This is a genomic window from Sphingomonas pollutisoli (genome assembly GCF_029167165.1).
In the GTDB taxonomy this organism is placed as follows: Bacteria; Pseudomonadota; Alphaproteobacteria; order Sphingomonadales; family Sphingomonadaceae; genus Sphingomonas; species Sphingomonas pollutisoli.
Map to the genome: position 1 here is coordinate 285681 of NZ_JARFNJ010000005.1, position 56064 is coordinate 341744.

General features: G+C 67.6%; 56 protein-coding genes, 1 tRNA gene and 2 pseudogenes (2 of these 59 running past the window's edge). 20 read left to right on the top strand and 39 right to left on the bottom strand.

Features of this window, described 5'->3' with window-relative positions; genetic code table 11:
• The 3 genes and pseudogenes from PX554_RS13160 to PX554_RS13170 all read left to right on the top strand — a co-directional run.
• Nucleotides 1–302 carry the 3' portion of a tRNA (cytidine(34)-2'-O)-methyltransferase gene (locus PX554_RS13160; protein WP_275502403.1) on the top strand. It extends 169 nt beyond the left edge of the window, so 302 of the gene's 471 nt are visible here — the last part of the coding sequence; the start codon falls outside the window, past its left edge; it ends in the stop codon at nt 300–302.
• A gap of 28 nt (nt 303–330) precedes the next feature.
• Nucleotides 331–1173, top strand: coding sequence for an oxygen-dependent coproporphyrinogen oxidase (hemF, locus tag PX554_RS13165; RefSeq protein WP_275502405.1), 843 nt, complete (start codon nt 331–333; stop codon nt 1171–1173).
• A pseudogene (locus tag PX554_RS13170) lies at nt 1164–1758 on the top strand (GNAT family N-acetyltransferase). The gene hemF and the pseudogene PX554_RS13170 overlap by 10 nt, the downstream one beginning before the upstream one ends.
• Here the strand turns inward: PX554_RS13170 and PX554_RS13175 are convergent.
• Together PX554_RS13175 and PX554_RS13180 are read right to left on the bottom strand one after the other, a co-directional pair.
• The gene (locus PX554_RS13175; protein ID WP_275502406.1) at nt 1742–2509 is read right to left on the bottom strand and encodes a hypothetical protein; all 768 of its coding nucleotides are present in this window, start codon (nt 2507–2509) and stop codon (nt 1742–1744) included. The pseudogene PX554_RS13170 and the gene PX554_RS13175 overlap by 17 nt on opposite strands.
• A gap of 24 nt (nt 2510–2533) precedes the next feature.
• Nucleotides 2534–3358 (bottom strand): hypothetical protein, encoded by an 825-nt coding sequence (locus tag PX554_RS13180; protein ID WP_275502409.1) that lies wholly within the window; start codon nt 3356–3358, stop codon nt 2534–2536.
• 113 nt (nt 3359–3471) lie between these two features.
• Between PX554_RS13180 and lipB the strand changes: the two genes are divergently transcribed.
• From lipB to PX554_RS13195, 3 genes are all read left to right on the top strand, one after another.
• On the top strand, nt 3472–4134 hold the full coding sequence (gene lipB, locus PX554_RS13185; RefSeq protein WP_093222390.1) for a lipoyl(octanoyl) transferase LipB: 663 nt from the start codon (nt 3472–3474) through the stop codon (nt 4132–4134).
• A 90-nt stretch (nt 4135–4224) separates the two neighbouring features.
• Nucleotides 4225–4449, top strand: coding sequence for a hypothetical protein (locus PX554_RS13190; RefSeq protein ID WP_275502412.1), 225 nt, complete (start codon nt 4225–4227; stop codon nt 4447–4449).
• A gap of 178 nt (nt 4450–4627) precedes the next feature.
• Entirely contained in the window at nt 4628–5326 is a 699-nt protein-coding gene (locus PX554_RS13195; RefSeq protein ID WP_093222397.1) for a hypothetical protein, read from the top strand.
• A 53-nt stretch (nt 5327–5379) separates the two neighbouring features.
• Here the strand turns inward: PX554_RS13195 and xth are convergent, their stop codons facing one another.
• From xth to PX554_RS13225, 6 genes are all read right to left on the bottom strand, one after another.
• Entirely contained in the window at nt 5380–6150 is a 771-nt protein-coding gene (xth, locus tag PX554_RS13200; protein WP_275502415.1) for an exodeoxyribonuclease III, read from the bottom strand.
• Between the two features lie 12 nt (nt 6151–6162).
• On the bottom strand, nt 6163–6501 hold the full coding sequence (erpA, locus tag PX554_RS13205; protein WP_275502417.1) for an iron-sulfur cluster insertion protein ErpA: 339 nt from the start codon (nt 6499–6501) through the stop codon (nt 6163–6165).
• Nucleotides 6502–6613: 112 nt separating this feature from the next.
• Nucleotides 6614–7252, bottom strand: coding sequence for a M23 family metallopeptidase (locus PX554_RS13210; protein WP_275502419.1), 639 nt, complete (start codon nt 7250–7252; stop codon nt 6614–6616).
• Nucleotides 7253–7455: 203 nt separating this feature from the next.
• Nucleotides 7456–8253 carry a ferritin-like domain-containing protein gene (locus PX554_RS13215; protein WP_275502421.1) on the bottom strand — a complete coding sequence of 266 codons (798 nt, stop codon included), beginning with the start codon at nt 8251–8253 and terminating at the stop codon, nt 7456–7458.
• Entirely contained in the window at nt 8250–8720 is a 471-nt protein-coding gene (locus PX554_RS13220) for a peroxiredoxin (protein WP_275502423.1), read from the bottom strand. The genes PX554_RS13215 and PX554_RS13220 overlap by 4 nt, the downstream gene beginning before the upstream one ends.
• Nucleotides 8707–11394: a bifunctional [glutamine synthetase] adenylyltransferase/[glutamine synthetase]-adenylyl-L-tyrosine phosphorylase gene (locus PX554_RS13225; protein WP_275502424.1), complete on the bottom strand. Its 2688-nt coding sequence runs from the start codon at nt 11392–11394 to the stop codon at nt 8707–8709. Before PX554_RS13225 ends, PX554_RS13220 begins: the two co-directional genes overlap by 14 nt.
• 116 nt (nt 11395–11510) lie before the next feature.
• Between PX554_RS13225 and PX554_RS13230 the strand changes: the two genes are divergently transcribed.
• Nucleotides 11511–11657: a hypothetical protein gene (locus PX554_RS13230; protein ID WP_275502426.1), complete on the top strand. Its 147-nt coding sequence runs from the start codon at nt 11511–11513 to the stop codon at nt 11655–11657.
• Between the two features lie 19 nt (nt 11658–11676).
• Here PX554_RS13230 and PX554_RS13235 read toward each other — a convergent pair whose 3' ends face one another.
• A complete protein-coding gene (locus tag PX554_RS13235; protein ID WP_093222952.1) occupies nt 11677–12321 on the bottom strand; it encodes a sigma-70 family RNA polymerase sigma factor in 645 nt (214 codons plus the stop codon).
• Between the two features lie 301 nt (nt 12322–12622).
• Nucleotides 12623–13426 (bottom strand): response regulator, encoded by an 804-nt coding sequence (locus tag PX554_RS13240; RefSeq protein WP_093222416.1) that lies wholly within the window; start codon nt 13424–13426, stop codon nt 12623–12625.
• A 236-nt stretch (nt 13427–13662) separates the two neighbouring features.
• On the opposite strand from PX554_RS13240, the gene PX554_RS13245 reads away from it, so the two are divergent.
• From PX554_RS13245 to PX554_RS13255, 3 genes are all read left to right on the top strand, one after another.
• The gene (locus tag PX554_RS13245) at nt 13663–13824 is read left to right on the top strand and encodes a NepR family anti-sigma factor (RefSeq protein ID WP_256326105.1); all 162 of its coding nucleotides are present in this window, start codon (nt 13663–13665) and stop codon (nt 13822–13824) included.
• A gap of 4 nt (nt 13825–13828) precedes the next feature.
• Nucleotides 13829–15430 carry a sensor histidine kinase gene (locus PX554_RS13250; RefSeq protein ID WP_275502433.1) on the top strand — a complete coding sequence of 534 codons (1602 nt, stop codon included), beginning with the start codon at nt 13829–13831 and terminating at the stop codon, nt 15428–15430.
• A 318-nt stretch (nt 15431–15748) separates the two neighbouring features.
• Entirely contained in the window at nt 15749–15883 is a 135-nt protein-coding gene (locus tag PX554_RS13255; RefSeq protein ID WP_069205119.1) for an entericidin A/B family lipoprotein, read from the top strand.
• Between the two features lie 138 nt (nt 15884–16021).
• On the opposite strand, the gene PX554_RS13260 is transcribed toward PX554_RS13255, so the two are convergent.
• The 20 genes from PX554_RS13260 to PX554_RS13355 form a co-directional block, all read right to left on the bottom strand.
• Entirely contained in the window at nt 16022–17206 is a 1185-nt protein-coding gene (locus tag PX554_RS13260) for a deoxyguanosinetriphosphate triphosphohydrolase (protein ID WP_256326106.1), read from the bottom strand.
• Nucleotides 17203–19431: an SPOR domain-containing protein gene (locus PX554_RS13265; protein ID WP_275502673.1), complete on the bottom strand. Its 2229-nt coding sequence runs from the start codon at nt 19429–19431 to the stop codon at nt 17203–17205. Before PX554_RS13265 ends, PX554_RS13260 begins: the two co-directional genes overlap by 4 nt.
• A 224-nt stretch (nt 19432–19655) precedes the next feature.
• Nucleotides 19656–21107, bottom strand: a complete 1452-nt coding sequence (gene ftsZ / locus PX554_RS13270; RefSeq protein ID WP_093222429.1) for a cell division protein FtsZ — start codon at nt 21105–21107, stop codon at nt 19656–19658.
• Between the two features lie 112 nt (nt 21108–21219).
• Nucleotides 21220–22482 (bottom strand): cell division protein FtsA, encoded by a 1263-nt coding sequence (gene ftsA, locus PX554_RS13275; protein WP_093222431.1) that lies wholly within the window; start codon nt 22480–22482, stop codon nt 21220–21222.
• Between the two features lie 24 nt (nt 22483–22506).
• On the bottom strand, nt 22507–23463 hold the full coding sequence (locus tag PX554_RS13280; RefSeq protein WP_275502441.1) for a cell division protein FtsQ/DivIB: 957 nt from the start codon (nt 23461–23463) through the stop codon (nt 22507–22509).
• The gene (locus PX554_RS13285; RefSeq protein WP_275502443.1) at nt 23460–24395 is read right to left on the bottom strand and encodes a D-alanine--D-alanine ligase; all 936 of its coding nucleotides are present in this window, start codon (nt 24393–24395) and stop codon (nt 23460–23462) included. Before PX554_RS13285 ends, PX554_RS13280 begins: the two co-directional genes overlap by 4 nt.
• Before the next feature lie 112 nt (nt 24396–24507).
• The gene (murB, locus tag PX554_RS13290; protein WP_275502444.1) at nt 24508–25416 is read right to left on the bottom strand and encodes a UDP-N-acetylmuramate dehydrogenase; all 909 of its coding nucleotides are present in this window, start codon (nt 25414–25416) and stop codon (nt 24508–24510) included.
• A gap of 202 nt (nt 25417–25618) precedes the next feature.
• Complete coding sequence (gene murC, locus PX554_RS13295) at nt 25619–27025, bottom strand: UDP-N-acetylmuramate--L-alanine ligase (protein WP_275502446.1); 1407 nt, start codon at nt 27023–27025, stop codon at nt 25619–25621.
• Nucleotides 27022–28182: an undecaprenyldiphospho-muramoylpentapeptide beta-N-acetylglucosaminyltransferase gene (gene murG / locus PX554_RS13300; RefSeq protein ID WP_275502448.1), complete on the bottom strand. Its 1161-nt coding sequence runs from the start codon at nt 28180–28182 to the stop codon at nt 27022–27024. The genes murC and murG overlap by 4 nt, the downstream gene beginning before the upstream one ends.
• Complete coding sequence (locus PX554_RS13305) at nt 28179–29360, bottom strand: peptidoglycan glycosyltransferase FtsW (protein WP_093222954.1); 1182 nt, start codon at nt 29358–29360, stop codon at nt 28179–28181. Before PX554_RS13305 ends, murG begins: the two co-directional genes overlap by 4 nt.
• Nucleotides 29361–29389: 29 nt before the next feature.
• Complete coding sequence (gene murD, locus PX554_RS13310) at nt 29390–30688, bottom strand: UDP-N-acetylmuramoyl-L-alanine--D-glutamate ligase (RefSeq protein WP_275502450.1); 1299 nt, start codon at nt 30686–30688, stop codon at nt 29390–29392.
• The gene (mraY, locus tag PX554_RS13315; RefSeq protein ID WP_093222449.1) at nt 30685–31755 is read right to left on the bottom strand and encodes a phospho-N-acetylmuramoyl-pentapeptide-transferase; all 1071 of its coding nucleotides are present in this window, start codon (nt 31753–31755) and stop codon (nt 30685–30687) included. Before mraY ends, murD begins: the two co-directional genes overlap by 4 nt.
• Nucleotides 31756–33129, bottom strand: coding sequence for a UDP-N-acetylmuramoyl-tripeptide--D-alanyl-D-alanine ligase (locus tag PX554_RS13320; RefSeq protein WP_275502453.1), 1374 nt, complete (start codon nt 33127–33129; stop codon nt 31756–31758).
• Between the two features lie 124 nt (nt 33130–33253).
• The gene (locus PX554_RS13325; RefSeq protein WP_275502455.1) at nt 33254–34669 is read right to left on the bottom strand and encodes a UDP-N-acetylmuramoyl-L-alanyl-D-glutamate--2,6-diaminopimelate ligase; all 1416 of its coding nucleotides are present in this window, start codon (nt 34667–34669) and stop codon (nt 33254–33256) included.
• Nucleotides 34666–36405 (bottom strand): peptidoglycan D,D-transpeptidase FtsI family protein, encoded by a 1740-nt coding sequence (locus PX554_RS13330; protein ID WP_093222458.1) that lies wholly within the window; start codon nt 36403–36405, stop codon nt 34666–34668. Before PX554_RS13330 ends, PX554_RS13325 begins: the two co-directional genes overlap by 4 nt.
• Nucleotides 36402–36989 carry a hypothetical protein gene (locus PX554_RS13335; protein WP_093222461.1) on the bottom strand — a complete coding sequence of 196 codons (588 nt, stop codon included), beginning with the start codon at nt 36987–36989 and terminating at the stop codon, nt 36402–36404. Before PX554_RS13335 ends, PX554_RS13330 begins: the two co-directional genes overlap by 4 nt.
• On the bottom strand, nt 36989–37960 hold the full coding sequence (gene rsmH, locus PX554_RS13340) for a 16S rRNA (cytosine(1402)-N(4))-methyltransferase RsmH (protein WP_176787062.1): 972 nt from the start codon (nt 37958–37960) through the stop codon (nt 36989–36991). Before rsmH ends, PX554_RS13335 begins: the two co-directional genes overlap by 1 nt.
• The gene (locus PX554_RS13345; protein WP_093222466.1) at nt 37933–38433 is read right to left on the bottom strand and encodes a division/cell wall cluster transcriptional repressor MraZ; all 501 of its coding nucleotides are present in this window, start codon (nt 38431–38433) and stop codon (nt 37933–37935) included. The genes rsmH and PX554_RS13345 overlap by 28 nt, the downstream gene beginning before the upstream one ends.
• Nucleotides 38434–38765: 332 nt before the next feature.
• Nucleotides 38766–39053: a hypothetical protein gene (locus PX554_RS13350; protein WP_275502458.1), complete on the bottom strand. Its 288-nt coding sequence runs from the start codon at nt 39051–39053 to the stop codon at nt 38766–38768.
• 55 nt (nt 39054–39108) lie between these two features.
• The gene (locus PX554_RS13355) at nt 39109–40101 is read right to left on the bottom strand and encodes a cysteine synthase A (RefSeq protein ID WP_093222471.1); all 993 of its coding nucleotides are present in this window, start codon (nt 40099–40101) and stop codon (nt 39109–39111) included.
• Between the two features lie 99 nt (nt 40102–40200).
• Here PX554_RS13355 and PX554_RS13360 point away from each other — a divergent pair, with 99 nt between their 5' ends.
• From PX554_RS13360 to aat, 5 genes are all read left to right on the top strand, one after another.
• Nucleotides 40201–40365, top strand: coding sequence for a hypothetical protein (locus PX554_RS13360; RefSeq protein WP_275502460.1), 165 nt, complete (start codon nt 40201–40203; stop codon nt 40363–40365).
• A gap of 1 nt (nt 40366) precedes the next feature.
• Nucleotides 40367–40864 (top strand): DNA-deoxyinosine glycosylase, encoded by a 498-nt coding sequence (locus PX554_RS13365; protein WP_093222474.1) that lies wholly within the window; start codon nt 40367–40369, stop codon nt 40862–40864.
• A gap of 179 nt (nt 40865–41043) precedes the next feature.
• Complete coding sequence (locus tag PX554_RS13370; RefSeq protein ID WP_093222476.1) at nt 41044–41421, top strand: hypothetical protein; 378 nt, start codon at nt 41044–41046, stop codon at nt 41419–41421.
• Nucleotides 41422–41501: 80 nt separating this feature from the next.
• Nucleotides 41502–42215 carry a ParA family protein gene (locus PX554_RS13375; RefSeq protein ID WP_093222479.1) on the top strand — a complete coding sequence of 238 codons (714 nt, stop codon included), beginning with the start codon at nt 41502–41504 and terminating at the stop codon, nt 42213–42215.
• A gap of 17 nt (nt 42216–42232) precedes the next feature.
• Nucleotides 42233–42973, top strand: coding sequence for a leucyl/phenylalanyl-tRNA--protein transferase (gene aat, locus PX554_RS13380; RefSeq protein ID WP_275502466.1), 741 nt, complete (start codon nt 42233–42235; stop codon nt 42971–42973).
• A gap of 35 nt (nt 42974–43008) precedes the next feature.
• On the opposite strand, the pseudogene PX554_RS26615 reads toward aat, so the two are convergent.
• The 5 genes and pseudogenes from PX554_RS26615 to PX554_RS13405 form a co-directional block, all read right to left on the bottom strand.
• Nucleotides 43009–43242, bottom strand: a pseudogene (locus PX554_RS26615) (DUF2155 domain-containing protein); the annotation flags it as partial.
• Nucleotides 43243–43436: 194 nt separating this feature from the next.
• Nucleotides 43437–43829, bottom strand: coding sequence for an NADH:ubiquinone oxidoreductase subunit NDUFA12 (locus PX554_RS13390; RefSeq protein ID WP_093222481.1), 393 nt, complete (start codon nt 43827–43829; stop codon nt 43437–43439).
• Nucleotides 43830–43871: 42 nt separating this feature from the next.
• A complete protein-coding gene (locus PX554_RS13395) occupies nt 43872–44363 on the bottom strand; it encodes a DUF192 domain-containing protein (protein ID WP_420833451.1) in 492 nt (163 codons plus the stop codon).
• A 25-nt stretch (nt 44364–44388) separates the two neighbouring features.
• Nucleotides 44389–44970 carry a cold-shock protein gene (locus PX554_RS13400; RefSeq protein ID WP_275502474.1) on the bottom strand — a complete coding sequence of 194 codons (582 nt, stop codon included), beginning with the start codon at nt 44968–44970 and terminating at the stop codon, nt 44389–44391.
• Between the two features lie 54 nt (nt 44971–45024).
• A complete protein-coding gene (locus tag PX554_RS13405) occupies nt 45025–45564 on the bottom strand; it encodes a RecX family transcriptional regulator (RefSeq protein ID WP_275502476.1) in 540 nt (179 codons plus the stop codon).
• Between the two features lie 115 nt (nt 45565–45679).
• Here PX554_RS13405 and PX554_RS13410 point away from each other — a divergent pair, with 115 nt between their 5' ends.
• The 4 genes from PX554_RS13410 (at nt 45680) to nusG (ending at nt 48458) form a co-directional block, all read left to right on the top strand.
• Nucleotides 45680–47446: a fatty acyl-AMP ligase gene (locus PX554_RS13410; RefSeq protein WP_275502478.1), complete on the top strand. Its 1767-nt coding sequence runs from the start codon at nt 45680–45682 to the stop codon at nt 47444–47446.
• A gap of 37 nt (nt 47447–47483) precedes the next feature.
• Nucleotides 47484–47560: transfer RNA gene (locus PX554_RS13415), tRNA-Trp, on the top strand.
• 149 nt (nt 47561–47709) lie between these two features.
• Complete coding sequence (gene secE / locus PX554_RS13420; RefSeq protein ID WP_069205091.1) at nt 47710–47907, top strand: preprotein translocase subunit SecE; 198 nt, start codon at nt 47710–47712, stop codon at nt 47905–47907.
• Between the two features lie 14 nt (nt 47908–47921).
• Nucleotides 47922–48458 carry a transcription termination/antitermination protein NusG gene (nusG, locus tag PX554_RS13425; RefSeq protein WP_093222495.1) on the top strand — a complete coding sequence of 179 codons (537 nt, stop codon included), beginning with the start codon at nt 47922–47924 and terminating at the stop codon, nt 48456–48458.
• A gap of 308 nt (nt 48459–48766) precedes the next feature.
• Here nusG and PX554_RS13430 read toward each other — a convergent pair whose 3' ends face one another.
• The 4 genes from PX554_RS13430 to PX554_RS13445 all read right to left on the bottom strand — a co-directional run bounded on the left by PX554_RS13430 (nt 48767) and on the right by PX554_RS13445 (nt 55291).
• Nucleotides 48767–50251, bottom strand: coding sequence for a tryptophan halogenase family protein (locus tag PX554_RS13430; protein WP_275502481.1), 1485 nt, complete (start codon nt 50249–50251; stop codon nt 48767–48769).
• Nucleotides 50252–50264: 13 nt separating this feature from the next.
• Entirely contained in the window at nt 50265–51263 is a 999-nt protein-coding gene (locus PX554_RS13435) for a cupin-like domain-containing protein (RefSeq protein WP_275502482.1), read from the bottom strand.
• Nucleotides 51260–52012 (bottom strand): SapC family protein, encoded by a 753-nt coding sequence (locus PX554_RS13440; RefSeq protein WP_093222502.1) that lies wholly within the window; start codon nt 52010–52012, stop codon nt 51260–51262. The genes PX554_RS13435 and PX554_RS13440 overlap by 4 nt, the downstream gene beginning before the upstream one ends.
• Nucleotides 52013–52096: 84 nt before the next feature.
• Nucleotides 52097–55291, bottom strand: a complete 3195-nt coding sequence (locus tag PX554_RS13445; protein ID WP_275502485.1) for a TonB-dependent receptor — start codon at nt 55289–55291, stop codon at nt 52097–52099.
• A gap of 368 nt (nt 55292–55659) precedes the next feature.
• Here PX554_RS13445 and PX554_RS13450 point away from each other — a divergent pair, with 368 nt between their 5' ends.
• Nucleotides 55660–56064, top strand: the 5' end (the start) of a protein-coding gene (locus tag PX554_RS13450; protein ID WP_275502488.1) for a LacI family DNA-binding transcriptional regulator. It continues 612 nt past the right edge of the window; only the first 405 of its 1017 coding nucleotides appear in the window; it begins with the start codon at nt 55660–55662; its stop codon lies off the right edge, out of view.

Below are 56064 nucleotides of genomic sequence, written 5' to 3' on the forward strand. Positions count from 1 at the left end.
GCCGCCACATCGACTGGTCGGCGTTCGAAGCCGGCGCGCGCGGGCGGTTGGTGCTGCTCACCACGCGCGGCGGGGTTCGGCTCGATGCCGCCAGCTTCCGCGCCGACGACATCCTGCTGTTCGGCTCCGAGGGCAGCGGCGTGCCGGCGGCGGTGCACGACCGCGCCGACCTGCGCGTGCGCATCCCGCTCGTCGCGGGCATGCGCTCGCTCAATCTGGCGGTGGCGTGCGGGATCGCGCTTGGCGAGGCGCTGAGCCAGACCGGCGGCTGGCCCGCTGACGACGACAGCGTCTCGACTTAGCCGCCGGGCACGGGCAAAGGTCGCCGCCATGCAGCCGCTCGACGACCAGCAAACCGCCGCCCGCATGTGGTTCGAACATCTGCGCGACCGGATTTGCGCCGCGTTCGAGGCGATCGAGGCGGAGGCCGGATCGGACGCGCGCTTCGTCTATACCCCCTGGGACCGCACCGACCCTTCCGGCGAGCCCGGCGGCGGCGGCGTGCGCGGGGTGATGAAGGGCAAGGTGTTCGAGAAGGTCGGCGTCAACGTCTCGACCGTCGGCGGCGTCCTCGAGGGCGAGTTCGGTAAGACCATCCACGGCGCGGGTGACGATCCGCGCTTCTGCGCGACCGGCATCAGCCTCGTCGCGCATATGGCCAACCCGCATGTGCCCGCCGTCCACATGAACACGCGGTTCCTCACCACGACCCGGCGCTGGTTCGGCGGCGGCGCCGACCTCAACCCGCCGCTGCCAGTGGCGGAGGACACCGCCGATTTTCACGCGGCGCTGCGCGCGGCCTGCGACGCGCATGATCCCGGCTATTATCCGCGTTTCAAGCAATGGGCGGACGACTATTTCTACATCCCGCACCGGCAGGTGCATCGCGGGGTCGGCGGGATCTTCTACGACCATCTCGAGGGCGATTTTGCGCGCGATTTCGCGTTCACGCAGGATGTCGGCCGCACCTTCCTCGACATCTACCCCGCGCTCGTGCGGCGGCGGATGGCAACGCCGTTCACCGAGGCTGATCTGGCGCAGCAGCGCGCGTGGCGCGGGCGCTATGCCGAGTTCAACCTCGTCTATGATCGCGGCACGCTGTTCGGGCTGAAGACCGGCGGCAACATCGACGCGATCCTGATGAGCCTGCCCCCGGTCGCGACATGGGACTGACCGGCGTCCGCCCCGAGGCGGTGGCGACGATCGTTCACCACGCTGGAGATGCGCGCGCGGCCCGAGCCGATGCCGGTGGCGGAGGCGCCGCTGCGGCTGGTCGCGCTGGAGCGCCCCACCCTCGATCGCTACCGCGCGCTGTTCCGCCGTGTCGGCGCGCCGTGGCTGTGGTTCTCGCGGCTGGTGATGGACGATGCGGCGTTGACCGAGATCATCCACGATCCCGACGTGGCGATCTTCGCGGCGGTCGATCAGGCGGGCCGCGATGCCGGCATGCTCGAACTCGACTTCCGCACCCCGCGCGAGTGCGAATTGTCGTATTTCGGGCTGGTGCCCGATCTCGCCGGGAAAGGTCTCGGCCGCTGGCTGATGGCGCACGCGCTCGAACGCGCATGGCGCGCGGGGATCGAGCGCGTGTGGGTCCACACCTGCACGCTCGATCATCCGACCGCGCTCGGCTTTTATCGGCGATCGGGGTTCACCGCGATCCGGCGCACGATCGAAACGTTCGCCGACCCGCGGCTGATCGGCGCGCTGCCGCCCGACGCCGCGCCGCAAATCCCGTGCCTCAAACCTCGCGGTTGAGCGCCAGCGCCTCGCGGTAAAGGGCGACGCGCGCCAGGACCGTCGCGATCAGCGCCGCCGTCAGCGCGGCCGCCGCCATCGCGTCGAGCAGCGCCGCCGTCACCGGGTTCGCCATCGGCGCGCCGCCGAGCATGTGCCCCGCCGCGACGAACGGCCAGGCGGCGAGTTGCCCCCCGAACAGCAACAGCCCGGCGACGCCCATCATCACCATGCCGTTGCCGCGCGTCAGCCGCGCGCTGCGCTGAAGCGCGGGGATCGCGCCGATCGGCTGTTCGGCGGCGATCACCGCGCCGGTCAGCAGCAGCCGCCCGAAGATATACATCGCCGGCAGCACCAGCACGAAGCCGATCGTCGGCACCAGGACCAGCCCGACCGGCAGCGACACGATCAACGCGGCGAGCAGATAGCGCAGGAACAGCCGCAGCGACCCGGCCAGCGCGACGCCGAGCGGCGGACGATTGGTGCCGAGGTACAGCGACAGCATCACCAGGCTGCCGAACAGCGTCAGGATTTCCGCACCGAACAGCCAGGGGCCATAGGCGCCGAACCAGGCGGTGAACGCCTCGACCCAGCCGCGCACCGCCGCCTCGCTGGTGTCGCCCTCGGGCAGCGCCGGCGCGAGCGGCACCAGCAACAGCGACGCGAATTGCGGCAGGAACACGAACAGCCCCGCCACGCGCAGCAGCAGATCCCAGTCGGTCTTCCACATGGACCACGCGGTGTTGAACGCGCGGGCGACATTCATCTTCATATCGGCATTTTCATAACGGGCATTTCATTCGAGTTCGACGATCGTCTCGCGGACATCGCGCACCGCGACGAACAGCCATGCGGTGAACAGCGTGGCCAGCGCGGTGAAACCGGTCTGGACGAGCGCGACGAGGGTCGTTGTGGTGACGGTGGCGACGGCGACCGTATCGGCGCCCAGCGTGAGCAGGCCGAGCACCGCGCCGAACACCATCTTGGCGGCGAGCGCGGCGACCTGTGAAACGATCAGGTAGAGCAGCACGAGGCCGACCAGCTTGAGCGTCATGCCGCGTGTCAGCGCGAGCGAACGGATCAGCGCCGAGACGCCGCGCCGTTCCCCGACGAGCGCCGCGTTGACCAGCCGCAGCCGCGCGAACACGATCAGCCCGACGACCGCAAAAAGCGCCGAATAAAGCAGGATGAACATCGCGGTCGCGACGTCCATCGGCGGCAGCGAGCCCGCCGGCGTCTGGCCGGGCACGATCCCGCTCATCGCGAAGGCGACGAAGATCGGCATGGCCGCGAGCACCAGCACCGCCATCTCAATCAGCGAGACCAGCACCGCGACCGGCAACCGGCCCGCCCCCGTGCGCGCCGCGGCCTTCCAGCCGCGCGCGCCCAGCACCAGCGCGGTGAGCGCGAGATGCCCCCAGATCGTGACGATCGCGAGCGCGACGGTCGCGACGCCGAGCGCGATGTTGCGCGCGCTCATATCGCGCCCGACCAGCGGCATCAGGTTGCTCATCAGTGCGAGCGGTACGAACAGCAGCAACGCGACGATCGGGATCACCTCCGCCCGCCGCTCTGCGACGAACTCGGATGTCCTGTCCCAAACGGCTTCAAGATTGACCATTGGTTCCCCCCGACCCGCGACGCGCGTGGGCCTGCGTTAGCGCAACGCGCCGATCCTCGCCACTGATCCCATCCGATCTTGCACTCGGGCGCGCATCGGCGCAATCGCGCGTCATGGATCAGGCCAATACAATCGAGTGGCGTGTCGAGCCGGGCCAAATCGGCTATGAGGACGCCCTCGCGATCATGGAGGCGCGTGCCGCCGCCGTTTCCGCCGGCGAGGCGCGCGAGCTGGTGTGGCTGCTCGAACATCCGCCGGTGTACACCGGCGGCACCAGCGCCGACCCCGCCGAACTGCTCGATCCGCGCTTTCCGGTGGTGAAGACCGGGCGCGGCGGGCGCTTCACCTATCATGGCCCGGGCCAGCGCGTCGGCTATCTGGTGCTCGATCTCAACGCGCGCGGGCGCGACATCCGCCACTTCATCTGCTCGCTAGAAGGCTGGCTGATCGACGCGTTGGGCGCGCTCGGCATCACCGCCTTCCGCGCGCCGGGGCGGATCGGCATCTGGACCCGCGACGGCGGCGAGGAGGCCAAGATCGGCGCGATCGGGGTGCGCGTGCGGCGTTGGGTGACGCTGCACGGGTTCGCGGTGAACCTCGCGCCCGATCTCGCGCACTTCGCGGGGATCGTGCCGTGCGGCATCGCCGAATATCCGGTCACCAGCGCGCGGGCGCTCGGCCGGCCGGGCGATTTCGGCAGTTTCGATGCTGCGCTCGCGGCAGCGTTTCCGGCATTTCTGGAGCGCTTGCGCCGCGGTGCGGAAAACTGTGCTTGAGGGCAAGTGGCTATCCGACTAATGTCCACCCTGATGCGGGTAAATAAGGTCAACCAGACCGCCTAAATCACCTTCTAGGGAGCTTTTCTCATGCGTACCATTCTTTCCAAGATCGCCGCCGTTTCGCTCGTCGCCGCCGCTGCGGTTTCGCTGTCGGCTTGCGGCAAGACCGAGACCCCCGTCGACAACACCACCGTCACGGACCTGAACTCGACCGAGAGCACCGACACGATGTCGGACAACATGACCGCGGTCGACGGCACGATGGCCGACAACGGCGCGATGATGTCGAACGAAGCATCGAACGCGATGTAATCACCGGTAAAACGGTGATGCTTGAGGGCCGTCCGGATCGTCCGGGCGGCCCTTTCGATTCCCGTATGTTTCCCGTCCAAATTCGACGAGACGTTGGTCGCATGCTTAAAAAAGCATTTGGGCTGAAACGCAAAAAGCCGTAATCATGCGAACACGACTGCCATTCAGTGAGAAAAAGATGAAACTGTCCCGTGCGTTAAGCGGATGTGCTGCGATGTATGCGGCGGCGTTTTCCCTGCCCGCCCAGGCACAGTTCTTTTTCACCCCCCACGACATGACCGCGCCGCCGATCACCGGCAGCGAGCCGCGCTATGCGACCGATTTCCCCGGCGCGACGCCGGTCGAGGTGCGTTCGGCGCTGGTTTGGCAGATGCGCGCGGCGCTCAACGTGGCCGCGCTGCAATGCCAGTTCGAGCCGACGCTGATGTCGGTGCCCAATTACAACGCGATCCTGTTCAACCATAAGGACGAGATCAAAAAGTCCTACGACACGCTGACCAAATATTTCATCCGCATCAACAAGACGGTTCGCGCCGGGCAGAACGCGCTCGATCATTTCGACACGCGCAATTATTCGACCTTCACCACCGTTGATGCGCAATATGGCTTCTGTCAGACCGCCGCCCGGATCGCGCTGCGCGCGGCGATCGCGCCGCGCGGACAGTTCAGCAAGATCGCGCTCGAGGAAACCGGCACGCTGCGCAACGCGCTCGTATATTGGGGCGACCAGCGCTTCCCGCGCCACCCCTCGCTGATCGCCGCATCGCGCGTTCCCAATCTCGACCCGCAATGCTGGGGCAAGAAGGGCGAATGGGTCGAGAAGAAATGCGGCCCGATGGACATGAGCCTCGCCAGCAACACCATCGGCACACGCTGACCGCCCGATCCGTTCGCCCTGAACGCACCGAGGGCAGACGGCGGACGGTTCAGCTACCGCAACGTCGCCCAGGTCGGCGCATGGTCGCTGGCCTTCTCACGCCCGCGATACGCCTTGTCGACACCGGCATCGACGAGCCGGTCGGCGGCGATCGGCGAAAGCAGCAGATGGTCGATGCGGAACCCCGCGTCGCGCTGCCACGCCCCCGCCTGATAATCCCAGAAGGTCCACACCCCGCCCTTGGGATGGCGGGTGCGCAGCGCGTCGGTCCAGCCTTGCGCGACCAGGGCGCGGAAGCCCGCCCGACTCTCCGGCTGCATCAGCGCATCATCCGCCATCGCGCGCACCGAATAGGTGTCGTCGTCATTGGGGATGACGTTGTAATCGCCCGCCAGCACCACCGCCCGCTCCTCGGCAAGCAGCGCACGCGCGCGCGCCGCGAGCCGGTCGATCCAGCGTAGCTTATAGTCGAACTTGGGGCCGGGCTGCGGGTTGCCGTTGGGCAGATACAGCGAGGCGATGACGACGCCGTCCACCTCGGCTTCGAGATAGCGGCTGTGATCGTCCTCGGTCTCACCCGCCAGCCCACGCTGACGCTCGAGCGGATCGGCGCCTTTCGCGAGCACCGCGACGCCGTTCCAGCTCTTCTGGCCGTGCCACACCGCACCATAACCGGCGGCGCGGATTTCGGCGATCGGAAAGGTCTCGTCGCTCGCCTTGAGTTCCTGGAGGCAGACCACGTCGGGCTGCTGCTCGGCGAGATATTCGAGCAGACGCGGCAGGCGCGCCTTGATCCCGTTGACGTTGTAGGTGACGATCTTCACGTGCGCGGGGCGTCAGATCGAGAAGCTGGCGCCGCAGCCGCAGCCCGAGGCCGCCTGCGGGTTGGTCACGCGGAACGCCGCGCCGCCGAGCTCCTCGACGTAATCCACCGCCGCACCACGCACCAGATCGATGCTTACCGAATCGACTACCAAGCGTACCGCGCCATTCTCCGCGACGGTATCGTCGCTTTCAACGGCATCCGCGAAACCGAACTTATACTGGAAGCCAGAACAGCCGCCACCATCGACAGACAGCCGCAGGATCGCCGGTTTGCCCTGTTTGGCGGCGATCGTCGCGACACGGGCGGCGGCGGAGTCGGTGAGGGCGATTTCGGGAGCGAGCGTGGCCATGCGCCTCAGATAAGCGGTGGCCCGGCCAACGGCAACCGCCCCCGACCGCAAAGCGAAGGGCGCCGGTCTCGCTACCGACGCCCTGCGCGGACTGGAAAGCGGGCGGCCCGCCTCAGTCGGTGGATTCGTCCGCCGCGGGGCCGACGCCGACCGGGATCGTCTTGATCGAACGGTCCTGCGCGGCGAGCAGATAATCGGCGTTCTGGAGGAATGGGACCGGATTGACCGCATGCCCGTCGATGCGGACCTCATAGTGAAGATGCGGGCCGGTCGAGCGACCGGTCGACCCGATCAGCGCGATCAACTGGCCGCGATGGACACGGGTGTTGGCGGGCACGAGAATCTTCGAGAGGTGGCCGTAGCGCGTCTGGATGCCCTTGCCGTGGTCGATCTCGACCATGTTGCCGTAACCGCCGGCGCGCTCGGCGCGATCGACATAGCCATCGGCGGTGGCATAGACCGGGGTACCGATCGGGCCGGGGATGTCGACGCCCGCGTGCATCGCCGCGGTGCCGCGGAACGGATCGGAGCGGATGCCGAAATTGCTGGTGTAGGCGAGATGCTCGACCGGCTGGACCGAGGGGATGGCGATCAGGCCATGATCGACCGTATCGAGTTTCTTCCACGTCTGGAACAGCGAGCGGAATTGTACGTCGGCGCGCATGTCGGCGGCGGCATCGGCGCTGTCGGCGGCGCGGGCGACACCGCATGCGGAGAAGCACATCGCAACGCCGGCGACACCCGCCAGCATCGTGAAGGCTTTATCTGCGACGGACTTCCGGGCGGTGAAGAAAGACCCGAGACGCGCGATGAGGTGCGCGCCAGACATAGTGGTAAGTTTGTTCATCTGTCCCCGGCGACCGTTATGCGTATGCCGGAAGACGACGGCACCCGCCCCATGTGTCCGGCTCGCAGCCCCTCCACGTCCGGACGCACAACACCTGCCCTGCTTTGTTATGCGGTAGCAAGCGCCTGATAGTAATCACGCGTCAAACCGGCTGCGTCGCGCGCCGAGTCGTTGAACGGCGGTTTCAGTTCCCCGCGAAAATGCCGCGAAAGCAGCTCTTTCCAATAAGGTTCGGGGGCTATGCCACGCTCGGCGCAACCGGATTCGAACCATTTGGTTCCCATCCTGACGTGGCGAATCTCATCGGCGAAGATCCGGCGAAGGATCGCTGCGGTAGCGCTATCGCCGGCGGCATTGGCGCGCGCGATCATGTCGGGCGTTACGTCGAGGCCGCGCGCCTCCAGCACCATCGGCACGATCGCGAGCCGCGCGAGCGGATCGGCCGCGGTTTCGAGCGCAGCTTCCCACAATCCTTCGTGCGCGGGCAGCGCGCCGTAGCGGCTGCCGAGCGCGCGCAGGCGGCGGTCGATCAGCGCGAAGTGCATCGCCTCGTCGGCGCCGACCGCGAGCCAGTCGGTCGTGAACTCGGGCGCGAAGCGCGCGCCGAACCGGCCGGCCATGTCGAAGGCGAGATCGATCGCGACGAACTCGATATGGGCGAGCGCGTGCAGCAGGGCGATCCGGCCGTGCAGCGAGCCCTTGCCGCGCCTCGGCATCCGATTGGGGGCGAGCAGTTTGGGTTCGGCCGGGCGGGCGGGCCGATCGGGCATCGCGCCGCCATCCACGCTTGCGAATTGGCCGCGCCGCCACCCGCGCGCGGTGGCACGCGCGCGCTTGACCTTGGCCGCTGGATCGGCGGTCTCCAACACCTCCCGGATCGCGGCGGAGACGCTCGGCAGGGTCACCCCAGCGCCCGCGCCGCCGCCAGCACCTGCTCGGCATGGCCCGCGACGCGCACCTTGCGCCACGCCTGCGCGAGCGTGCCGTCGGCGGCGAACAGGAAGGTCGCGCGTTCGACGCCCATATAGGTGCGACCGTACATGCTCTTTTCGACCCACACGCCGAACGCCTCCATCACGACATGCGCCTCGTCGCTGGCGAGCGGCACGGTCAGATCGTATTTGGCGGCGAACTTGGCGTGCTTTGCGGGCGTGTCCGGCGAGACGCCGAGCAGCTCGACGCCGGCGGCGCGAAAGTCGGGCAAGAGCGCGCTGAAGTCCTGCGCTTCGCGGGTGCAGCCGGTGGTGTCGTCCTTGGGATAGAAATAGAGCACGAACGGCGCGCCGACCTTGTCGCGCAGCCGCAGCACCGCGCCGTCCGCGCCGGCCAGTTCGAGATCGGGAAGCGCATCGCCCTGTTCAATCGCCATCATCGTCTCCTGTCGCCACGCTGGCCAGACATGCGACGACCTCCTGCCGGGTCGCGGCGAAGCTGGCAACCACCGCATCCCAATCCGCCATGCCGAGCGCGCGGGCGATCAGTGCCTGGGTCGGCGGCGGCGGCGTTTCCGCATCGGGCGCGACCAGCCGGAGCGTCACGATCAGGCGGGTGAGGAACTGTTCGGCCGCGATCAGCCCGGCCGGGGCGAGCCCCTGCCCCACCAACGCGGCGATGGCACGGCCGAGATCGGTATCGAAGCCGGTACGCCCGGTGAGTTGGAGGATGTGGACCGCGAATTCCAGATCGACGAGGCCGCCGGGGAGCAGCTTGGCGTCGAGCGGACCGGTCGGCGGCTTGTGCTTGGCCATTTCGGCGCGCATGCCACGCGCCTCAGCCGCCACGTCGCGCTCGGGCCGCTCGCCGCGCAGCACCGCGTCGATCACCGCCGTCACCGCGCCGCGCGCTTGCGGCGAGCCGAACACCGGCCGCGCGCGGGTGAGCGCCATATGCTCCCATGTCCACGCGCTCTCGCGCTGATAGCGCGCGAAGCCGTCGAGCGAGACGCTGAGCGGCCCCTGCGTCCCCGACGGGCGCAGCCGCGTGTCGACATCGTAGAGCGGCCCGAACGCGGTCGCGGCGGACAGCGCGCTCGTCACGCGCTGCGCGAGGCGATTGTAGTAGAGGACCGCGCCGAGCGGCTTGGGGCCGTCGGATTCGGCGCGGTAATCGCCGGTGAAGAGATAGACGAGGTCGAGATCGGACGCATGGGTAAGCACGCTTCCCCCGAGCCGGCCGAACGCGAGGATGACCAGTTCGCTTGCCGGCACCGCGCCATGCGCGGCGATGAACTCGGCGATGGTCGCCCCCGCCAGCACCTCGATCGCGGCCTCGGCGACGCGCGCATAGCCGGCCCCCACCTCCAGCGGATCGCTGACGCCCGCGACGATCTGCGTGCCGAGCGCGAACCGCTTTTCACCGACGATGCGGCGGACATGATCGAGACGCGCCTGATAATCGCTGCCGCCGCGCATTTCGGCGGCGAGCGCGGCGACATCGCCGACAGGACCGAGCGCGCTCGCGTCGATCAGCCCGTCGATCAGTTCGGGCCTGCGCGCCAGCGCATCCGCGAGCGTGGACGCATGACTGAGGATCAGCGCGAGCAGCCGCGCAAGCGCGGGACGCGCCTCCAGCAAGCGGAAGAAGTTGATTGCACTCGACAGGTGCGAGAGCATCGTGTCGAGCCGCGCGATCGCGACGCCGGGATCGGGTGCGCGGCCCAGCGCCTCGATCAGCCCCGGCAGCACCGCCTCCAGCGCCGAACGCGCGGCTTCGCTGCGCAGCGCCGGATAGGTGCCCGCGCGCCATTGCCCGATCGCCCGCGCCGCCGCGGCCGGATCGACGAAACCGGCAGTGGCCAGTTGCGCGGCGAGGTGCTCGGCATCGAACGACATCGCATTGCCCTCGGGTGGGTCGAGCGCGTCGTAGCTGGCACCGACGCGCGCGACATGGGGGCGTAGCAGCGCGAGCAGCGCCGCCCCGTCGCCGAGGCCGTGCAGGCGCGCGAGCGCGTCCAGCGCATCGCCTTGCGGCAAGTGATGTGTCTGACGATCCTCGACCATCTGGACGCGATGCTCGATCGTGCGCAGCAGGACGTAAGCCTCCGACAGCGTCGTTGCCTCGTCCCGGCCGATCCGGCCGGCGTTCGCGAGCGCGGCCAGCGCATCGCGCGTCGCCGGCGCGCGCAACGCGGGATCGCGCCCACCGTGGATCAACTGGTGAATCTGCGCGAAGAATTCGATCTCGCGAATGCCGCCGCGCCCGCGCTTGAGATCAAAGCCCGCGCCGAACGCCTGCCCGCGCGCATGATGATCGCGGATGCGGCGCGAGATGCCGCGAATCTCCCCGATCGTGCCGAAATCGAGCGCGCGCCGCCAGATGAACGGCTGGATCGCGCCGAGAAAACGCGCCCCGAGCGCGACGTCGCCCGCAGCCGCGCGTGCGCGGATGAAGGCGGCGCGCTCCCACGGAAGCGCGAGCGATTCGTAATAGGAGATCGCGGCATCGACGGGCAGCGCGATCGGCGTCGCTTCGGGCGACGGGCGCAGCCGCAGATCGACGCGCAGCACATAGCCGTCGCCGTCGCGCGCCTGGAGCAGTTCGACCACGCGCCGCGCGATGCGCACCGCCGCCTCGCCGACATCCTCGCGCGGGCGGCACGGCAGCGTTGCGGGATCGAAGATCAGAATCGGATCGATATCGGACGAATAATTGAGTTCGCGGCTCCCCTGTTTGCCGAGCGCGATGGCCGCGAAGCCGCGCGGCTCGGCCTCGGGCGTGCGTTCGGCGATGGCCGCGCGGATCGCGGCGTCGAGCGCGCGATCGGCGAAATCGCTCAGCGCGTGGGTCACCCCCGTGAGATCATAGACGCCGGCGAGATCGGCGATCGCGACAATCAGCGCGAGCCGTCGCCGCTCGCGGCGCAGCCGGGTCGCGATCGGCAGGCCGGTTTCGGGCACCGCGACCGCATCGAGCGCCGGGAGCACGCCTGCGGCGAACTGCTCGGCGAGATCGGGTTCGCGCTGCAGCGACAGCGCCAGATACGGCGCATATGCGCGCGCACGCCCGAGCGCATCGATGACGTTGGAGGCTCGAACCGTGTCCTGCATGTTACGCCATCGGTTTCGTGTTGCCGTTTCGTGGCGGAAAGCAACAAATTCGCTGTTGATTGGTTTTTATCGTCATGGCGATGAAGTCAAACCATACCACAGGGACCGCGACGCCGATGCGCTTCGCCATCCCGACCCCGCGCCGCAGCGACGCGATCAGCGGCGCGCTTCGCTGCGCGTTCGAAGCGCCCGCCGACGAGCGCGACTTCATCATGCTGCTTCATCATATCGATCATGCCGACGAGATGATGCGGCGGATCTGAACGAACGGCCGCCCGTCGGTCAGGCGTCGCGATCGCGGCTCAGATCGTCGACCTCGCCCATGATCGTGTCAAGCGCGGTCATGCCGGGTTCGTTGCTGTGGGTGCGGCGCGACGGCAAGCTATTGTCGCTCATCAGCGCCTCGAGCGCGACGCGGCCGCGCGCGACGCGGCTCTTGATCGTGCCGACCGCGACGCCGCAGATTTCGGCCGCTTCCTCATAAGCGAAGCCACCCGCGCCGACCAGGATCAGCGCCTCTCGTTGCGGCTGCGGCAGATGCAGCAACGCGCGCTGCATGTCGCCGAGCTCGACGTGGCGATCCTGGCTCGCGGGCGCGGCGAGAATCCGGTCGGCGACGAGATCGTCCCACTCGCCCTTGAAGCGCGCGCGGCGCATCTGCGAGAGATAAAGGTTGCGCAGGATGATGAAGGTCCAGGCGCGCATGTTGGTGCCCGCCTGAAAACGCTGGCGCGCCGCCCACGCCTTCATCAGCGTTTCCTGCACCAGATCGTCGGCGAGATCGCGGCTGCCCGACAGCGAGCGACCAAACGCGCGCAGATGCGGGATCACTTGTGCGAGCTGCGCCTTGAAGTCCTTATCGGAGAGCGCGACGTGCTCCACCGCGGCGGGGGCTTCCTCGTCATCGGTATCGCGAGCGTCAGTCATCAACATCCGTTTCCATTCCCGGTACACAACATGGTGATGGGGGCGTGCAAAGTCCATCCACTGTTCAGGCGCCGATCCCGCACGGAACTGGCCCTAACGACCGCCCCATAGCAGAACGATCGCAAACAGCACGATGACAAGAATCAAGGATATACCCAGAACATAGCGCGTGACGTGCGGGGTCGCCCCACTGCGCGCCTCGGTTCCACTGATCTCGGTGGGGTCTTCTTCCTGGGCCATGCGGGTTTCAACCGACGAAAACCGTTTTGGCTCCGTACTGGTTGGAACCCGCGTAAAAAAATCAGGCCGGTACGGTCGCCGAATCGAAGAACAGCGCCTGGCTGATCGCCGCCTTCACCGTCGAGCGCTGGAACGGCTTGGTGATGAGGAAGGTCGGCTCGGGCCGTTCACCGGTCAGCAGCCGCTCGGGGAAGGCGGTGATGAAGATCACCGGAACCGAGAACTCGGCGAGAATGTCCTTCACCGCGTCGATGCCGGAGCTGTCGTCGGCGAGCTGGATGTCGGCGAGAACAAGGCCGGGGCGATCCTCCATCGCGAGCGCCACCGCTTCGTCACGCGTTACCGCGACGCCGGTGACGTCGTGGCCGAGATCGCGCACGATCGTCTCGATATCCATCGCGATGATCGGCTCGTCCTCGATGATGAGGACGCGGCTGCGGGTTTGCTTCTCGATTTCGGTGAGCGCCTCGGCGACGAGTGCCTCGACCTCATTGACATCGACGTCGATCAGATAAGCGGCGTCCTCGGGCGTGAAGCCCTCCATCGCCGTGAGCAACAGCGCCTGGCGCGACAGGGGCGTCATCCGCGCGAGGCGCGCGCGGGCGATCGCCTCGGCATCGGCCTGCGGATCGACATTCGCCTCGTCGGCGGCCTCGTCATAATTCGCCGAGGTCCAGATCGCCTGGAACATGCGGTACAACCCGAGCCGCGGATCGACATCGCGGGGGAATTCGGCCGGCGCGGCGACGATCGCCTCGAGCGTGGCGCGCACGTAGCGATCGCCCTGCGCCTGGCTGCCGGTCAGTGCGCGCCCATAACGCCGGAGGAAAGGGAGATGGGGTGCGAGCTGTTGTCCTAGCGACATGACTGTCGTTGTCCTCCGTGAGATAAGGCCGCCCCTTCTGGAAGCGCGGGGTCGGCAATGCAACGCGAAACGGGCGGAAAACGACGCCCCGGCTTTTTCGCATCGCAGGTGGAACAATCAAAGCGCTCTTTGGTTTCATTGCCGCTACACGACGTGTACTAACCACCGCTTCCAGCCGAAAACCGGCTGGCCATGTTTCGAAAACCCGGCGTTGCCGGATGCCAAAGGGGACGACATTGCGTTCGGGCGACGAGTCTTCAAAAAAGCCGCCGGCCGCGCGTGCGAAGGTACAAAGCAAGGATCGCGACATGGGCGCGGCCCTTCGCAGCGTATATGAGAAAACGGTCGAAGAAACGATCCCGCCCGAGATGCTCGATCTTCTGGGCAAGCTCGACTGACGTCATGGACCAGGAAGCCGGCGCATCCGCGGCCAGTCCGACGGAGCAGCGCCGCCTCGCCGAGCGTCTCCCGACCGGGGCCAAGGTCTTTCTGATCCTGAGCGCAGCGCTGCTGCCGCTCGCGATCATTGCCTTCTTCGCTTCGCTGCGCACCACCCAGATCGCCGACGACAGCACGCGTGCGGCGCTTCGGATCGCGTCGGTCGAGAGCGCGCGCAAGGTCGGCATCGAACTGATCGGTGACATGACGGCACTTCGGGTCGCGCTCAACGCGCTCGACACCGACGCCGCCGACGCGCCGAGCTGCGCGCGCGCGCAGGGCGTGTTCGCACCGCAGGTGGCGAGCGGGTCGCGTTTCGTGATCTCGGATGCGAAAGGCCGCCCGATCTGCGGCGCCGCCCTGCCCGACGACATTTCCGTCAAACCCTCACGCGCCGAGCCGATCGCCGCGCGGGTGATTCCCGGGCGCGGCGTCACGCTGGCGATCTCGGGGGCGACCTCGGGCAATCGCGGCCGCACGCATGCGGAGGCGTTCTTCCCGGCATCCTTCCTCGCGCGCACCGCCAAGCCGAGCGCCTTCGCACCGGACTATGAGGCGCAGATCCTCGGCGGCGGGGAGACGTTGACGCTGTTCGATCTGCCGCCGCGCGAAGCACTCGAACGGCGCGGCACGCTCCGCATCGATCTCGGCATCGGCGACCTCGTCTTGCAGACGCGCGCGCGCAGCGCTCCGATCACCTCGCCGGTGCTGATCGCGATGCTGCTGCCGATCGTGATGTGGGCCGCCGCCGCCGGCATCGCCTGGCTGGTGGTCGATCGCCTGCTGATCCGCCCATTGCGCAGCCTGCGCGCCAGCGTCGCCTCGTTCACCCCCGGCGAGGAGATCAACCCCGACGCGATCACGCTGCTGCCCGCGCAGGAGATCCGCGAACTGGGCGACACGTTCCGCGCCATCAGCCGCACCGTGGCCGAGCATGAGGCGGGGCTGGCCGAAGGATTGGTGCGCCAGACCAAGCTGACCCGCGAGGTGCATCACCGCGTAAAGAACAACCTTCAGGTGATCTCGAGCCTCATCAACTTCCACGCGCGCGGCGCGCGCAGCGCGGAGGCGACCGCCGCCTATGCGTCGATCCAGCGCCGCGTCGATGCGCTGGCGGTGGTGCATCGCCACCATTTCGCCGAACTGGAGGTCAATCGCGGCCTGTCGCTGCGTTCGGTGATCGGCGAACTCGCCTCGAACATCCGCGCGACGGCACCGGAGGGAGCGACCAAGCTCAGCATCGCGATCGAGATCGCGCCGGTGCTGGCGACGCAGGACATCGCCATCGCGATATCCTTCCTCGTCACCGAGATCGTCGAGCTGTCGATGACGTCGAACCCGTCGGCGCCGATCCGCATCTCGGTGCGCGAGGGCGATACGCCCGACCGCGCGATCCTGCGCGTCGTGTCGCCGGGCCTGATCGACGGCGACGCGTTGCAGACGCTGATCGCCGAACGCTATGGCCGCGTGATCGAGGGCCTGTCGCGTCAGTTGCGATCGAAGCTGCATTACGATCCCTTCGTCGGCGCTTATGAGATCGCGGTCGCGATTACCGGCCGCGACTGATCGGCTTGCGAAGAGCGCGAACAAAACCCTTTTAATGAATCGCTTTTTTCTCGGCGCCCCCGGAACCCGATCTGACAAGCGACGTTCTACACCTCGGATAGCGACTTTATGCCCCCCCGCTCTCGCTATCCAAGACACGGGTCTGGAAGCGCCACCCTCCCCCCCCGGTGGCGCTTCCAGACCCACAATCGTTTTGGGGCATTGACCTTTTGATACTGATGGCACGCCGCCCAAATCGTTCTTCTCACGGAACGGACGGTGCCGCCGATCATTATCCAAACGGAAGGTGTTTTCTTCCAGAGGTCAGGAGATACTCAAATGCGTAAGCTCGTCGGATTGGCGCTGGTCGCCGGTGCATTGCTCGTCAGCGCCTGCAACACGGTCGAAGGCGCAGGCAAGGACGTCAGCTCGGCGGGTGACGCCGTCGCCAAGACCGCACACGACACGAAGTAAGTTTCGCCCCGTGCCGCCGGACGGTTTCGCGATCCTTGATCGGCGAAACCGGTCCGGATTGGCTGGGACTATCGTCCGCGCGCAAGCGGACGAATACGGACCGCGCGCGGCGGGACGCGCCGAGAGCTCCCGCCCCCGCTAGAACCCGTCGGGCAAATCGATCTGCCCCACCCACTCGCGATAGCGCGAGGCCGCGTAACGATCGGTCATCCCCGCGATGAAATCCGCGATGTGGCGGCTGCGCCACGGCTCTTCCGCAGGCAACCGCGTCGCCCATTCCGCGGGCATCAGATCGGGCGCGTCGCGATAGGCGGCGAACAGCCCGGCGACGATCTTCTCAGCGGCGTCCGCCGCTTCGAGCTGGCGCGGATGATAATAGAGATTTGCGTACATGAAGCGCTTGAGATCGCGCTCCTCCTCACGCAGTTTGGGCGAGAACGCCGCGAGGCAGCGCCCCACCGCGCGCACATCCGCGGCGCTCTCGACGCGATGTTCGGCAACGAGGCGCTGGGTCTCGGCGATCAGGTCGTTGACCATCACGCCGATCTGGCTGCGGATCAGCTCGCCCGTCAGCCGCGCGGGCGCGACATCCTCGAACCGCGCGCAGGCCCCGGCCCAGTTGCGCGCCACCAGCGGCACCTCCAGCAACTGATCGAGCGTGAGCAGCCCGGCGCGCAGGCCGTCATCGATATCGTGATTGTCATAGGCGATATCGTCGGCGATCGCGGCGACCTGCGCCTCGAGCGACGACCATTGGCCCAATTCGAGCGGGAACATCGCATCAGCCTCGGCGAGTGCCCAGCCCGGACGGGTGATCGGCCCATTGTGCTTGGCCAACCCCTCCAGCGTCTCCCACGAGAGATTGAGGCCCCGCCAGCGCGGATAGGGGCTGTCGATCCACATCAGCGCGCGCAAGGTGTTGCCATTATGGTCGAACCCGCCCGCCTCCGCGAGCGCGGCGCTCAGCGCCTTCTCACCCGCATGGCCGAACGGAGGATGGCCGATATCGTGCGCGAGCGCGAGCGCCTCGGTGAGATCCTCGTTGAGGCCGAGCACGCGCGCGATCGTCCGCGCGATCTGCGCGACTTCGAGGCTGTGCGTCAGGCGGACGCGGAAATGGTCGCCGTCGGGCGCCATGAACACCTGGGTCTTGTGGCGCAACCGGCGGAAACTGATCGAATGGATGATGCGGTCGCGGTCGCGCTGGAACGCGTCGCGCGGGCCGCGCAGATCGCCACCCGCTTCGGAGTGGAGCCGGCCACGGCTGTGCGCCGGGTCCGAAGCGAGGAAGGCGAGCGGCTGCGCCCCGACGCGCATGCTCATTTGGCGGGCAGCTTGCTGATCTTCTGGCCGGCATCGCTCGTGAAGAGGAAGCCCGACAGCCCTTCCTTCGCGAGCTTGTTGACGAACGCCTGCGCCTCCGATTCCGACGCGAACGGGCCGGTCAGGATCCGGTTGGTGGCGCGGAGCGGGGTCGACCAGCCTTGCCGCCCCTTGAACACTGCCGGCTGATCGGCACGCAGCTTGTTCCACTGCTTAGGCAGATCGTGCTCATTGGCGCCGCCCGAGACCTGCACCCAGACACGCGAGGGTTCGAGGATCTTGGGGTCTCTCTTTTTCGCCTCGGCGAGCTTCTTGGCCTCGGCGGCCTTTTTCGCGTCAGCGGCTTTCTTGGCGTCGGCAAGCTTTTTCGCGTCCGCCGCCTTCTTGGCGTCGGCGGCCGCTTTGAGCTCGGCGGCCTTGGCGTCGGCTTTCTTCTTGGCTTCGGCCTTTTCGTCGATCACCGGCGCGTCGGGCTTTTTGTGGACCGGCTCGACCTTGGCGATCTCGACCGGCGCGGCCCTCGCCGGTTCGGCGGTCGTGATCGGTGCGGGCGCGGGCCTCACGAGAGGAGCGACGCCGAGTTCGGCGCCCGGTACGCCGATCTTCGCAACGATACCCGACAGGATCGCGTCCTCCCCTTGCGCCTTTACGGCGTTGACCGACGCGCTACGGGCGGCCTGGACCGGCGCCGGCGTTGTCACCGCCGGAGCCGGGGTGGCTGGACTAAGCGCGCGGGGACTGGCGGTGGCGGGCGTCGGCACGGCGGTCACGCTCGCCCCGGCGGCGGGTTGCGTACGCGCGCTGCTCGTCGATGCGCCTGCTGGCGTGGCATCCACACGCGTCACGGCTTCGGCGGGCGGCGTGGCCGGCACGTAAACCGGCGCCGGCGCACGCGGGGCCGGTACCGTCGCGGACGGGAGCGGCTGGGGCTGCAACGGCGCGAGCGGCATCACGCGCCCGCCCGCCGGCCGCACCGGCTGGTACGAATGCGTCTCGATCGCGCGCGCCGGTGGCGCGGTGACCGACCGGGTCTCGGTCGCCGGCACGGTCTGGGCCGTCGCGGCGGCGGACGCACGGTTGGCCTGGGCGACCGCGCTGTTACCGGATGAATATGTGTTCTGCGTATAGGTGTTCGGCCGATACGGGCTCGGCGTGTAAGCGCGCGGCGTCGGCAGCGGCTGCACGTAATAGCCGTTTTGCGCGGTCGCGGTGCCGCGCGCCGCCGTCGAATCGACATAGGCGGGGGGAGCCGGCAACGGCAGCGCCACGGGCGGGGGCGCCGTCTGTACCGCGAGCTGGACCGGCTCGCGACGGCCGCGCTTGCGCTTGGCCGGCTTGGCCGGGCTGGCCTCCTCGACACGTGTGGGCTTCTCGCGTGCCTTGGCGGCGGCCGCCAGCTCGACCGCATCGGGGTCCGGGCCGAGCGGCGGCAACGCGGGGACGAGGCGCGCGTCGGCGATCCGCACCGGTGACGGGCGAATCTCGCCGAAATGGACCGCGAAAGCGCGATCGACCGGCGACAGCGCGGCGAGGCGATCGAAGAACGGCTGCAGCCCTTGCGAAAGGCCGGCCGGCATCATCGTGGTCGCGATCTTCTCGGCATCGGCCTTCTCGCCGCTCATCGCGAGGATGAAGGCCCGCGCGCGCCACGCGCCGCGGTCGCTCTTGCGCAGCAGCGGATCGAGCAAGGCGAGCGCCTCGTCGCGCTTGCCCGAAATACCGAGCGACAGCGCGTAGCGGCGGGTCGTCTCGTCGTTCGGGCCGTTCTTGAGCGCGAGGCGATAGTCGCGCTGCGCGCGCTCCTGCTCACCGATCAGATCGAAGGCGAGGGCGCGATCGGCCGCGAAGGTGGCGACGCGGCCGCCATAGCCTTCGGCTTCCGAAAAGCGACGCAGCGCCTCGCCGGGGCGCTCGGCCTGCACCAGCAGCACGCCCAGCCCCGCCTTGATGCGCGCATTGTGCGGATCGATTCGCTCGGCGCGCGCGAAGAAGCTGGCGGCGGCGGTGGGATCGTCGAGCTTGAGCGTGAGTTCGCCAGCGCGGATCAGGGCGTTGAGGTCTTGCGGGTTGGACGCGAGCGCGCGCACCTGATCGGCGAGCGCATCGGCATCGCCGGGCGCGGGCAGCGGCTGGATGAACTGCGCGGCGAGCGGCGAGGTGGACGCGAGCGCAAGCGCCAGCGCGAAGGAACGGAATCGTCGCACGCGGGCAGTGCCGGTCATCATTTTCACGCGAATTGCACCATTTGCTCCGTTCGTCCCGAGCGCACCCGGGGACGTGCCCAAGCGCCATGCCCGGCGTCCCGACTCGCTCGACACGAACCGCTGGCAAAGCGCAATTGGAAACAAGCCGCACCTAAGCGCAAATGCGACTGAACAGGAGCTGTATTGCGACGATCCGGTTCGCGCGGACGACGCGGCACGCCGGCAAGGGCGCGCCGCGCGTCACATCACTGATTGTTCTGACGGTGCAGGAAGCGCGGAATCTCGACGGCGTCCTTGTCGGCACCTTCGTCCTCGCGCGCCGCGCCGCGCGACACGCTCGACATGCGCTCGAACAGCGTGCCGCCGAGCTTCACACGCGGTGCCGGCGGGGTCGGCTCGGTCGCGGCCACCTCGGGCGCATTGCCCGACGAGAGCCAGCGGCGACGGCCCTGAGCCTCGGTGGGCTCGCCCGCGTCGTCGCCGAACACCAACGGCGCGGCGGGTGCCGGTGCGGGCGTCGATGGGACTTGGGTGTCGCTGCCGAGGATGAGTTCATCGGCTTCTGCCGGCGCGGGCGCCGGCGCTTCGGTCCGCGGTGTCGGCGTTTCGGCGCGCGGCGCCGGCTCGACGGGAGCGGGCGCCGGCTCTGGCGCGGCGGCGACCGGCTCGGCCGCGCGGGTCGATCCGAAGCTGAACGAGCGCGACGCAGGTGCCGGTGGCGCGGTCTGCGCCTCGGCTTCGATGCCGGTGGCGACGACCGAGACGCGGATCTTGCCTTCGAGTTCGGGATTGAACGCCGAACCCCAGATGATGTTGGCGTCCTCATCGACCAGCTCGCGAATGTGGTTCGCGGCCTCGTCGACTTCGAGCAGGCGCATGTCGTCGCCGCCGGTGATCGAAACGATCACACCCTTGGCGCCCTTCATGCTGACGCCGTCGAGCAGCGGGTTGGCGATCGCCTTCGATGCGGCCTCGATCGCGCGGTTGTCGCCCTCGGCCTCGCCGGTGCCCATCATCGCCTTGCCCATCTCCTGCATCACCGAGCGAACGTCGGCGAAGTCGAGGTTGATGAGGCCGGGCATCACCATCAGATCGGTGATGCCGCGTACGCCCTGCTGGAGCACTTCGTCGGCCATCTCGAACGCCTGTTTGAACGTGGTGTTCGCATTGGCGACGAGGAACAGATTCTGGTTGGGGATGACGATCAGCGTATCGACGTACTTCTGGAGTTCCTCGATGCCTGCGTCGGCGCTCTTGGCGCGGCGGTTGCCCTCGAACGCGAACGGTTTGGTGACGACGCCGACGGTCAGGATGCCCATGTCGCGCGCGGCCTTGGCGATGACGGGCGCGGCACCCGTGCCGGTGCCGCCGCCCATGCCGGCGGCGATGAAGCACATATGCGAACCCTGGAGCAGCTTGGCGACCTGGTCGATCGTTTCCTCAGCCGCCGCGCGGCCGATCTCGGGCCGGGAGCCCGCGCCGAGGCCTTGGGTGATCTTCGCGCCAAGCTGAATCTTGGTCTCCGCGCTGGACTGTTTCAGCGCCTGCGAATCCGTATTCGCGACGAAGAAATCGACGCCCTGCACATCGGCGCGCATCATGTTGGCGATGGCGTTGCCGCCAGCCCCGCCGACGCCGATCACCGCGATCCGCGGCGTGAGTTCATCCACTTCGGGCGCAAGAAATTCGATACTCATTCTACGGTCTCCTGCGCGCCTCCCCACAACACTTGGCACGCTATACGCTTAACTATCCTGCACCATCGAATGCTGCGGTTCCAGCCCGAATGCTGCGCGGAGTCGCAATTCTTTAATAATTCGCCCGCGCCGCCGCCATCATCCGGCGGAAGATCGCGAAGCCCTTGGGACGATGCACCGTCTGGTGCCCGCGCGGCAAAGCGCGCAAATCGACCGGATCGGACGCGGCATAGAAAGCGAGGCCCGCGAGCGTCGCGAACGCCGGCCCGGAATGCGCTTCCGGCAGCGCCGACAGGCCGCGCGGGCGACCGACGCGCACCGAACGGCCGAGCGCGGCCTGGGCATAATCGGCGATGCCGTTCAGTTCGGCGCCGCCGCCGGTCAGCACGACCTGCCGCCCGACCGGACCTTCGAACTTCAGCTCGACCAACGCCTTGCGCACCTCGCCGATGAGATGATCGAGCCGCTGGCGGATCACGCCGATGAGCTGCGCGCGGGTGATGCGCGTGCCGTCGCCCTGTCCGTCCTCGGACGAGATCGGCGCGACGTCGATCATCTCGTGATTGTCCCGAGGCGACGCGTTGGCCGAGCCGTGGACGCACTTCATCCGCTCGGCGTGAGCGCGGCGCGTGCCGAACGCGGAGGCGATGTCATCGGTGATGTCGGCCGCGCCGATCGGGATCGAGGTCAGCCCGACCAGCATCCCGCCCGCGAACAGCGAGACGTTGGTGATGCCGGCGCCCAGCTCGACCAGCGCGACGCCAAGCTCGCGCTCTTCATCGGAGAGGCAGGCGAGCCCGGTCGCCACCGGCGAGGCGATGATCGACTTCACCTCCAGATGCGCGTTGGCGACGCACAGCCCGAGGTTGCGCACCGGCGACCCGTCCGCCGCGACAACGTGGATATGCACGCCGAGCCGGTCGGCATGCAGCCCGAGCGGGCGCTTGACGCCGGTCAGCCCGTCGAGCGTGTAAAGCGCGGGCTGCGCGTGCAGCACGATCCGCCCGGCTGGGTCGATCGAATCGCGGCCTGCTTGCAGCAGTGCGTCGATATCGGCCTGCTCGACACGGTGCCCGCCAAGTTCGAATTCGACCGAGGCGACATCGGAGACGAGGCCGCCCGCCGAGAAGCTGACCCAGACATTCTCGATATTGGTGCCGGCGATCCGCTCGGCCTGCTCGACCGCCTCGCGCACCGCCGCCTCGGTCGCGGCCGCGTCGGCGATATAGCCGCGTTTGACGCCACGGCTCTCGCGCTGGCCGGTGCCGAGCACGATCAGCTCACCGCCGTCGCCCTTCTGCGCGATCATCGCCGAAACCTTCGACGAGCCGATGTCGAGGGCGGTAATCAGTCCTTCCGGTGCGATCTTCGCCATACGCTGTACCCCTGCTTGCCCCAACTAGCCTTGCGCGAACGGTAGCGCGGCCGCCCTCGCTTCGGTAGCATTCGATTTCGGCTTGGCCGGCTGCGCGATGGCGGGTGTCGGCAGCGCACCGCCGGCGGTATCGCCTGGCTTGCGTGCCACCAGCCGCGCCGGATCGCGCATGTCGAAGCCGACCCAGCCCTTGCCGAGCAGCGGCTGGACGCCGTCCATCTGCGCGAATTTCACCAGGGCACGCGCGGCGGCATCATCGCCTTCGGGCAATTCGAGCGTCTCGCCGCTGTCGAAGGTCAGGTTCCAGCGCCGGTTGCCGACCCAGGTCGCCGCCTTGACCTGCGGGCGCAGCGCCGGCGCGGCGGCGAGCAGATGATCGTACGACTCCTGCTGTTCGTTGGCATGATCGCCGACCACGAGCGGCAGATCGGGCATCGCATCGGGCTGCACCGGCTCGAGATAGGTGCCGTTGGCCGCGATCAGCGCGAGCTGGCCCTTGTTCTGCCAGACCGCGGCGGGCGTGCGCTCGACGATCTGGACCAGCAAGGTATCGGGCAGGCGGCGCGAGACGTGCGCATCCTCGATCCAGCCGCTGTGCGCGACCAGCCGCTCGCGGGTCTTTTCGAGATCGACCAGCGGCATCGCCAGCGAGGGCTGTTCGAGCGCGATCTTGTAGATCGTGTTCTGGTCCATCCGCGCGAGCCCGGTGATCTGGACGTTGTTGACGCGGAAGCCCGCCTCGCCGATCCCCTCGCCCACCGCCGTGCCGACCGCGCCGGGGATGCCCATCCACACGCCCATCGCCATCACGCCGCCGCACACGATCGCGACGATCGTCCAGGTCGCGATGCGGGTGAGCGTCGCCTCGCTGACCGGCAGCGCGGCGATGATCCGGTCGATGATCGAGACCTTGGGCGCCTTGCGGCGCTTCTGCTGGACTGGGCGGCGCGGAGTACCGCGTTTGATGGTCTTGCTGGTCACGGCGCGGCGCCCGCAAGGGCTTCGTCGACGATCGCCTCGACGAGATCGGCGTAGCTCATGCCGATGTGGCGCGCCTGTTCGGGGACGAGGCTGAGCGGCGTCATGCCGGGTTGGGTGTTGACTTCGAGCAGGAACAGCCCGTCGACGCCACGCTCGTCGTCCCAGCGGAAATCGGAGCGCGACGCGCCCTTGCAGCCGAGCACGCGGTGCGCTTCGAGCGCGATTCGCTTGCAGGCGTCGGCCACGTCATCGGGGATCTGCGCGGGGCAGATATGTTCGGTCAGGCCCTCGGTATATTTCGCGTCGAAATCATACCAGCCGTTCTTGGGTCGCAGCTCGGTGACGCCGAGCGCCTGCCCGCCCAGCACCGCCGTCGTCAGTTCCCGGCCACGAATGTACGGCTCGGCGAGCAGTTCCTCGAACTCGGTCCACGGGCCGGCGACATCGCGGCCGATCGGATTGCCGTAATTGCCCTCCGCCGTGACGATCGCGACACCGACCGACGAGCCTTCGTTGACGGGCTTGAGCACATACGGGCGCGGCAGCGGATCGGCATCGTACAGCGTCTCCGACTTGACGATGCGCCCGCCGGGCATCGGGATGCCGGCGGGGACGAGCAGCAGCTTGGTGAGTTGCTTGTCGATCGCGATCACCGAGGTGGCGAGTCCGCTGTGGGTATATTTCAGCCCCATCAGATCGAGCATGCCTTGCACCGATCCGTCCTCGCCCGGCGTACCGTGGAGCGCGTTGAAGACGATGTCGGGCCGTGCGGCGGCGAGCTTCGCCGCCACGTCGCGGTCCATGTCGATCCGCGTGACGCGGTGGCCGCGCGATTCGAGCGCGTCGGCGACGCCGGTGCCGGACATCAGCGAGACCTCGCGCTCGGCCGACCAGCCGCCCATGAGGACGGCGATGTGGAGGGGGGCGGTCATGCACGCGTCTCCACATCCGTCATCCCAGCGCAAGCTGGGATCTCTCGCGACAGACGCGCTACACGCACAACGAGATGCCAGCTTCCGCTGGCATGACGGTGGTTGGCGCCGCTCACTTGGCCACCCCCACCCGCTGTATTTCCCACTCCAGCGTCACGCCCGAATGCGCCTTCACCCGTTCGATCACCTCGTCCCCCAACGCTTCGATGTCGCTGCTCGTCGCCTCGCCGAGGTTGAGCAGGAAGTTGCAATGTTTCTCGCTCACCTGCGCGTCGCCGTGGCGCAGGCCGCGACAGCCGGCGGCGTCGATCAATTCCCACGCCTTATGGCCGGGCGGGTTCTTGAACGTCGAGCCCCCCGTCTTCGACCGCAACGGCTGCGACGCCTCGCGCGCTGCGGCGATGCGCAGCATCTCGCCCTGGATCACGGCGGTTTGCTCGGGGTGGCCCCGGAAGGTCGCGCTCACCACGATCGCCCCTTCGGGCAGCGCGCTATGGCGATAGGTGTAGCCGAGATCCTTGAGCGCCAGCGTGGCGCGCTCGCCCGAGCGCAGCACCACGTCACACGCGACGAGGATGTCCTTGACCTCGCGGCCATAAGCGCCGCCATTCATCCGCACGAACCCGCCGACCGTGCCAGGGATCGAGCGCAGGAACTCGATACCGCCGATGCCGGCGTCGCGCGCCTTGGACGAGACGAGGATGCCCGACGCGCCGCCGCCGCAGCGCAAGCTGGTCGCGTCGATCTGCTCGACGGTCGCGAACGGCTTGCCGAGCCGCACGACCACGCCGGGCCAGCCGCCATCGCGGACGATGAGGTTCGACCCGAGCCCGAGCGCCATCACCGGCACCTTGGGATCGAGCGCGCGCAGGAACGCGGCGAGATCGTCGGCATCCTGCGGCTCGAACAGCCACTCGGCCGGGCCGCCGGTCTTGAACCAGACGAGGGGGGCGAGCGGAGCGCCGGGGGTGAGTTGGCCGCGCACTTCGGGGAGTGTGTTCGGCGCGGACACGACGGTCATCGCCTGTCACCTCCCCACCCGTTCGTGCTGAGCGAAGTCGAAGCACGTGCCCCAAGTGCTGCGCCCGTGGCACGCCCTTCGACTTCGCTCAGGGCGAACGGCATGGGTGTGGCGCACCGCGCGCAAACACCCGTTCCCCCGCGCACGCGGGGGTCCAGAGCCACCAGCGTGGCGCTAGCCGGTGTTGAACTCGCGATTCCGCTCATGCCCGCGCGGCCTTGATCGCGGGGGCGAGACCCGCCGCCCATTTGGTGATGTCGCCAGCCCCAAGGCACACCACCATGTCGCCCGGCTGCACCACGCCGGCAAGCGTGCGTGCGAGGGTATCGGCGTCGGCGATCGTCGCGGCCGAGCGGTGGCCGCGCCGCTTGAGCCCCTCGACCAAAGCGTTGGCATCGACACCTTCGATCGGCGCCTCGCCGGCCGCATAGACCGGCGCGACATAGACCATGTCGGCGTCGTTGAACGCGCCCTGGAACTCTTCCATCAGATTGCCGAGCCGTGAATAGCGGTGCGGCTGCACCACTGCGATCACGCGGTTCTGAACGCCTTCGCGCGCTGCCGCCAGCACCGCGCGGATTTCGACCGGATGGTGGCCGTAATCATCGATCACCGTCACCCCGCCGGTCTCGCCGACCTTGGTGAAGCGCCGCTTGACGCCGTGGAACTTGGCGAAGCCCTGCTGGATCGTGGCATCGTCGATGCCAAGCTCGAGCGCCACGCCGATCGCGGCGAGCGCGTTCTGGACGTTGTGGCGGCCGGGCATCGGCAGTTCGATCCCCTCGATCGAGCGCGTGGTGCCGTCGCGCTGGCGCACGATCGTCTCGAAGCGGTTGCCGCCGGGGATCGGCGTCACGTTGACCCCGCGCACGTCGGCCTGGGTCGAGAAGCCGTAGGTGACGATGCGACGATCCCGCACACGCGGCAGGATGCCCTGCACTTCGGGGTGATCGAGACACAGCAAGGCGGCGCCGTAGAAGGGCACGTTCTCGACGAACTCGACAAAGGCGTCCTTGACCTTGTCGAACGATCCATAGTGATCGAGATGTTCGGGATCGATGTTGGTGACGACCGCGATCGTGCCGTCGAGCCGCAGGAAGCTGCCGTCGCTCTCGTCGGCCTCGACCACCATCCAGTCGCTCGCGCCCAGCCGCGCGTTCGAGCCGTAGCTGTTGATGATGCCGCCGTTGATGACGGTCGGATCGACACCGCCGGCATCGAGCAAAGCCGCGACCATCGAGGTGGTGGTTGTCTTGCCGTGCGTGCCCGCCACCGCGACGGTCGATTTGAGCCGCATCAGCTCGGCGAGCATCTCGGCGCGGCGCACCACGGGAACGCGGTTGGCGAGCGCCGCCTCGACCTCGGGGTTGCCGCGCTTGATCGCGGTCGACGTGACGATCACCGCCGCGTCGCCGAGATTCTCGGCCTTGTGGCCGATCGCGACGGGGATGCCCTTGGCGCGCAGTCCTTCGACGACATAGCTCTCGGCCACGTCGGAGCCTTGCACGTTATAACCGAGGTTCTTCATCACCTCGGCGATGCCGGACATGCCGATGCCGCCGATGCCGACGAAATGGATCGTGCCGATGTCGGTCGCGACGCCCCTCATGCGAACGCCGCCTTGTCGCGGAACGCGGCGGGGAGCGGTACGCCGATCGGCAGGTCGCCCTTGGTCTCGCCGAGGCTCTCGACCAGATCGGCGAGGTCACGCGCGGCATCGGGCCTTCCGCAGCCGCGGGCACGCGCCGCTGCGTTCTGGAGCGCGGCGGGATCGAGCCCGAGCCGCTGCATCTGCTTGGCGAGTTCGACCGGCGTGAACGCGCGCTGGTCGATCGTGCGCGCGCCGCCCGCCAGCGTCATTTCACGCGCGTTGACGGTCTGGTGATCGTCGGTCGCGCTCGGCAAGGGCACGAGGATCGCGGGGCGACCGGCGCAGGTCAGTTCGGCCAGCGTCGAGGCGCCCGCGCGCGCGATGACGAGGTGCGACCACGCGAGATGCTCGGGCAGATCGGGCAGATAGGTGGCGAGATCGGCGGCGATGTCGAGTTCCTTATATTTGGCGCGGCACGCCTCGATATCCTCGACGCGCGCCTGGTGAGTCACTTGCAGGCGGCGGCGGAAGCTGACCGGGAGCATCGCCAGCCCCTCGGGCACGACCTTGCTCAGCACGCTCGCGCCCTGGCTGCCGCCGGTCACCAGCACGCGGAAGATGCCGTCCTCCTCCAGCAGCGGATAGGGTTTGGCGCGGATCGCGATCACCGAATCGCGCACCGGATTACCGACGAGATGGGTCTTGTCGCTCAGGCTCTCCTTGAGCCGCTCGACCTTGGCGTAGGAGGTCGCGATCGCATCGACCTTGCCCGCGACCAGCCGGTTGACCCGGCCGAGCACCGCGTTCTGCTCGTGGATCGCGGTCGGGATCTTCTGGTTGAACGCGGCGAGCAGCGCGGGCAGCGCCGGATACCCGCCGAAGCCGATCACAGCGGCGGGGCGGAAGGTCTTGTACAGCTCGATCGCCATCGCCCGGCCGCGCCACATCTCCCGCGCGGCGCGGTAATAGCCGAGCGGGCCGCCGCCGAGCCGGCCGGCTGGCAGGATATGCGTCTGGATGCCCTCGAACAGATCGGGGAAGCGCACGCCGCGCTCGTCGCTGACCAAGGCGACATAATGGCCGCGCCGGATCAGCTCGGCGGCGAGCGCCGCCGCGGGGACCATGTGGCCGCCCGTCCCGCCGGCGGCGAGGACGAAATGACGGGGTTTGCTCATACGCCGCTCCATTTGGCGATATACGGGGATCGCAACACGAACGGATTGCGCCGGGTGAACGCCAGCAGCAAGCCCATTCCCGCCGACAAAGCGACGAGCGACGATCCGCCATAGCTGATGAACGGCAAGGTCATGCCCTTCGACGGCGCGAGGCCGGTATTGACCGCCATCGAGATCAACGCCTGAACCCCGAACTGCGTGGCGAGTCCGGCGGCGGCGAACAGGCGGAATTCGTCCAATTCGTCGAGCAGTTTGACGAACACCCGCACCACGATCGCGAAGAACAGCAGCGCGATGATCATGCACGCGATCAACCCGAACTCTTCGCCGATCACCGAGAAGATGTAGTCGGTATGCCCTTCGGGCAGGCGGAACTTCATCGTGCCGCCGGCGGGGCCGGTGCCGCGCCAGCCGCCGTGGGTGATCGTCGCATGCGCGGCGTTGGTCTGGAAATGGTCCGACGCGCCCTCGCCCTCCACGTCCGGGAACAGGAAGGCGTTGATCCGTTTCTGCGCGGTCGCATAGAAAAAGTAGGCCGAGACCAGTCCGGCCGGCGCGAGCGCGATCAGCCCGAGGATCACCTTGGTTGATGTCCCCGAGATCATCAGCAGCGCGAACCATACCCCCACGAACACGATCGTCTGGCCGAAATCGGGCTGCATCATCAGCAGCACGCCGACGAGCGCGGTCAGCGCGCCGGTGATGAACACCACCGGCAGCGCCTCGTCCTGCGCGCGCAGCGACAGGATCCATGCCACCGTGACGATGAAGAAGGGCTTGAGGAACTCGGAGGGCTGGAGCAGCGACACGCCGAGGTTGAGCCAGCGCGTCGCGCCGTTCTTCGACACGCCGATGAAGGGCACCGCGGCGAGCGCAACCAGGAACACGGCGGCGCCGAGCAACGCCAGCCGCCGCGCCACCGCGACCGGCAGCATCGAGATCAGCAGCATCACCGGGATCGACACGCTCACCCAGGCGAGCTGCCACCACAGATAATAGAGCGGCGCGATATGGTGCTTCTCGTCCGAATAGCGCGAGGCGGCCGAGGGCGAGGCCGAACCGACCGCGATCACCCCGACTCCGATCAGCAGCAGCACCAGCAGCAGCAGCACGCGGTCGATATCCCAGAACCACATGCCGAGCCACGACCGGTCCGATCGGCCGCCGCTCCCCTGCATGCGCTTCCAGAAGGAGGTCTTCTTCTCGCTCACCGCAGTGCCTCGACCGCGGCGCGGAAGGCGTCCCCGCGCTGTTCGAAATCGCGGAACTGATCGAACGACGCGCAGGCGGGCGAGAGCAGCACTGTGTCGCCCGGCTGCGCCTGCGCGGCGGCGCGGGCGACGGCGGCGGCGAGCGTACCGGCTTCCTCCACCGGCATCATGCCACGCAATAGCGACGCGAACAGCGGCCCGGCTTCGCCGATCGTATAGGCGCGCGCGACGTGGCCGAAGTGCGGGCGGCAGGCGTCGAGATCGGCGCCCTTGGCCTTGCCGCCGACGATCCAGTGAATGCGATCGAACGCGGCGAGCGCGGGGGCCGTGCTCTCGGGGTTGGTCGCCTTGCTGTCGTTGACGTAGGCGACGCCGTTGCGGGTCACGACACGCTCCATGCGGTGCGGCAGGCCGGTGAAGCTGGCGAGCCCGGCTTCGATCGCCGCAGCCGGAATGCCGAGCGCTTCGCAGGTCGCAATAGCGGCGAGCGCGTTCTGCGCATTGTGCGGACCTTGCAGCGACGGCCAGCGCGACTGGTCCATCGCGGCGGCGGGCGCGATCTTGGTGAGATTGTGGGATTGCAGCCCGCGCGCGATCGCGGCCGAAGCTTCGTCGCCGATGCCGATCACCGCCGCGTGATCGGGCGACTGCATCGCGAACAGCCGCGCCTTGGAGGCGGCATAGTCTTCGAACCCGTCGTACCGATCGAGATGGTCGGGCGTGATGTTGAGCAGCACCGCGACGTCGCAGTCGAGGGTGTGGGTCAGGTCGATCTGATAGCTCGACAGTTCGAGGACGTACACGCCGCCCTCCGGCAACGGCTCCTGCGCGAGAATGGGGAGGCCGATGTTGCCGCCCATCAGGCTCGGGATGTCGGCGGTTTGCAGGATGTGGTGGATCAGCGCGGTGGTGGTCGATTTGCCGTTGGTGCCGGTGATGCCGACCACCTTGTGCGGCGGCAGCGCCGCGCGCGCCTGCGCGAACAGCTCGATGTCGCCGAGGATCGGCACGCCGGCGGCGCGGGCCTTCGCGGCGACCGGGTGCCGGTTGAGCGGCACGCCAGGAGACAAAACGAGGCCGTCAATTTCTATTTCAAGCCAGTCAGCGAAATCATCGACGAATAGTTGGCCCTCATCGACCGCAGCGTCGGCGATTTCCTTGCGTCGAACTTTGTCATCATCCCATGCCAACACCTCCGCGCCGCCCGCCAGCAGCGCGCGCACGGTCGCCACACCTGAGCGCGCGAGCCCCAGGACAGCGAAGCGTTTGCCGCGCCAGTCGGGGCTTGCGATCACCGCAGCTTCAGCGTCGAGAGACCCGCCAGCGCCAGCACCAGCGCGACGATCCAGAAGCGCACGACGACGGTCGATTCGGCCCAGCCGAGCTGTTCGAAATGGTGATGGATCGGCGCCATGCGGAACACGCGCCGGCCGGTGCGTTTGTACCAGAACACCTGGATGATGACCGACAAAGCCTCGACCACGAACAGCCCGCCGATGATGCCGAGCACGATCTCATGGTGCGCCGTGACCGCGATCGCACCCAGCGCGCCGCCGAGCGCGAGGCTGCCGGTGTCGCCCATGAACACCGCCGCCGGGGGCGCGTTGAACCACAGGAACGCCAGCCCTGCCCCGACGATCGCGCCGCAGAAGATCGCCAGATCGCCCGCGCCGAAGACGTGCGGAATGCCTAGATAGGCCGCGAACTTGGCGTTGCCGGCGAGATAGGCGATCAGCATGAACGCCACCGCCGCGATGATGACCGGCATCGTCGCGAGCCCGTCGAGCCCGTCGGTCAGGTTCACCGCGTTGCCGAACGCGACGATCGTGAACGCGGCGAACAGGATGTAGAAATAGCCGAGGTCGATCGACACGCCGGTCACGAACGGCAGGTACAGATGCGTGCCGTTCTGATGGACGATCATCGCGCTCGCCGCGATCGCGATCGCGAATTCGCCGAGCAGCCGCACGCGGCCCGACACCCCCGCCGTGCTCGCCTTGCGGACCTTGTCGTAATCGTCGAGGAACCCGATCGCGCCGAAGCCCAAAGTCACGAAGGTGCAGGCCCAGACGAAGGGGTTGGTCAGGTCCATCCACAGCAGCACCGAGACCACCAGGCTGGTGAGGATCATCAGCCCGCCCATCGTCGGCGTGCCGCGCTTGGCGAAATGCGTCTGCGGGCCGTCACTGCGGATCGGCTGCCCCTTGCCCTGCCGGACGCGCAGCCAGCCGATGAAGCGCGGGCCGATCAGCAGCCCGAGGAACAGCGCCGTCGCCACGGCGCCGCCGGTGCGGAAGCTCAGATAGCGGAACAGATTCCAAGCGCCGTGGAAGTGGAACAGCTCGGCGATGAAATAGAACATTTACCCAATCCCGCTCCGCAAGGCCGCGACCACCGCCGACAACCCCACGCCGTTCGACCCCTTGATGAGAACCGCGTCGCCCGGCGCGAGCAGCGCCCGGAGGCACCGCTGCGCGGCTGCGGCGTCGGGCACATGGACGAAATCGCCCTGCCCCTCAAGCGCGTTCGAAAGCGCGCGCATGGATTCGCCGACCAATATGCCCGTCTCGACGCCCGCCGCGCGGATCGGACCGGCGAGCGCGGCGTGATAGGCGTCGCTCTCCACGCCGAGCTCGCGCATCTCGCCGAGCACGACGAGTTTGCGCGGCGCGTCCTGCTGCGCCAGCACCGCCAGCGTAGCGCGCATCGAAGACGGATTGGCGTTGTAGCTTTCGTCGATCACCAGCGCCGCGCCGCCGGCCACGGGCACGGTGAAGCGCGCGCCGCGTCCGGCCAGCCCTTCCAGCTCGGCGAGCGCGAGCGCGGCGCGCGCGAGATCGCCGCCCGCCGCGCGCACCGCCGCCAGCACTGCAAGCGTGTTCGACACCCAATGCGCACCGGGCTGGCTGATCGTGTAATTGAGTTCGGTGTCGCCGAGCCGCGCGCTGACGAAGGTGCCGCTCGAGGCGACCGGCATCGTCTCGATCGCGCGCACATCGGCGCCCGCGCCGAACCCGAAGGTGACGATGTGCGCGGCATAGGGGGTGGCGGCGGCGATCAGCCGGTCGCGGTGCGGACTGTCGAACGGCACGATCGCGGTGCCGCCGGGTTCGAGCCCCTGGAAGATTTCGCCCTTGGCATCGGCGATCGCCTCTTCACCTGAGAAGAAGGCGGTGTGCGCGGGCGCGATCGCCGTCACCAGCGCGATATGCGGGCGGACGATCCGCGTGAGCGCGGCGAGCTCGCCGGCGTGGTTCATGCCCATTTCGAACACGCCGAAGCGGCTTTCGGCGGGCATGCGGGCCAGGCTGAGCGGCACGCCGGTGTGGTTGTTGTAGCTTTTGACCGAGCGGTGCGCTTGGCCCCGCGCGCCGCGATCGAGCGCGGCGAACAGCGCTTCCTTGGTACCGGTCTTGCCGACCGAGCCGGTGACGCCGATGATCCTGGCGTGCGTGCGGGCACGCGATGCGCGGGCCAGCGCTTCGAGCGCCGCGGTCGTATCGGCGACGCGGACGTGCGGGTGCGCGGTTTCGGCGCTCACGATCGCACCGGCGGCGCCTTGCGCGAAACACTGGTCGAGGAAGCGATGCCCGTCGGTCGCTTCGCCCTTCATGGCGATGAACAGATCGCCGGGGCCGACTTCGCGCGAATCGAACGCGACGCCCGAGACGGTGAAGTCGGCCGAGGCGATGCCGCCGGTCGCGGCGGCGATCTCGGCGGAGGTCCATAGACTCACTTCTCCCCTCCCGCTTGCGGGAGGGGCTGGGGGAGGGCCTGTCCGGGGGATGCATGTTTTGACATGCCCTCCCCTAACCCCTCCCGCGCGCGGGAGGGGGATTTTGTTGCGAACGGGGCTGTCATCACGCCGCCATCTCGCGCGCGACACTCACATCGTCGAACGGCAGGACGAGATCGCCGACGATCTGGCCTTGCTCGTGCCCCTTGCCGGCGATCAGCACGATATCCTGCGGCCCCGCACCCGCGATAGCCGCGCCGATCGCCTCACGGCGCGCGCCGATTTCCATCGCATCGGGCGCGCCGGCCAGCACCATCGCGCGGATCGCGGCGGGGTCTTCGCCGCGCGGATTGTCGTCGGTGACGATGACCTGGTCGGCCTTGGCGGCGGCGATACGGCCCATCTCGATTCGCTTGCCCTGGTCGCGGTCGCCGCCCGCGCCGAACACGACGATCAGTCGCCCACCGACATGCGGGCGCAGCGCCGCGATCGCGGCGTCGAGCGCATCGGGGGTGTGCGCGTAATCGACATAAACCGGCGCACCGCTGCGCGCGATCACCGCGCGTTCGAGCCGTCCACGCACCGGCTGGAGCCGCGCGAGCGCACCGAGCGTCGCGCCGGGGTCGCCGCCGGTGGCGATCACCAGCCCGGCCGAGACCAACGCGTTCGCGGCCTGATAGGCGCCGATCAGCGGCAGCGTGACGCGGTGCGACTTGTCGTCATGCGCAATCGTCAGCGTCTGGCCGAGCAACGTCGGCTCGCGCGACACCAGCCGCAGCGTCTCGCCCTGCGTGCCGACCGACAGGACGGTAATCCCGCGCGCCTTCGCGACGTGCGAAACCTCCGCCGACACGGCATCGTCGGCCCACAGCACCGCGGTCGCGCCGGGTTCCAGCACCTCGCCGAACAGCCGCAGCTTGGCGGCGAGATACGCCTCCATCGTGCCGTGGTAATCGAGATGATCGCGGCTGAGGTTCGTGAACGCCGCCGCCTTCAAGGGCACGCCTTCGGTACGATATTGGTCGAGCCCGTGGCTCGACGCTTCGAAGGCGAGATGCGTCACGCCTTCGCGCGCGAGGCCCGCGACGTTCGACAGGAAGGTGACGATGTCGGGCGTGGTGAGCCCGGTCGAGACGCGCTCGTCGGCGGTGGTCACGCCGAGCGTGCCGATCGACGCGGCGTGGAAGCCCGCCATCCGCCAGAGCTGGCGCACCATCTCGACGGTCGAGGTCTTGCCGTTGGTGCCGGTCACCGCGACCGCCGTCTGCGGAAACGGCGCGAAGAAGCGCGCGGCGAGCGCGGCGAAGCGGCGGCGCGGGTTCGGATCGGCGATATGCACCGCGCCTTCCACCACGGCTTGCGCGCGCGCGACGACAGCAACAGCGCCGCTCGCGACCGCCGCCGCGATATAATCCTCGCCGTTGAAGCGCGTGCCGGGAAACGCGCCGAACACGGTGCCGGGCGCGACCTTGCGGTGGTCGATCGCGAAGCCCGTCACCTGGACGTCGGGCGCGCCGGGGATCAACGCCGCGAGTCTCATTGCTCTTCTTCTCCGGTTGGCGCCTGAGCCCCCGCGACAAGAGTCAGCATCGGGCGAAGGTCGGCGAGGTCGATCTCACGCCGGGCGTCCGGCATCACGCCGAGCATCGCGCCGGTGCGGGCGATGACGCGGCCCACGACCGGCGCCGCGTTCCAGGCCGCGGTCTTCCAGCCGAACGTCTCCTTGGTGCCCAAGGGTGAATCGAGCATTGCGAGCACAACGTAGCGCGGTGCGTCCATCGGGAATGCGGCAACGAAGGTCGCGACGTTGCGATGATGATCGTAGCCGCCGTTGGAGGCGGCCTCGGCGGTGCCGGTCTTGCCGCCGACGCGGTAGCCGGGCGCGTCGCCCTTGCGGCCCGTGCCGTACAGACAGACGAGGCGCAGGAGCTGCCGCATCCGCGCGCTGGTTTCCTCGGACAGCACGCGCCGCCCCGCCACCGCATGGCCCGGCGCGACCTTCAGCAGTGTCGATGGCCGCCAGATGCCGCCGTTCACCAGCGCGGCGTACGCGCTGGCGAGCTGCAGCGGGGTGATGGCGATGCCGTGCCCATATGCCGTCGTCATCGTGGTGGTTCGCGCCCAATAGCGCGGCCAGAGCGGATGCGCTTTCTCGCGCACCTCGATCTGCGGCTTGGAATCGAAGCCGAGCAGGCGGAACATCGCCTGCATCCGCTCCGCGCCGACCTCATCGGCGATCCGCGCGGTGGCGACATTGGACGAATAGATCAGCGTCTCAGGGATGTTGAGCCAGCGCTTCGGATCGCCGCGCTCGTCATGGATGGTGAAGCCGCCGACCTTGAGCGGCGCGGTCGCGTCGAACCGGCGCGCCATCGAGGTGACGGTGCCGCTCTGGATCGCGGTCGCCATCGTGATCGGCTTGAAGGTCGAGCCAAGCTCGTACACGCTCTGCGTGACGTTGTTGCGCAGCGCGTCGCCGGGGGTGCCGCCGATTTTGTTGGGGTTGTACACCGGCAGCGAGGCCATCGCGATCACCTCGCCGGTATGCACGTCGAGCACGATGCCGGTCGCGTTGCGGGCGCTGAACGTCGCCATCGCGCGGCCGAGTTCGCTCTCCATCGCCGCCTGCACGCGCGCGTCGAGCGACAGCGACATGGGCACCCCGCGCTCGGCCGGGCTGCTCAGCCGATCGTCGAAAGCGCGTTCGATGCCGGCGCGGCCGGCGATGTTGGGATCGTCACCGCTCGGCCCGATATAGCCGAGCGCGTGCGCGGCGAGCGTCGATTGCGGGTAGAGCCGCTCGGGCTCCTGCGCAAAGACGATGCCGGGCTCGCCGAGATCGTGAATCGCGTTGACCAGCGCCGGCGTTGCGCGCCGCTCCAGATAGGTGAAATTCACGTTCATGCCGAGCTTGGCGTAATACCAGTCCGCATCATGCCCCGGCATGATCTTGACCAGCGCCTCGGCGAGCGCGCGCTTGTCGCCGAGGATCTCGTGCGGACGAACGCCCACCGTCCAGGCGTCGATCGTGCGGGCGAGCGGCTCGCCATTACGATCGAGGATATCGCTCCGCACAACGGGGTTGACCGCGACGCCGCGCGCGTCCGCCGCCGATCCAAGCAGGCCGAGCAGCGCGATCTTGCCGATCACCACCAGAAATCCCGCGCCGAGGAACAGCATCAGGATCATCAGCCGAACATGCGCGGTCGCGATCAGCGCATGGCGCTGGCCGCTCGACCGGCGCTGCGGCAGGGGGCGGGCAAGAAAGGTGCTCATCGCGCCGAGCGCGATTCCGCGCGGGCGGACGAGAGCAGATCGCCGACCGTTGAGTCGCTCAGCAGCTTGCGGTCGAGCATCGCCACCGCCTGCGCCTTGGCGCGTTTCACGGCGGGTTGCTTGACCGCCGCGACCGCTACGACCGGCGCCGGCTTCGCCGGCGCGGCCGCAGGCGCCGCCACCGGTTTCGGCGCGACGGTTTCCGCCTGCGCCGGCGCGGCGGCGGCGAGCGATTCACTCACCGGCGGCGAGGGCACGAACGAGGCGGTCTGGATGCCCGCCGTACCCGGCTGACGGACGTCGATCGCAGCGAGCGCGGCCTCGTCGGCGACGAACTGCCCGGCCCCCGGGGCGACCAGCCGCAGCGTGTCGTTATTCCACTGATCGAGCTGGGCGAGGTTGGCGCGCGTCTCGAACTCGGTCTCCAGCGCACGGATGTCGCGGCGCGCCTGGGCGATGTCGGCAACCGTTCGGTCGAGCTTCTTGCGCTCGGCCGCGACCTGAAGCGGAACGAGCAGAAAGCCGAGCGCCACCGCGACGCCGGCCAGAAACCAGCCAAGGGTCTTCCACGCAAGCCCAAGCATTACAACGCTCCCTCATTCACCCAAGCCGCAGCCGCCGTCCGCTGCGCGACCCGTAACGTCGCCGAACGCGCGCGCGGATTGCGCGCGAGCTCGGCCTCACCCGCGCGCACCGCGCGCGCGACATTTTCGAAACTCGGCGCCGCCTTGGCCGCGACTTGCGGCAAGTGGCGCGATCCGCCGGGCAGACCGCCGCTGCGTTCGCGGAAGAACCGCTTCACCAACCGGTCCTCGAGGCTGTGAAAGGTCACCACCGCGAGCGTGCCGCCGGGGCGGAGCGCGCGCTCCGCCGCCGCGAGGCCATCGGCGAGTTCGCCGAGTTCGCGGTTGATGTGAATCCGAACGGCCTGGAAGGTCCGTGTCGATGGATCCTTCTTGTCGTGCGGCTTGTACCCCAACGCCTTTCTGACCACGTTCGCGAGATCGGTGGTGCGCGTGAGCGGGCGCGCCGCGACGATCGCGCGCGCGACACGCCGCGCGCGCGGTTCCTCGCCATATTCGTACAACACGTCGGCGATGACCGCCTCGTCGGCGGTGTTGAGGAAATCGGCGGCGCTCTCGCCTTCCTGGCTCATCCGCATGTCGAGCGGGCCGTCCTGCTGGAAACTGAAGCCGCGTTCGGGCTGGTCGAGCATCATCGAGCTGACGCCGATATCCATGACGATGCCATCGACCGGGAGCGCGCCGCGCGCCGCGAGTTCGGCCTCGAGCGCGGAGAAGGTCGCCGCGATCAGCGTCAGCGCGCCGTCCGACGCGGCGACCAGCGCCTGGCCGGCGGCGATCGCATCGGGATCGCGATCGAAGGCGAACACCCGCCCGCCCGCGGCGAGCATGGCGCGCGTGTAGCCGCCGGCACCGAAGGTCGCATCGACCTGCACCGAACCCGGACGGATCGCGAGCGCTTCGAGTACCTCGTCCAGCAGCACGGGAATGTGCGGAGCATCGCTCACAGCGCGATCCCCTTCTCGGCGCATTGAAATTCGACCGCTTCCTTGAGGAACGGGTCGATCCCGTCGGTCTCGATCATCACGCGCGGCGACCAGATGGTGATCCACTTGAAGGTGCCGTGAAAGAACGCGACATCCTCGATCCGCGCATAGCGGCGCTCGAACGCGGGCATGATGAAGCGGCCGCTGCCATCGAACGGCAAAGTTTCGGCGGCGCCGGCGCGGGCGAGGATGTTGTAGTCCGACGCGCCGGTCGCCGCGACATGCGCCTCGTCGCGCGCCTCACACTCACGCTTCAGCGTTTCGATGAAACCGGGATCGTACGCGATCAGGCAGCGATAGGTCGGGTGCGGCGCGATGATGACAGTGCCGCCATCCTTGCCGTCGTCACGTGGGGCGTTCTTGGCGAGGGTGGTGCGGAGTGCGCTGGGAATAGCGACGCGACCCTTGTCATCGACAAGGCCAAGCCCCTTTCCCTGATACTCCTGCCGGTCCCCCACTTGCCACGCTCCACAAAGCGACAGGCACGCCGGCCCCGGCCCGAAAAGCGGCTGTTTTCAACCGCTCCGGTGAGGATCGCGCAGGCGAGATAAAGCTACCCCTGTCGAAGACGGAGGTATCATAGGGCTGTTCGGGGATTCAAGGGGAAATCCGGGGATTTGGCGGGATAGAAGCTATCCGCTTCGAGATTCCTGCAAATTCTTCGGCACCTTTCCGTTATGTTCCTGTGATGTTCGCGCGCGCAGCCATAGGCACCCGGATATTCCCGGCGCCGAGGCTGATCGTGGTGTGATTTCCCGGCTTCTCCCCGGGACAGGCAGACGGTGCGCGGTCACTGCCCGCGCGCTGCATCCGACGCGTTATCGGCGCTCGATGAACTCGGCGCGACACCGAGTTCGGCGAGCGGCTCGTTGGTGGCCTTGTCGCTGGGCGTGGCGGCCTGGTCCGACGCGCGCTGCGCCACATGCGTCCGCGCGTTCGCGGCGAGCAGCACGGGCCGCTCCTTGGTCGCGGTCGCGAAGACGGCGGCAGCGAGGCCGATTAGCAGCAATACCGCCGCGAGGCCGATCATGCCGACCTTGGCGCGGTGGCTCGCATGGCCCGGATCTGGTACGATCATTTTCATACTGTGGCAGAAATGTAACGCAAAAATATCCTGTTGTCGATGCCCTGCCTCAGTTCGTCGCAAGCCAAGGAAAAACCGGCAGGCGTTTGGCCTCCAGCCAGTCCTTATTGTAGAGCGATGACAGATACCTGAACCCGGTGTCGCACAGCATCGTCACCACCCGGCTGCCCGGCCCGAGCTGCCGCGCCAGCCGCACCGCGCCGGCGACGTTAATGCCCGAGGACAGGCCGAGGCATAGCCCTTCCTCGGACAAAAGCCGGCTGACCCATTCGAGCCCCTCTTCGTCCGAGATGCGGAACTGCGTGTCGATCGGCGCGCCTTCGAGGTTGCCGGTGATCCGCCCCTGCCCGATCCCCTCGGCGACCGACGACCCTTCCGAGCGCAGTTCGCCGTGCGCATAATATTCGTAGAGCGCGGCGCCGTGCGGATCGCTGAGCGCGATGCAGACGCGCTCATCCTTGGCTTTCAGCCCCATGCCCACGCCGGCGATCGTCCCGCCCGTTCCGGCCGCACAGGTGAAGCCGTCGATCCGCCCCTCCATCTGCGCCCATATTTCCTCGGCGGTGCCGGTGATGTGCGCCCGGCGGTTGGCGATATTGTCGAACTGGTTGGCCCAGACCGCGTTGGGCGTCTCCTCGGCGATCCGCCGCGAGGTGTGGACGAAATGGCCGGGGTTCGAATAGGGCGCGGCCGGCACCAGCACGAGCTCGGCGCCGAGCGCGCGCAGCGTGTCCATCTTTTCGCGGCTCTGCGTCTCGGGCATGACGATGATCGTCTTGTAGCCCTTGGCGTTGGCGACCAGCGCGAGACCGATGCCGGTGTTGCCCGCCGTGCCCTCGACGAAGGTGCCGCCGGGCTCGATCACGCCGCGCGCTTCGGCATCCTCGACGATGCCGAGCGCGGCACGATCCTTCACCGAGGCGCCGGGATTGGCGAACTCGCACTTGCCGTAGATCTCCGCTCCCGCAGCCTCGCTCGGACCTTTCAACAGGACGAGCGGCGTGTTGCCGATCAGGGCGAGCGTGTCGGGAGCGGTGTGCATGGCTCTCAAATAGCGACGACCGCGACGCCCGCAATCCATGCTTGCCTCGCTGGCACCAATATCTGCTTGTGGTATGAGAACCGTCAACAGAGGTATAGCATGCACGCGCGGTTCAACATCGAGGACGCCGAAGCCGTCAGGCTGGCGCGCGGCGCCATCGTAACCGCAGCGATTCGCGCGGCCCCACAGCGTCAGGCGTGCGAGCGGGACGCGATGATCCAGGGCGACGATTTCGCGCATACCGATCCCGTCGCGGCGACCTGACCTGACGTTCAAACATTCCTTTCCGCCGGTCGTGGATGCGCACGTGCGCGTGCTGGTGCTGGGCAGCCTGCCGGGTGAGCAATCGCTGGCGGCACGGCGCTATTATGCCCATCCGCAGAACCAGTTCTGGCGGCTGATGTCGGGGGTGGTGGACGAGGATCTGGTCGCGCTCGACTATGAGGCGCGGCTGGCCCGCCTGCTCGCCAGCCGGGTCGGGCTGTGGGACGTGGTGGCGAGCGCACGACGAACCGGCAGCACCGATGCCGCCATGCGCGACATCAGCGCCAACGATCTCGCCGCCCTCGTCGCCACCCTGCCCGCACTGCGCGCGATCGGCTTCAACGGCGGCGCGTCCTACAAACACGGGCTGCGCCAGCTCGGGCCGGCGGCGGCGCGCTATGCGATTCACGCCCTCCCCTCCAGCAGCGGGATGCACACGATCGGACTCGGGGCGAAGCTGCCGGTGTGGCGCGAACTAACGGCCTATCTGACACCGTGATTCGCCGAAAATGCCGCGCCGCCGCATTCTGAACGAACGCCGTTCGGGCCGACGTCCTGCGACCGCACGAGACTTTTATCGGACAAATTCCATTGGTTACATGGTAGCTTTACAAAAACATTTTGTTGCGCATGCAAGAGAGTTGACGCGATGTTTCGCATAGGCGAAGCAACCGCACCATGAAGAAACTGCTCCTCCCCGCCGCCGCCCTCGCGCTGGTTTCGCTTGCCGCCTGCGAGAACAAACCCACCGAAGTCACCTCGACCTCGCCCGATCCCAACGCCGCCGAACTCGCCAAGCGCAAGCCGGTCGAGCTGCCGCCGATGATGACGTCGGAAGTGACGTTTCGCTGCAAGGACCAGAGCGTCGTGATCGTCGACTTCTTCCAGGGCGAGAAGCAGGTGCTCATCAAGCCGGAAAAGGAAGGCAGCATCACGAAGCTGACCGCCGAAAAGGCCGGCGACCCCTACAAGCTCGAAGGCTATGAGCTGAAGGGCGACAAGAGCGGCATCACGCTGACCCAGCCGGGCAAGCCCGCCCAGGCCTGCAAGGCGTAAAAACCCGCCGGTGGCGCGGTGCCGACGCCTAGCGTTCGGCACCGCCACGATATAGCGTCCCGCGCCAGGGAGGTTCTTTCGTGTCGACCATCGCAATCTACAGTCTCAAGGGGGGCGTCGGCAAAACCACGCTCACCGTCAATCTCGCCTGGTGCGCGGCGATGCTTTCGGCCCGGCGCACCTTGCTGTGGGATCTCGACGCGCAGGCGGCGAGTACCTTCATGCTCGCGACCGGCACGGCGCGCGAGGCCGCGCAATCGGTGTTCCTCAAGGATGCCGATGCCGGCGATCTGATCCGAAAGACCGCTGTTCCCCGCCTCGACATCATCGGCGCCGACGCATCGTTGCGCGGGCTGGACGTGCTTTTCCACGAACTCGACCGCAAGAAGCGGCTCCAGAAACTGCTGGGCGGCTTGCGCAAACAGTATGACCGCATCCTGCTCGATTGCCCGCCCGGCCTGACCGAGACGAGCGACCAGGTGATGCGCGCCGCCGATCTGATCGTGGTGCCGGTGATCCCCTCGCCGCTGTCCGAACGCGCCTTCGCCGAAGTCGTCAGGCATCTCGGCGCCAAGGCCAACGTGCTGCCGGTGCATTCGATGGTCGATCGTCGGCGCAAACTTCACGCCGCCGCGCTCGAAGCGCACCCGGACTGGCCGGTGATCCCGATGGCGAGCGTGATCGAATCGATGACGACCCGGCGTGAGCCGGTCGGCGCGTTCGCGGGAAAATCGGCGAGCGGGCGGGCGTTCGCGCAACTCTGGCAGGCGATCGAGCGCCGTCTGGCCGGATGAGGGCGCCGCGGAGCGACATGTCGACCGGCACACCGCAGCTTGATCCGCAACTCGTGCTCGGCGCCTATTCGGTCGGCGTGTTTCCGATGGCCGATTCGCGCGACGCCGACAGCGTCTACTGGGTCGAGCCGCGCCAGCGCGCGATCCTGCCGCTCGACGGCTTCCACCTCTCGCATTCGCTGCGGAAGACGGTCGCGAGCGACCGCTACCGCGTCACCGCCGACCTCGCCTTCCCGCAGATGATCGCCTTGTGCGCGCAGAGCGTCGCCAACCGGCCCGACACCTGGATCAACGGACAGATCGAGCGCGTGTTCTGCGAGTTGCACGCGATGGGCTTCGCGCATTCGATCGAGGTGTGGGACGGGCCGACGCTGGTCGGCGGCCTCTACGGCCTCGCGCTCGGCCGCGCGTTCTTCGGCGAGAGCATGGTCAGCCGCGCGCGCGATGCCTCCAAAGTGGCGATCGCATGGCTGGTGGCGCGGCTGCGCCTCGGCGGCTTCACGTTGCTCGACTGCCAGTTCATGACCGAACACCTCGCCTCGCTCGGCGCGATCGAGGTGCCGCGCGCGCGTTACCTCGCGTTGCTGTCGTCCGCGTTGGACGGCTCGGTCGGCGCGGGGGGCGGAGCGCTGTCGCCTTCGGCCGGCGCCGATTTCTTCGCGCTGGACCGTCCCTCGCCCGAGTCATTGCCGATCGCGACCGTATCGGGGCCACCGGCCGGGAAGGTCATCGCGCAGCTCTTGGGCCAGACGTCGTAGATCGGGTTGAGGACGACGTTGAGCGACGGGCGTTCCTTGTAGAGCCAGCCCGAAAAGACGCGGTGCCACTTCGCGTCGTACTGCTTCACGTCGAGCTGGACGAACGCGCCGGTATAATGATCCGGCTCCCACGGCGCGGTCTGCTCACACGCGCGCAGGTGGATCACCGCATCGCCGACGCGCGCCGCCTGGCCGGGCTTGAGCGTGACCTCGCGGGTCGCGCCGTTGCGCTTGTTGAGCACGCCGAGCACGGCGACGCGCTGCGCCATCGGCGTCGCGCCGGCGGACGGATCGCTGTCGCGATCGACATCGACCGTGACGATGTCGGACGGACCGCTTTGCTCATCGAGCGCGGTGCGTGGGGCGGTCTTCCCGGTGGTGGCCGTCTCCGAAGGCTGGTCCTTATCGCAGCCGCCGCAGGCGAGCAGCGCGACGAGCGCCACCCCGCCCAGCAGCCGCACGGTCACGCGTCCGGGGTCCAGGCTTCGTAATCGCCGGTCGCCGCCGCGCGATGGCCGCCCTTTTCGAGCGCGCCGGGCGGACGATAGGCGAGCGCGGTGCCGGTCATGTTGGCGACGGCCGACTTCTGCCACGCGCGCGGCGCGGGCAGAGCACGTTCGGGAACGTCATCGACCTGATGGTGGAGCCAACTGAACCATTCGGGCGCGATGCGGCTCGCGTCGTTCGAGCCGTTGTAGATCACCCAGCGGCGCGGATTGCCCGCGGTATCCTTGCCGCCCTCGTAATAAACGTTGCCTAGCGCATCCTCGCCGACCCGCGCCTTGCCGCGCAGTCCGATGATGGTGCCGAGGGTGGCGCCGGTCCACCACGTAAACGGATTGAGGTTCAGTCCCATATGCGCCGCTTAGCCTGTGGCGCGGCCGCCTTCAACCGCGATTCAGCGCTTGGTGACGCCGTCCGGCCCACCATTCCAGCGCACCGTGTCGCCCGCGCTGATATCGAGATCGAGCGCACGCCCGCCGCGAAGCTCCAGCACCGCCGCGACCGGCTCGCCCGAGGGGATCGGCGCCTGCGAAAACGGCGGCGACTGTTCGGCGATGCGCGCGATCGTGCCGTCCGCCCGGATGAAGACGATGTCGAGCGGACTTGGCGTGTTCTTCATCCAGAAGGTGGCGGTGCGCGGCGCGGCGCCGTCGGGCGGATACGGATAGAAGAGCATTCCGCCGTCCGCCGGAATGTCGGTGCGGAACATCAGCCCCTGTTCCTGCGCCGCTGCGGTCTTGGCCTGTTCGACCGTGAAGACGTGGCGTCCGCCCGCGCCCGAGATGGTGACCGCGACCTTGGCCGGCGTGGCGCCGTCCGCCGCGGGATCACCGCGCGCGCAGCTCGCCAACGGCAAGCTCGCCGCCACCAGCAAGCCGGCGATCATGCGGGGCCATGACGTCACGCGCGGGCTATTCGGCCGCCTGGACCAGCACCGCGAGCGGCCCCTTGGCGCCATCGACGATGCGCGCGCTGAGCGCCTGTTCGGGTTCGACCTCGGCCAGCCCGGCCCGGCGCAGCGTCTCCATATGGACGAACACGTCGGCGCTGTCGCTCGCCCGTACGAGGAAACCATAGCCCTTCAGCCGGTTGAACCATTTCACCGTCACCGGCTCGAACGGACCCGCCGAAGCGACCAGGGCGATCGGATCGACCCGGTCGCCGGTCGCGCGCACCCGCGCCGGCGGCTCGACCGCGTTGGTGAGGTCGATCGTCAGGATTTCGGTAGCTTGCAGCCCCCGATCACGCGGCGCCGCCAGACACTCGATCCGCGCGCCTTCCGGCAGACTGCGACGGCCGTGCAGCCGCAGCACCGAAAAGTGGATCAGGATATCGCCAGCGGCGGGATCATCCGCGACCATGAAGCCGAAGCCGCGCGTCACGTCGAACCATTTCACCACGCCGGAATAGGGGCGCCCCTGTGGGTCTCCCGTACCTCGGTCCGCATCCGACCAGCCGCTTTCGTCAGCGGCAGAAACAATTTCGTTACGCATGACTAACAATCCCCCGGAGAATGAGAATAGCATGCGAATTCAGGTTAAAAAAGATCAGTCCGCTGCCTCTAGACCTTCTTCGGGCGCCATTTTTGCGATTTTTCGCGCAATATCGATGTCGTGGCCGGCGCGAATCATCGCCGCGATCTGCTTTTCGCGCACCGCCCGGTCGGCGGGCTCGGCCGCGAACGGACCGATCCGGCGCCGCCGGGCAAAGGCGAACGCCGCCGCTGTCGCCCCGGCCGCGACCTTCGGCGCGATCGCGTCGGCATCCTCTCCGTCGATCCCCGCCGCGCGCAGCGCCCCCGCGACGCGGCGACGCCCGAGGCCACGGCGCAACATCGCCGCCGCCCGCGCCTCGCCGAACGCTCGATCGTCGATATAGCCAAGCCCGGCGAGATGCTCGGCCAGCCCCGCCGGATCGGCCGGATCGCCCACCCACCCGCGCTCGCGGATCTTGCGCGTCAGATAGGCGGAGAGGCGCCCTCGCGTGGTCGCGAAGCGCTCGACATAGCGCAACGCGAGCCGTTCCAGCCCGGCGGCATCGAGCGGCGGCGCGCCGCGGCGACGCTCCTCGGGGGTGGCACGAGACATTGCGCCATCATTGTGCCACAGTCGAACCCGATTTTGAACGCTTGGCGTAAGCAGGGGTGCTCGCTTAAATCGCGGCGGAGATGGATTAAATCCGCAACCAAGGGCGCAGACGATAATGACGACGACACTTGCGGGATCAGGCGACGCGCTGGAAAACCCGGCGCCGGCCGCCACCCCGACCGAAGATGCGCTGACGCGGCGCTTCGCCGATTTCGACACGCTGGGCGATGCACTCGACTATGCGGCGAGCGGCGTGCGCGGATTGAACTTCCACGATGCGCGCGGCAATCTGGTCCTTCCTTATACTTTCGCCGAACTGCGCGCGGACGCACTGGCGACCGCGCGGCGGCTGATCGCGGCCGGCGTGTCGCCACAGGACCGGATCGCGCTGGTCGCGGAAACCGGGCCTGAATTCGCCGCCTTGTTCTTCGGCGTGGTCTATGCCGGTGCATGGCCGGTGCCGCTGCCGCTGCCGACCTCGTTCGGCGGGCGCGAATCCTATATCGAGCAGCTCCGTGTCCAGCTTGCGAGCTGCGACCCCAAGATGCTGGTCTATCCGCCCGAACTCGCGCAGATGGCAGGCGAAGCCGCGCGGCTCGTGAATGTGGACGGCGTCGACTGGAGCGAGTTCGCCGCGCGTCCCGCCCCCGACGCGCCGCTGCCGCCGGCCGCGTCCGACGACATCGCCTATCTGCAATATTCGAGCGGCTCGACGCGCTTCCCGCACGGCGTCGCCATCACCCACCGCGCGCTGCTCAACAACCTTGCCGCGCATGCGCACGGCATGCAGCTCGAAATGCAGGACCGCTGCATTTCGTGGCTGCCCTGGTACCACGACATGGGGCTGGTCGGCTGCTTCCTGTCGCCGATCGCCAATCAGGTCTCGTGCGATTATCTCAAGACCGAGGATTTCGCACGGCGGCCGCTCGCCTGGCTCGACATGATCTCGCGCAATCCCGGCACCTCGATCAGCTATTCGCCGACGTTCGGCTATGACATCTGCGCGCGGCGCATCTCCAGCCAGACCCGCGCCGGCGAGCGATTCGATCTGTCGCGCTGGCGGCTGGCGGGCAACGGCGCCGACATGATCCGCCCAGACGTGATGCAGGGCTTCGTCGACGCCTTCGCAGACGCCGGCTTCAAGGCGAGCGCGTTCCTGCCGAGCTACGGCCTCGCCGAAGCGACGCTCGCGGTGTCGATCATGCCGCCGGGCGAGGGCATCCGCGTCGAACTCGTCGAGGAGACCCAGCTCTCCGGCGTCGCCGCCGGACAGGACCGGCCGCAGCGCTACCGCGCGATCGTCAATTGCGGCAAGCCGGTGCGCGACATGAAGGTCGAGATCCGCGAGGAAGACGGTACCCCCCTGCCCGAACGCGCGATCGGCAAGGTGTGGTGTTCCGGCCCGTCGGTGATGGTCGGCTATTTCCGCGACGCCGAGGCGACCGACGCCTGCCTGATCGACGGCTGGCTCGACACCGGCGACATGGGCTATCTGTCGGACGGCTACATCTACATCGTCGGCCGCGCCAAGGACATGATCATCGTCAACGGTCGCAACCATTGGCCGCAGGATATCGAATGGGCGGTCGAGCAACTGCCCGGCTTCAAGGCCGGCGACATCGCCGCCTTCGCGATCACGACGCCCGGCGGCGAGGAGACCCCCGCCGTGCTCGTCCAGTGCCGCAGTTCGGACGATGCCGAGCGCGTGCGCCTGCGCGACGAGATCCGCGAGCGGGTCCGCTCCGTCACCGGCATGAACTGCGTGATCGAGCTGATCCCGCCGCGCACGCTGCCGCGCACCTCCTCGGGCAAGCTCAGCCGCGCCAAGGCGCGCAACCTGTATCTCAACGGCGAGATCAAGCCTTACGATATCGCCGCTTGAAGTACCGTGGAGGCGGCGCTAAAGACCGCCTCCGCACAGGGGTGTAGCTCAGTTGGTTAGAGCGTCGGTCTCCAAAACCGAAGGCCCTCGGTTCGAGTCCGAGCTCCCCTGCCACTTCCTTATCGCCACGCTTGATTTTCCGGATCGCCGGCGGTAACGTTTTTCCATTCCGAAATCGGGAACATTCGTCGTCGGCCCCTTGGCGGGACCGGGCGGCGGACCCATGTCCCCGGTTCCGGCGCCAACCAAAGCGAGTACAGACAGTGGCGAAGACGACCCCGATCGAATTCTACCGGCAGGTGCGCGCGGAAACCGCCAAGGTGGTTTGGCCGACCCGGCGCGAAACGATCATGACCGGCGTGATGGTGATGATCATGACGACGCTGCTGGCGGTGTTCTTCTTCGGGGTGGACACGATCTTCGAACTGATCGTCAAATATCTGCTCACCCTCGCGAACTGATTACGGGACGACACATGGCACGCTGGTACATCATTCACGCCTATTCGGGTTTCGAGGGCAAGGTTCGCGATTCGATCATGGCCGAGGCGACCCGCATGGGCCTCGACCAGCTCGTCGAGCAGATCGAAGTGCCGACCGAGACCGTTACCGAGGCGCGGCGTGGCAAGAAGATCGCGGTCGAGCGCAAGTTCATGCCCGGCTATGTGCTCGCCAAGCTCAACATGAACGATGACGTGTACCACCTCGTCAAGAACACCCCCAAGGTGACCGGCTTCCTCGGCTCGATGGGCAAACCCCAGCCGATCAGCGAGGCCGAGGCCGCGCGCATGCTCAATTCGAAGGAAGAAGCCGCCGCCGCGCCCAAGGCGAAGGTCAAGGTCGATTTCGAGATCGGCGATTCGGTCAAGGTGCTCGACGGCCCGTTCGCGAGCTTCAACGGTCTGGTCGAGGAACTCGATTTCGACCGCAGCCGCGTCAAGGTGTCGGTGTCGATCTTCGGCCGCGCCACGCCGGTGGAACTGGAGTTCGATCAGGTCGAGCGCAGCAAGTAAGGCGAAGCCTTACGCGCGACCGCACGCGAGCAGCGAAGCTGCTCGCGAGACGGCGCTCGACCGGCCGGCGGGTCGGCGCAGCCGAACCCGTCCGACGACGCGGCTTTGCCGCGGCGGGGTTTTATGCCCTGCTGGCCGGAGTGCGGGACAGGCCCGTAAGCGCGGCGTATTCGTACAGGCGAACGACGCTTATCGCCTACCCCCCCAAACGGCGCCGACAGTTTGCTGAAATCGACTGTTTCTTTGAGCGCTGGGAAGGATGGCAATCCCACTTCCCCCCCAGCCGCCCCGGCGCACACTCCTCCCCCTCACGCGGCGCAATATTGCTCCAGAAACTCGTGATGGGTCGGCATGCGCGCCACGGTGCCCGCAATGCCATCGCGCACGTCGGCGAAGGCACGGCGCAGATGCTCTACGCTCAGCATATGCCCCATGCGGTGATAGCCGGTCGGCTCCAGCCGCTGGCCGAGCATCACCTGTAGCCAGCTATCGGCCTGGAACAGATCGTCGGCCGTCTGCGGGGTCATGGCGGACTCGCGGAACAGGGCAATGCGCTGCGCGAGCGTGTCGGGGATCGCCATCGTGCGGCACCGTTCCCAGAAGGGATCGTCGCTGCGTTGGTTCAAGTGATAATGCAGGATGATGAAATCGCGGACGCGTTCGAGTTCGGCGTGGGCGAGATCGTTGTAATGTTTGACCAGCGACGGCTTGATCCCGCCGAACGGGAAGCTCTGGATCAGCCGCGTCACGCCGATCATGATGAGGTGGATGCTGGTCGATTCGAGCGGCTCGACGAAGCCGCTGGCGAGGCCGAGCGCGACGCAATTATGGTCCCACACGCGCTTGCGGCGCCCGGTGACGAAGCGGATCAGGCGCGGCTCGGTGATCGGCTCGCCCCGGATTTGCGCGCGCAGCGTCGTCTCCGCCGCGTCGTCGGAAAGATACTCGCTGCAATAGACCAGCCCGTTGCCGACACGATGCTGCAAGGGAATCTGCCATTGCCAGCCCGCATCATGCGCGATCGCGCGGGTATAGGGCACCGCCGGCGCGACCGACGTGGTCTGCACCGCGAGCGCGCGGTTGGTGGGCAGCCAGTGGCTCCAATCCTCATAGCCGGTCTTGAGCGTCTGCTCGATCAGCATGCCGCGAAAGCCGGTGCAATCGACGAACAGATCGCCCGCCACCTCGCGGCCGTCGGCGAGGTAGAGCGCCTCGATATCGCCGGTATCGGCGTTGCGCCGTACCCCGCCGATACGGCCTTCGAGGCGGGTGACGCCCCGCGCCTCGCTGAAGCGGCGCAGGAAGCCCGCGTAGAGCGAGGCGTCGAAATGATAGGCGTAGTTGATCCTGCCCGTGTCCGAGGTCGCGAACTTGCCGGCCTCGGCGGCGGCGAGTTCGAGGCAATAGGCGCCGAGATCGTCGGCGATGCCGGCCTCACGGCCGCGCAGCCACATATGTTGGAAGTCGCCCATCCAGATCGACTGGCCGACCCGCCCGAAGCCGTGGACGTAGCGGTCGCCACGCCGCGCCCAATTCTCGAAGGCGATGCCGAGTTTGAACGTCGCCTGCGTCGCGCGCATGAAGTCGCGCTCGTCGAGCTCGAGAAAACGATGGAAGGTGCGGATCGTCGGGATCGTCGCCTCGCCGACGCCGACCGTGCCGATCTCGTCGGATTCGACCAGCACGATATCGAGCAGCGCGCCGAGATGCTTGGAGAGTGCCGCCGCCGCGACCCAGCCGGCGGTGCCCCCGCCGGCGATCACGACGCGCCGGATCGTCTGTGCGTGGTTCATCGCTTTCCCTCGTTCACCGGTTGAGCCGTTGGAGCAGTTGCGCGCGCAACCGGCGCGCGCCGAGCGCGTCCAGCGGCGCGAGCGGCCCGCGTGCCGCTTCGGGCAGATGCGCGCCCGCGCGGTCGGCGGGGCCGAACACGTAATAATCGAACAGCGCGCGCCACGCCTGCTTCTCGCTTTCCGGTCGGTCGCGCAGGCTGAGCAAGCCGTGGAGCAATGTGTTCATCGGGGAGTCGAGGAACGGCGCCGCCGCGTTCCACCAATAGTTGATGAGGATGTTGAAGGCGTCGAGCGCCTCGACATTGTGCCACCACAGGGCCGGATAGACGAGCACGTCGCCGGGCTCCAGATCGAACACCTGCGCCACGCGCAACGCCTCGGCGAAGCGTGGATAGCGTGCGAGATCGGGCGCGCGTAGATCGACCATGCTGACCGCCTGCCCGCCCGGCGTCGGCTCGAGCGGGCCGGGATACAGGGTCTCGACCTGTTCGGGCGGGAACAGGGTGAACCGCCGCCGCCCGGCGATGCAGCAGGCGACGTTGTTGGACATGTCGTAATGCGTCGCGGCGGTGGTGCGATTTCCGATCCAGATGCTCACCCGCGGCGTCGCCCCGGCGAATGCGCCTTGGGGAAGATCGTTCTCGTCGCGCAACCCCGGAAGATAAGTGTCGAGATCGGTCGAGCCGACATAGAGCGCATCGCCGTCCGCGTCGCTCAGCAGCCGATCGAGCCAGGCGTCGAGCTTCACCCGCGTCGCGGTGAAGTTCATCGCGGTCATGCCGTCATCGTAGAAAAATCGGCCACCGATCCGCGCTGGCCCGGCATAGCCGACCACCGGCGCACCCTGGTAGAAACGCTTGAGATAGTCCGCGGCGGCCTGCGCGCCGGTGCGGCCGGCGCGCACCAGCGGCCAATCGCGGACGAGGCCGCGCAGCACCACCGGCTGCTGGCCCGCGACCAGCGCCGCCGCGTCGAAATCGCGCACGGCGTCCGAGAGATCGGCGACCGTCACGCGGCGACCGGGGTGACGGGCACCGCTTCACCCGCCTCGGCGCGACGACGCCGGTTCTTGAGGTCGATCAGCCGGCCGACGTTCCCGAGCGAGGATGCGACGAGAAAGGCCTGGCGCAGAAAGCCGCTCCGGTTGAGCGCGGATAGCGCGGCGCCGTCGAGCCGCGCGAGTTGCTCGGTCGCGATCGTGAAACAGTCGGGTATCGTGTAGCGCGTCGACTCGTCGAGCGCGATGTCGAGCGCGATCGGCGCGATCAGGCCGGCTTGCGCGAACGCGGCGAACATGGTGCCCCGCTGGCGCTCGCCATCGTGGATGACCTGCAGCACCCGCACGATATGGTCCAGATACGGCGCCCGCCCGCCATGCGGCAAGAACACCGCCTGCCCGTCCGCCGCGCCTATGCGCGGGGATTCGAGATCGACATAGATCATCGGTTCCGGCTGCTGGTCGCGCTGTCCCATGCCGATCAGGAACGGCCCGCGCTGGCGCAGCGCCGGCACATGCCGCGCCTGCCAGCCGGACTCGTCGAGGAACAGATTCTCGTCGCGATCGAACCCGAGCAGTGCCACCGCCTGGAAGGCGCCGTCCGCATCCTTGCGGAACAGGATCGGATACTCGCGCTGGAGATCGTCGAATTCGTTCGGAAAGATCGCGCATTCGTTGACCGCGTCGCCGAACCGCGCCGCATACCCGATCGCGACACGCAGATCGGCATGCGCGATGGTGTCGAGAAGAACCGGTCCCGTCATGGAATACTCATATGCCTTTGCCGAGGCACCCGGCAATGCGGCGCTTCGTCCGGGGTGCGGGCACCCCGGACGTCGCCCCCTTATTCAGAACCGGTAGCGTGCGCCGAACAGGAAGCGCCGCTTGAGTTCCTGCGCGAACCACAGGTTGGTCTCCGATCGACCGTAGGTGCGCAGGCTCGAATTGGTCAGGTTGATGCCTTCGACCGACAGCGCGATATGCTGGTTGAGATCATAGCTGATGTTCGCGTCGAGCTGCCCGTACGGCTTGGTGTAGACAGGGTTCTTGTAGCTGTCGCGGTTGAGCGCCGACAGGAAGCTGTCGCGCCAATTGTAGCTCAGCCGTGCCGAGATGCCGTGCTTGTCGTAGATCAGCGTGGCGTTGGCGGTGTTGCTGAGACCGGTCAGCGCGAACTGGTCGATGCTCGGGTCGCCACCGTTGTTGAAGCCGACGTCGCCCTTCACATAGGTGAAGCTGCCCGACACGCCGAAGCCGGTCTCGCCGAGGAAATATTGCCCGGCGATTTCGAAGCCGTAGATCTCGGCATCCTTGTTGTTGATCGGCTTGGACAGCGTGAAGACGTAATAGGGGTCCGCAGCGTTGCCGTTGAGATCGACCGCCGACAGCACGGTGTTGATGAACGCCTGGTCGACCGACTTCTTTGTGGGATCGTAATGCGCCCCGAACTCGGTCGCCGCCGCTGCCGCACCGTCGCGCTGGATCAGCGCCGCATAGGTGAACAGGTTGACGTCGCTGATGTCCGCGCCGAGATTGGTGAGCGCGGTCTTGGCCTGGCCCGAGATCGTGCCCGCCGCGCCCGAACTCGGATCGCGCACGCTGAACAATGGCGCCTGCGACTGGCCGGTGCCGATGAAGTTATGCACGCGCTTGTCGAAAAAGCCGACCGAGAAATAGGTGTCGGGCTTGAAGTAATATTCGAACGACAGATCGATGTTGTCGGAGATCAGCGGCGCGAGATTGGGGTCGCCGGTCGATGCGGTGGCGACGCCGCCAAGCGCAGTCGGACGGGGTGGCGCGGAGATCGCATAAGACGTGAACAGATTGTCGTAGTTCGGCCGCGCGATCGTACGGCTCGCCGAGAAGCGACCGATCAGGTTTCGCTTCAACTCTATCTGGAAGTCGAATGAGGGCAGGATGTTGTCGTACGATCCGTGACCCGTGAGCGTCGATGGCGAGTTCGAGAGGTTGATCGTGAAGTCGTTATCCGAAACCCAGCTTATCGAGGTCGGCAGGTACTGGATGCCGACCGCCTCTTCCTTGGTATGTTCGTAGCGCGCGCCGGCGACGAGGCTGGTTTCGTGGCCGGCGAGCTGCCCCTTCCACGTAACCTGCGCATAGCCGGAGAAGATCGTTTCCTTGACCGTGTTGTTCTGGCGGGCGGTGAAGCCGACTGTATTACCCTGCCCGCCATAATAGCTGGAGAGCTTGTCATAGAGCGTGATCGGATTGCCGCGGAACGCGATGAGATTAACGCCGGTCGCCTTGGGATCATAGGCGCTGAACTTGCACAGCAGGCAGAACTGCTGGAGCACGCCGGGCGCGACCTGATTGACGTCGCCAGGGTGATCGACGCTCCAGTTGCCGAGCGTCTGCTGGGTCGAGATGAGCTGCTGGTTGGTCTTGGTATCGCGGTACAAGCCGCCGAAATCGAACCGGCTGCCTTCACCGAGATCCCAGCCGAAATCGATCCGCCCTTCCTTCACCGTCTGCCGCTGGCTGGTGGTGTAGGTGCGGCCAATCGACGAGCCGACGTCGCCCGAGTCGAGCACGCCGTTGCCGTTGCCCTTCAGCGCATCGTTGATGACCTCGTCCTGCACCGGGATCGACCCGCTGTAATCGACCGAATGCGCGGTGATGACGTTGGCGCCGAGACCGACGAGAGTGGAACTGGTGCCATTGGGGGCATCCGGCAGCACCGACGACTTGCCGTAATGGCCATCGATCGCGACGGTGAAGTTGCTGGCGGCGTCCCATTTCAGGTTGAGGCCGTAATCCTCGAGCGTGTTCTTCTGGGCGCGATATTGCTGCTCCCAGTCCTCGTCCTTCACGCCGGAAATCGTCTCATGGAGATAGGTGGTCGTGGCGACGGCCGGGTTGTTGTCGAAGGTCACGACGTCGAACGGACGGTTGAACCAGTTCGCTTCGTCGGAACGCACCTCCTTCTGCTTGGTGCGCGCGTACAGCGCGTCGGCGGTGACGGTGAGTGCGTCGGTCGGCTTGAACTGGATGATCGCCTGCCCGTTCAGCCGCTGATATTTGTCATCGGCGAAGTGGTAGCGGCTGTCGTTCGGCACCGAGACGAGATGGTTCGGATCGGTCGGCGCGTTGTTGATCTTGGTCGCCGCGTTGACGAAGCCGTTGGCGGGATCGAGGAAGTCCTTGAACGTCCGGATGTTCCAGTCGTTCGACGTGGCGGACACGGTCGAGAAGTGCCGCTCCTGATAGCTGCCGAACAGCGACACGCCGAAGGTCTGATCGGGATTGGACCAGCTTGCGAGGCCGGTGAATTCGGGCGTGACGACCGAGCCGCAATCGACGCAGTCGCTCGCGCTGGTGTCATAGTTGAGCTTGGCACCCACACTCCCGTTGAAGCCGGCTTCGCGCGAATCGAGCGGGCGGCGGGTCACGACGTTGATCGTCGCGCCGATGCCGCCTGACGGGACGGCGGCGCGGCCGGTCTTGTAGACTTCGAGCGTCTTGACGCCTTCCGACGCGAGGTTGGAGAAGTCGAACGACCGCGTCACGCCGACGGTGCCGTCGGCGCTCTCGTCGCCGCCGACGGTTTGCGCATAGGACGAGGCGAGCGTGCGGCCATTGAGGGTGACGAGGTTGAAGCTCGGCCCGAAGCCACGCACCGTCACCTGCGCACCCTGCCCGTTGACACGGTCGATCGACACGCCGGTGATGCGCTGGAGCGATTCCGCGAGGTTGGTGTCGGGGAACTTGCCGATGTCTTCCGCCGAGATCGCATCGACGATGCCGGTGGAGTTGCGCTTGATCGCGATCGAGCGTTCGAGGCTGGCGCGCACGCCGGTCACGACGATGTCGTCGGCAGCGGCGGTGTCGGGCACGCCGTTGGTGGCGGCGGCGCCGGTCTCACGCGCCGGTGTGGCGGCGGCGGTATCGGCCTGCGGCGTCCCCTGCTGCGCCGAAACGGATGAATCTTGTGCGGCCGCCGCTTGCGGCAGCGCCAGTCCCGTGGCGATCGCGACGACCGAGGCCGACCAGGCGAGTGCCGACGCGTGACTCAGGCTTTTCATAAATCCCCTCTCCCAAGGCGCGGCCCTGCCGGCCGCCTTTCACTTGCGATTCCCCCTGTTCGGGATCGACGCCGCCAGAGCTACTCTATTGTCCGACGTTGTCAACTGCCGATTGTTGCTCTGCTGTGTCCACCGCGCAGGTACGGGTAGCGTCGAAAAACCGGCAGGCGACCCGATGGCGGCGCAAATGCTCGTAATACTCGGACTTTTCCCGCGGCGTATGCGGCCCCGCCCCGATAGTGGGCAAACCGGCGCGGGATGCGAAACGGCGAAGTTGCGCTGCCACGAAACTGTCAACGTTATCAGCATATCTGGCGTAAGCGAGACATTACCGCTACGTCACGTCCTCAACCAAACAGGACAGCAGCATGAAGCGAACGACGATCGTCGATGTTGGGCGCCTCGCCGGGGTTTCCGCAAAGACCGTCTCGCGCGTGCTCAACGAGGAACCGCATGTCAGCCAGGCCGTCAAGCAGCGCGTTCGCGAGGCGGCCGAGGCGCTCGATTATCATCCCAACGTGTTCGCGCAGGCGCTCGTGCGGCGCAAATCGAACATGATCGGGCTGATCTACGAAAACCCCAGCCCCAGCTATGTCGTCGAGCTGCAGCGCGGCGTGCTCGATCGGTTGACGGGCGAACGCTATCAGCTCGTGGTGATCCCGATCCGGTCGGTGCAGGAACACGCCGGCGAGGTCGTCGGGATGCTGCGCTCGGCCGCGCTCGACGGCGTGGTGCTCGCCCCGCCCGCCTCGGATAATCCGATCATCCTCAAC

What these genes read in the sequence shown, in the direction of transcription:
- PX554_RS13325 (WP_275502455.1), bottom strand. Translation starts at nt 34,669, where the DNA reads ATGAGACTCGCGGCGTTGATCCCCGGCGCGCCCGACGTCCAGGTGACG.
- PX554_RS13210 (WP_275502419.1), bottom strand. Translation starts at nt 7,252, where the DNA reads ATGCTGGCGGGTGTCGCCGGCGTTGCGATGTGCTTCTCCGCATGCGGT.
- PX554_RS13410 (WP_275502478.1), top strand. Translation starts at nt 45,680, where the DNA reads ATGACGACGACACTTGCGGGATCAGGCGACGCGCTGGAAAACCCGGCG.
- PX554_RS13440 (WP_093222502.1), bottom strand. Translation starts at nt 52,012, where the DNA reads ATGACGGGACCGGTTCTTCTCGACACCATCGCGCATGCCGATCTGCGT.
- PX554_RS13225 (WP_275502424.1), bottom strand. Translation starts at nt 11,394, where the DNA reads ATGCAGGACACGGTTCGAGCCTCCAACGTCATCGATGCGCTCGGGCGT.
- PX554_RS13405 (WP_275502476.1), bottom strand. Translation starts at nt 45,564, where the DNA reads ATGTCTCGTGCCACCCCCGAGGAGCGTCGCCGCGGCGCGCCGCCGCTC.
- aat (WP_275502466.1), top strand. Translation starts at nt 42,233, where the DNA reads ATGTCGACCGGCACACCGCAGCTTGATCCGCAACTCGTGCTCGGCGCC.
- ftsZ (WP_093222429.1), bottom strand. Translation starts at nt 21,107, where the DNA reads ATGAGTATCGAATTTCTTGCGCCCGAAGTGGATGAACTCACGCCGCGG.
- PX554_RS13260 (WP_256326106.1), bottom strand. Translation starts at nt 17,206, where the DNA reads ATGAGCATGCGCGTCGGGGCGCAGCCGCTCGCCTTCCTCGCTTCGGAC.
- PX554_RS13305 (WP_093222954.1), bottom strand. Translation starts at nt 29,360, where the DNA reads ATGCAGGGGAGCGGCGGCCGATCGGACCGGTCGTGGCTCGGCATGTGG.
- PX554_RS13395 (WP_420833451.1), bottom strand. Translation starts at nt 44,363, where the DNA reads ATGATCGCCGGCTTGCTGGTGGCGGCGAGCTTGCCGTTGGCGAGCTGC.
- murG (WP_275502448.1), bottom strand. Translation starts at nt 28,182, where the DNA reads ATGAGCAAACCCCGTCATTTCGTCCTCGCCGCCGGCGGGACGGGCGGC.
- murB (WP_275502444.1), bottom strand. Translation starts at nt 25,416, where the DNA reads ATGACCGTCGTGTCCGCGCCGAACACACTCCCCGAAGTGCGCGGCCAA.
- PX554_RS13335 (WP_093222461.1), bottom strand. Translation starts at nt 36,989, where the DNA reads ATGCTTGGGCTTGCGTGGAAGACCCTTGGCTGGTTTCTGGCCGGCGTC.
- PX554_RS13240 (WP_093222416.1), bottom strand. Translation starts at nt 13,426, where the DNA reads ATGTCGCTAGGACAACAGCTCGCACCCCATCTCCCTTTCCTCCGGCGT.
- ftsA (WP_093222431.1), bottom strand. Translation starts at nt 22,482, where the DNA reads ATGGCGAAGATCGCACCGGAAGGACTGATTACCGCCCTCGACATCGGC.
- mraY (WP_093222449.1), bottom strand. Translation starts at nt 31,755, where the DNA reads ATGTTCTATTTCATCGCCGAGCTGTTCCACTTCCACGGCGCTTGGAAT.
- murC (WP_275502446.1), bottom strand. Translation starts at nt 27,025, where the DNA reads ATGAGGGGCGTCGCGACCGACATCGGCACGATCCATTTCGTCGGCATC.
- PX554_RS13430 (WP_275502481.1), bottom strand. Translation starts at nt 50,251, where the DNA reads ATGAACCACGCACAGACGATCCGGCGCGTCGTGATCGCCGGCGGGGGC.
- PX554_RS13195 (WP_093222397.1), top strand. Translation starts at nt 4,628, where the DNA reads ATGAAACTGTCCCGTGCGTTAAGCGGATGTGCTGCGATGTATGCGGCG.
- PX554_RS13355 (WP_093222471.1), bottom strand. Translation starts at nt 40,101, where the DNA reads ATGCACACCGCTCCCGACACGCTCGCCCTGATCGGCAACACGCCGCTC.
- PX554_RS13190 (WP_275502412.1), top strand. Translation starts at nt 4,225, where the DNA reads ATGCGTACCATTCTTTCCAAGATCGCCGCCGTTTCGCTCGTCGCCGCC.
- PX554_RS13175 (WP_275502406.1), bottom strand. Translation starts at nt 2,509, where the DNA reads ATGAAGATGAATGTCGCCCGCGCGTTCAACACCGCGTGGTCCATGTGG.
- nusG (WP_093222495.1), top strand. Translation starts at nt 47,922, where the DNA reads ATGGCACGCTGGTACATCATTCACGCCTATTCGGGTTTCGAGGGCAAG.
- PX554_RS13180 (WP_275502409.1), bottom strand. Translation starts at nt 3,358, where the DNA reads ATGGTCAATCTTGAAGCCGTTTGGGACAGGACATCCGAGTTCGTCGCA.
- hemF (WP_275502405.1), top strand. Translation starts at nt 331, where the DNA reads ATGCAGCCGCTCGACGACCAGCAAACCGCCGCCCGCATGTGGTTCGAA.
- lipB (WP_093222390.1), top strand. Translation starts at nt 3,472, where the DNA reads ATGGATCAGGCCAATACAATCGAGTGGCGTGTCGAGCCGGGCCAAATC.
- PX554_RS13390 (WP_093222481.1), bottom strand. Translation starts at nt 43,829, where the DNA reads ATGGGACTGAACCTCAATCCGTTTACGTGGTGGACCGGCGCCACCCTC.
- PX554_RS13255 (WP_069205119.1), top strand. Translation starts at nt 15,749, where the DNA reads ATGCGTAAGCTCGTCGGATTGGCGCTGGTCGCCGGTGCATTGCTCGTC.
- PX554_RS13285 (WP_275502443.1), bottom strand. Translation starts at nt 24,395, where the DNA reads ATGACCGCCCCCCTCCACATCGCCGTCCTCATGGGCGGCTGGTCGGCC.
- PX554_RS13350 (WP_275502458.1), bottom strand. Translation starts at nt 39,053, where the DNA reads ATGATCGTACCAGATCCGGGCCATGCGAGCCACCGCGCCAAGGTCGGC.
- PX554_RS13220 (WP_275502423.1), bottom strand. Translation starts at nt 8,720, where the DNA reads ATGATGGCGATTGAACAGGGCGATGCGCTTCCCGATCTCGAACTGGCC.
- PX554_RS13265 (WP_275502673.1), bottom strand. Translation starts at nt 19,431, where the DNA reads ATGATGACCGGCACTGCCCGCGTGCGACGATTCCGTTCCTTCGCGCTG.
- PX554_RS13235 (WP_093222952.1), bottom strand. Translation starts at nt 12,321, where the DNA reads ATGACTGACGCTCGCGATACCGATGACGAGGAAGCCCCCGCCGCGGTG.
- PX554_RS13370 (WP_093222476.1), top strand. Translation starts at nt 41,044, where the DNA reads ATGAAGAAACTGCTCCTCCCCGCCGCCGCCCTCGCGCTGGTTTCGCTT.
- PX554_RS13250 (WP_275502433.1), top strand. Translation starts at nt 13,829, where the DNA reads ATGGACCAGGAAGCCGGCGCATCCGCGGCCAGTCCGACGGAGCAGCGC.
- PX554_RS13445 (WP_275502485.1), bottom strand. Translation starts at nt 55,291, where the DNA reads ATGAAAAGCCTGAGTCACGCGTCGGCACTCGCCTGGTCGGCCTCGGTC.
- PX554_RS13230 (WP_275502426.1), top strand. Translation starts at nt 11,511, where the DNA reads ATGCGCTTCGCCATCCCGACCCCGCGCCGCAGCGACGCGATCAGCGGC.
- erpA (WP_275502417.1), bottom strand. Translation starts at nt 6,501, where the DNA reads ATGGCCACGCTCGCTCCCGAAATCGCCCTCACCGACTCCGCCGCCGCC.
- PX554_RS13330 (WP_093222458.1), bottom strand. Translation starts at nt 36,405, where the DNA reads ATGAGCACCTTTCTTGCCCGCCCCCTGCCGCAGCGCCGGTCGAGCGGC.
- PX554_RS13400 (WP_275502474.1), bottom strand. Translation starts at nt 44,970, where the DNA reads ATGCGTAACGAAATTGTTTCTGCCGCTGACGAAAGCGGCTGGTCGGAT.
- rsmH (WP_176787062.1), bottom strand. Translation starts at nt 37,960, where the DNA reads ATGCGCCGAGAAGGGGATCGCGCTGTGAGCGATGCTCCGCACATTCCC.
- PX554_RS13360 (WP_275502460.1), top strand. Translation starts at nt 40,201, where the DNA reads ATGCACGCGCGGTTCAACATCGAGGACGCCGAAGCCGTCAGGCTGGCG.